Here is a 43,985-nt window from a genome sequence, read left to right on the forward strand (position 1 = left end):
ATCACCGTAGCTCGCTACGCTTCTGAAATTCGCATTGTAAATCAGTTATTTAAGAAATTTTGAGCTTTGTAATTTTAATCGAACTCAGGTTAATAAGAAATTCACTTGATCATTAGCTTTTTAGAGCAGGACCTTTCTATCACTAAAACAGGCGTACACCTAACCTTACTGAAAAGCGGTTGTAGCTTATCTTTCGCTTAACATGGCTCACCATCCAGTCGCTTCGTGTGAACTCAAACTCATGATATCTGTACCCAATGGCTACAAATACATTGTAATTATGCCGGCTGGGAAACAAATAGCCCACCTCTGTATTGAAGAAAGCACCTCCTTTGGTATCTGTAATTTCCATATCCATAAACTCCATATCTTCCAGAGCTATTGCATAACCAGGTGCCAGGCTCCAGTAATAGGCTGCTTTTTTCCGTTGAGGTAGCATTAGTTTCAGCTTGGGCCCGAGTGGTAATACCATTACATCAAACCATTCCAGTCCTGTTACAAGTCCCATTGATAGGTTTTGGTTGAGTTGATAATGGTGCTCCATCCAGAATGATGTAATATGAGGTTGCTCGTCGCCTGATGAGCCTATAAGCATACCAATGGATGTATAGTTAAAGTAACCTTTGGTTTTGTTAGCAAGCGTGTTATCGTCCTGGGCGAATACAATGGTAACCAGGAACAAGCTAAAAAGGGTGATATGTTTTTTCATAGGTGTGGTTTTAAGAGATAGATTGATTTTTATTCGAATAGTTGCGTCATCTTTCAAATTAATCCTACGCAACCATTCATTAAAATCTGCATCTAATGTTATGACAGAATGAGGATTACCATTGTTCTCAATATTTAAAAACCCGATACTATGAAAAAAATCAGACCCCTGTTCATCGCTTTAACCATTGGTTTAAGCTGCTTTTCCTGTAGCGATAAGATTGAAGAAACTTACCTTGTAAACACTCCTGAGTATTTAAGTTATGAAGACTTAAGGGCCTCCTATACCATGAAAAGTGCTCAGTCTATTTATCAACCAGGTAAGATTTATTTTAAGGACCAGTTCATTTTCATTAATGAGTATCAAAAAGGTATTCATATTATTGATAATTCTCAGCCTGAACAGCCGCAGAAATTGTCTTTTCTGGAGATACCCGGAAACATTGATATGGCCATCAAAGGCACCATGCTATATGCCGATAGTTATATTGATTTGGTAACACTCGACATCAGTGATATCAACAATGTTGTTGAGGTGGATAGAGATGAAGATGTATTTCCATACATCATTCCTGCATTTAACGAAGGCATCGTTTCCGAGGTCGACGAATCGAAAGGGGTTATTGTGGGGTATAGTGTAAGTGCCGAAACGGTGAAAGTGAAAAGAGATGAGCTAATGTATGGTACATTTCCGATGTGGGAATCGACTTTTTTTACTGCTGATGCTTTATCATCAGCCAAGGTTAACGGAGGTGGAAGTGGCACTGGTGGATCCATGGCACGATTTACGATATATGATGATTATCTGTATGCAATAGATAAGGCATCGTTACACCTGTTTGATATATCTGTTAATTCCAATCCTTCATTTACGAAGCAAATACCTATTAGCTGGCAAATAGAAACCTTGTTCCCTTATAATAAAAACCTGTTTATTGGTGCCCAGAGAGGTATGTTTATTTACAGTTTGCAGAATCCGGCTAATCCGGAGTTTATCTCAGAATTCAGGCATGCAACGGCTTGCGACCCGGTGGTTGTGGAAGGTGACTATGCCTACGTTACCCTGCGTGGTGGCAATTTGTGCGGAGCCATCGAAAGTCAGTTAAACGTAATTGATATCAGCACGCTAGAATATCCAGAAATGGTTGAAGCGTATGCCATGAAAGAACCCTACGGATTGGGCATAGATAATGGTTTGTTATTTATATGCGATGGCAGTGCTGGTTTAAAGGTGTACGATGCCAATGATCCTTATGCGATTGACGATCATTTGGTAGCTCACTATCCGGATATCAATGCTTTTGATGTGATTCCTTTGGGCAATATTTTGCTGATGATTGGAGAGGATGGTTTATACCAGTACGACTATTCATCTGTTGATCAGATTAAACTGCTAAGCCATATTGCGATAAATTAGTTCTGTCACAACTAAACATACTAACTATATTAAAAGGAGCTGTTTCATCATTGAGACAGCTTTTTTTTACATATGTTACCCCAAGGTCTGACTCAAACTGGCTATTATTGCATTTTTTGTAAATTGCGCATTAAGACTAAACTAACAGCATATCTGAATGAAGAAATTAGCATTGCATTGGAAAATAATTATCGGTTTGTTTTTAGGGATTATCTGGGCTATTCTCTCAGGCTTTTTCGGGTGGAGTGAGTTTACCACTAACTGGCTGGCTCCCTGGGGACGTATTTTTATTAATCTGCTGAAACTGATAGCCATTCCTTTAGTGCTGTTTTCTATTATTGGCGGTATTGTTGGATTGGGCGATCCAAAGCACCTTGGACGTATGGGGATAAGAACCCTGGTACTGTATTTGAGCACTACTGTTATTGCTGTTTCGCTGGGTTTGCTTATAGTTAATGTAGCTAAACCCGGCACCTGGATGGATGAAACGGTGCGGAAAGAAAATCGTATTGCCTATGAGCTTTGGGCCCAACAAGAAGGGGAGGAAGTGCATGATGATATCAATATGCTGGCCGATCCGGTTAATAGTGAATTAATTGCAGAAGTGGCTAAGCGCAGAGGTTTTGACGAAGATGAGAATGTGCAATCTCGGCTCAAACAGGTCGAAAGCCAAAAAGATAGCGGACCATTAACTTTTATTGAAGACATGGTGCCTGATAATGTGTTTAAAGCTATGACTGACAATGGGAGCATGCTCAAGGTCATCTTTTTTGCTCTGTCCTTTGGTATTGCCTTGCTATTTGTACCCAATGACAAGGCACAGCCGGTGATTGCGGTTGTCAATGGCTTAAGCGAAGTGTTTCTGAAAATGGTGGACCTGATAATGAAAGGCGCACCGTTTTTTGTGTTTGCTCTAATGGCCGGCATCGTGTCGGAAATGGCCGGTGATAACCCTGTGAAAATATTTGAACTGTTTAAAGGTCTTACCTGGTATTCATTATCGGTTTTAGGAGGTCTGCTGTTGATGGCTTTTGTGATTTATCCAACTGTGATGAAAGTGTTTGTAAAACGTCTGAGTTTTAAAGGTTTCTTAAAGGGCATCAGTCCGGCGCAAATGCTCGCGTTTTCTACCAGCTCCAGTGCAGCCACGTTGCCGGTTACATTAGAGTGTGTGGAAGAAAACCTCGAAGTAGATCCAAAAGTATCGAGCTTTGTGCTGCCCATTGGCGCTACTGTTAATATGGATGGTACCAGTTTGTATCAGGCGGTAGCAGTTATCTTTCTGGCACAAATGCACATGATTGAACTCGACCTGGCCCAGCAGTTGACTATCATATTAACGGCCACTTTGGCAAGTATTGGTTCGGCAGCCATCCCAAGTGCCGGATTGGTGATGCTGATGATAGTGCTGAGTTCAGTAGGATTGAACCCGGCATGGATTGGTATCATTTTACCCGTTGACCGTATTTTGGATATGGTGCGTACAGTAGTTAATGTGACGGGCGACGCGACAGTAGCCACAGTGATAGGAGAGGTGAGTGCTGGTGAAAATGGGGAGGTTGGCGTGTTTAATGATTGAATAATAGACAAGTCTATAAAATTATGAGAATTTCTATATGCTTCCTTCTGATTCTTTACACGCTAAGTTCATTTGCTAAGAATGATTCAATATACTGCTACTTTAATGAACAAAGCATTGTTTTAAAGAAAAATGATGTTTTAAATCTATATGGGAAACCTCTAATAAATGATAAAAAGGCGGGATGTTTTAAAGTTGATAATTCAAAAAAGTGGATTAAATATGGAAAGCTGTATTATGAAGATTTTTATATAGTTTATTATAAAACTTTAGCATTTCATAATTATATGAAGTTTTACCAAACGACTAATTCATTTATTTTCGAAGGTAATACCCTAAATGCTATTACCACTCTTGATGATGTATTAAGGTTTTACAAGAATAAAGAGGTTTTGGTCGATCACACTGTTTGTCAATTATTTTCTATTGACAATGAGTTTTACTTTGAGAATGGAGATAAGATAAATCATGTTATTATTGATTCAGAGATGTATGGAATGATTGAGTTGGTCTTCTATAGTAAAAAGTTGTATGCAATAATTATACATCCACAGGGAGTTTTGGAAGAACTAGAAAAATGGTTATAGCAAACATACAAGAGGTGAAGCGACAGTAGCCACAGTGATAGGTGAAACATCTTCCGAACAGTAGCAGGGAATTAATTAGCGGTAGATTGCTGATGTATGATCGGTTTTTTGCCTTTATTATGAACAGGTGCCCAATATTGGCTCGAATCAACTTTGTGTATCGGCGAAACGCTTTGGGTGTAATTGAGTGAATCAGTGGCAGACAATTCCACTTTTTCTCCATTTGATAGTATAAGGATAGCTTGGCGCTTGCCAGGTTTAATTTTATCCTTTAACTGAGTTTGGTCGTGCTGACCCTTTAATGTCAGTGTATAAACCAAGAATATCAGCAAAGGTAGACAGTAGCGTAGTTTTGCATTTTTTAAAGCTTGTTTCATTACGATTGTTGTTGGGTGAATTTTATACGAAACCTAACTGGTTTAATCAAAAGACACCCAATACAGCATAAGAGGTGACAAAGTATTTGTTATTGATTGTTAAATAGCTATTGATTTATTTTGTCAGTTTATAGTCGACCGGAATTTCGAGATGAAAGGAAGTGCCCTTATCTTTTTCTGATTCAAAATACAGCTTTCCTTTAAGTAAATGCGAAAGATTTTTGCTGATGGTTAATCCAAGTCCGCTTCCGTTAAAGTTGACAAGCTTATTGTCACTATCCTGCTCAAACTGGTTGAATAATCTATCATGTTTTGATTGGCATATGCCCAGTCCGGTGTCTTCAACAGTAAATTTGATTGAGTCACCAATTATTGTATAATTCAGATAAACATGGCCTTGTAGTGTAAACTTCAGTGCATTAAAAGTTATGTTGCTCAGTATTTGGTATAGCAGTACAATGTCTGAGTGAATCATTACAGATTCTTCTGGTTTGTTTAGTATTTTGAAATCTACACCGTTAGATGCCTTGAATGACAATGATGCCCGAATACGTTCCAATAAGCTATCAGGGCTAAATTTTGATAGCGACACCTTGGTGCTGTCTTCTTCAATCTTCGCTATATTAATGATGTTATTCAACAGGTTGAGTAAGGTGTGGCCGTTGTCATTGATGATATTGATGTATTCCTTTCTTTCCGCCATTTCCAGGTCGTCCTGCTCCAATAGCTCAGCAAAACCCAGAATGGCATTCATTGGGGTTCTTATTTCGTGACTCAGATGAGTTACGTATGAGGTTTTAATCCTTTCAGAATGAAGTGCCTCATTACGTTGATTGATGACCAGATTTTTAATGTAAATAATAAGAGGTATCTCAAAAATGATAAAAATGAGACATACCATCAGTATATCCAATACTCGCTGAATCTCACTCGGGTAATAGGTGATTATTCCGGGAAAATAGGCTTCGATGAGTAACAAACCCGGTACATTAATGCCAATAATCAGGTAGGCATACTTTAGTAAATTGTTGTTTAACAAAAAGGTAAGTAAGGGCACAAAGGCCAGTATGTAAAACAATGTTGGTCCTGAGCTGCCGGCTGTCTCCAGCCACAAAAAGTTGATCATTAAAACGACAAATGCAAGGTATAAACGTTTACCAATTCGAAATTTTCTCTTTATGCGTGCCACCCAGTATATGAATGTAACAATTAAGGATGAAGCAAAATTGGAATATATTACACTCATCGGGAGACCCAGGAAAGGATTGAATATGGCAGAGATAACTATTAAACACAGTGTTATATGGAGCATGTGTATAAGCACCAACTCCTGAATTGTGTACTCATCTGGCTTAATTAAAACCAGTTCTTTAATTCTGTTAATATACTGCTTTCCCAACATCCCGACTCTTTCCTTTTCTGTATGGCATTACGAAAAAGTCAGGAGAAAGTTATAAAAAATAACGTATTGTATTAGTGCTTTTGTGAGATTGGAGTTATGGTTCAGATTAGTAGGCGTTTAATTGTTGAATTTCTTAATGTAAATCCAGAGTCCGGATAACAAAAGCGCGATAGTAGTTAATCCAATAATTGGTACAATGAGAATATAAAATGAACCAATTAAATCCTGGAAGATTCTGCCTGTATGTATTTCTAATGCCGTATTCCAGAGTGATACAGGTGAAGCATTTTTGATAGATTCCTGCATCGGAGAGAAATAACCATCACGGGTTAATGTTTGAGCCCCGCTGTTGTAGTCGAAATATACTTCTTGAGTGCCATCCTGGTAATAGCCTGTGGCCATATGTGTACCTATTGGGCGCGACATGCCTGTATTGGCCTTATGTGGCTGTCTGGTTATATAGTTGAAACAACTGTTATCAAACGGATTCCACAAATAAAGTCCGCTAAAGGAACCAATTAAGTAGTGCTCTTCACTTTTTTGCTCAAACACATTAATGCCCATCACCGATACAGGAGGTTGATTTGGTACTTTAACCATCTCGGCAAAATCAGCTGTTAAAGCATACATGCCGTTAGAAGTAGACACAAAGAAGACCTCATACTTTTGGTTATATCTGATGGCCCTAAGTTGGTCGTACCAGGCATTAGGCGAATCAAGTACGGTAAAAGGAATGCTTTTAACCTGTGCATTGGCAATGGCAATTAATAGCGGTGGACGCAGAAATATACCGGTAAATGTTGTAAAAACTAACAGTATAATAGCATAGTAGCCAATCTTATTATGCCATTTTACCGAAAAACGAAACAGTTGCTTATGCTTGCTGGCTGATCTTTGCCTTTTCTTTCTCTGTTTAATCAGAGATGGCGAAAGAAACCAGATAATACCTGTTACTGAAAGGAAAATAATGATGATGGCGATAATATCCACGATGATTTTTCCACTAAAACCAAGCACTTCACCACTGTGGAGTAGCCAGATGGTTTTGAACAGGCTGCTTTTACCATCAAAATCATTTGGTGCAGGAAGTTGCATTAATTGATAGGAATTGCTTGTTAAATCAAACTTAGCAAGCTCACTTCTTGTCAGTACAAGCAGTTGTTGCTTGTGTTCAATTAAATCAGTAATGTGCTCGTTTTCTATATCCAGCGAGATGCAGTTCCACTGATTGTTGTGGAACTCATAGAGCCCAAACAGGGTGCCGGCAAATAAACGTTGGTTGTTCGTTAGCAGCATGCTGGTCACTTTCCGGTTATCAATTCCCTTATCAAAGCCCTGATTGAAATCTGTCCATTCATTGGTGGCTGATGATAAGGCCCAGCAACCAATGTTGCCATAAAAGATACTTTGGGTACTGTCGAGCTTTATACTTCCCTTAATGGCCGCATTGTTCCAATTATCGTATTGGTAACTCTCTGACAGGTATTGCCGCGGAATATCAATAGAGCTGATAGCTTGCCTGTGGTTTAATAAAATGCCTGAAAAAGAAAACAGGATGAGAAAAAAGCAAAGGATGATGCCCGCCCATTTGTGGTATTTGCGCCAGAATTTCATGGCTACGAAAATAGAAACATTTAAGTAATTGTTTGCCTGTTAGTGAAAAATCCCTACAATTCGGGATGAATTGCAGGGATTTATCAATTGCTAATACCGCTTTTTCATATTCTGTCGCTTCATATCACGTACCAGCCTCGACAGATCCTTCCCTTTGCGCTTTTTATCTTGTTGGGTGGCCGAATAATGCTCAGCTTCTTTTCTCAGTTTCAGGTAACTCTCGTAAAGATCATATTGCAATTGTCCACTCTCAAGAGCTTTTAGTACGGCACAATCCGGTTCATCGGTGTGTGTACAGTCCTGAAAGCGGCATTGTACCGTCAGTTGCTGTATTTCCGAGAATGTCAGTTCTACCGCATTTACTTCACTCATAGCCAAACCGAATTCCCGTACGCCAGCTGTGTCAATCATCAGGCTTCCATTGGGCAATGCAAATAACTCCCGGTTAGTGGTGGTGTGCCGGCCTTTGCCAACAGCGTCACTAATGGTGTTGGTTTTTTGCATCTGAGCCCCCATCAGGCTGTTGAGTAATGTGCTTTTACCTGCGCCCGATGAACCAATCATTATGTAGGTGTGCTCAGGAATCATCAATTTCACTATGGCTTCGACGCCTTCGTTTAACAGAGCGCTAATCAGCATCACCCTTGTGTTAGGGAGGTTGTGACTTATTTCAGTAGTTTTATCCGCCACCTCAGTAGATATATCAGCCTTATTCAAAAGTATGATGGTTTCAATTCCGGCATCGTTCAGTACGGTCACCATACGTTCAAGTCTCCTGGGATTATAATCCTGATCGAGTCCCTGAACGATGAATGCCAGGTCAATATTTGCAGCAAATAGTTGCTTATCGGTTTTTCGGCCGGCTTCTTTGCGTCCCAACTCGCTGTAACGTTCCATCACACTTGTTATGATGCAGCTGGTTTCGTAGGGCATTATCTGCACCCAGTCGCCTGTATGGGGCAGGGCTTCTTTCGTGCTCGAATAAAGGAGTTGCCCGGTTGTTTCACCGCTAATAATACCGGTTGAAGTAACTACTTCATAATTGGTTTTGTTAACGCTTTTGATTCGGCCAATGGTATCTTCAGTTAAATTGTTGGCGTGCTTTTGGCAGTAGTGTTGCCATCCGTATTGTTGTAATATGCTAGTCATTGTTTATCTGATAATCGTAAGTTTTAAATCAAATTTTAAAAATGTGTGGATACACCAAAGACAGGCCGACCGGAAAGGTCGAAGATGAGAATTTGTAAAGACTTGCCTGTCTTTACTTTACCAGATACGAAACAACTTGTGTCATAAGCTGCAAATATAGCCTATTTTTTACAGAAAGGCCTAAAAATCCCAACAAATGGTGATTGCACGGCACTTGGCTGAGCGCTATTTTTGTACCGGTTATTAATGAAGTCATATTATTACAAGCGATTTTAAATTATTGGTTATTAAAAATCCCAAAAAGTTCTTCAGCCAGGAACTAGTTGGGATTTTTCTGTATTAAGGAGTTTCTTAATTAAAAGCTGTTTTACTTAAACTGTGTTTTCTGAAACCATTTTTCGCTAAAAGTTAGTCCAACACGTATGGTATTAAACTGCTCGTTGATTAAGCCATTTGATGTAGTTCCGGAGTGTTTATATTCATAGGCCAGATTGACTCTCGATTTTCCACGCAACGGAATTGTTAAACCGGCCGTGATACCCTTTGAGTCAATATCCTGTTTTAGTACTGAGTAATACTCCTGATTATAAAATGTCCCAATACGGTAGTGCAGGCGTTTAAAAAACGAATCATAATACCTTGTTGATGCATATTGTAAACCTAGGTTTCCCCCATAGGTGTCGCGGGGTGAGCCATATGATATAGATAGGTCAGATTCGGCCCAGTTGTTATAGCGAAAATCACCGACGATTGTCAATCCTTTATGTGTTTGATAAGCAAGACCGAATTGATAACCCATAGGTATTGAGAAGTTGCGCGTGTTGCCCGAGTTTGAGCTTAGGTCAGATGTGACATCGTTGTAAATGCGATGCGTATAATGAGAGTTGAGTTCGGTTGAGAAATTGGCTGTCGCGGCCAGTGAAAACATATTTTGTCCGATAGATTGATGCCACTGGAAACCATAATCGAACATAAGGGTTGAAAAATGGTAGTTACGTTCATTGTAAATCGTTTCACCAATAATGGACGGATAATATGATACTTCGGTAATATCACTTGAACCCCATAGGTAGGATGTGCTGACTCCCACTGATAATCCCTTAAAAATTCGGAATCCATTGTGCCAGGCTATCTGATTTAAGCCGCCCTTTCCATTGTATTCAACCGGATATTTGTCAATGGTGCCCAGTATGTACTTTTCGGTATTAACACTATAACCAATGCTCGAATAGGGGGATAAGCTAAATCCCATACCCCAGTTTTTGCCAGCCCTGAATCCAATGCTGATGGCTTCATAGTTGCTGTCCACATTTCGCTGTTGGTCGTTGCTGGTCTCGTAATTAGCAAATGATAAGCGGCCCTGGATGTTAAAAATCAGGTTAGTGCTATCCAATGAACTATACGATGCCGGATTGAGGTTATTCAAGAACCCATCGGATGATAAGGCTACTCCGGCGTGCCCCATTCCGGCTGAAGTAACATCAGCTTTCGACTCAAGTATGCCAATACCAAACCGGGAGTAGGGTGAAGATGTATTGTTTTGTGCTGTTAAGCCGAGTGTCAGCGCCAAAAGTAATAGGGCTAATGTGAGTTTATTCTGTGTCATAGTAATAATAGTATAGCAGAAGTTCTGAAGGATTATTGCCTGATGTTTTTCCATTGGCTGCTAACCACGAATAAGAGCTGCCGACATTATCGGGCAGGGTAATTACCAGGCCGCGGTCAATGTCAACAACCGGTTCAAGCAAGCGTGAGTTAAGGTAGTAGGTGATATCAAAGGTATAATAGGTATCCTCCTGATAGATGTAATCAATGACTAAGCTGCTGCTAAGGGTGTTGCCATTCGAATCGCTCAGGTAACCCCAAATTTCGTTGGCCCGGTATATATCGCCTATATACAACGTAGGTGGCAGATCTTTGATGGTCATTACCTCCATGTTGGGTTTAATTCTCAATTCGGCTTTAACAATATGACCCTGCGCCTTAAGCTCAAGTAAATTATTAATGGTAGGAAAATCAATTCTGAATTGTAAACCTGACCCATTCTGCAGCACCGTCATATTATCTGCGTTTTGTTCTCTTAATAAAGTCTTTCGATTATCCAACTGGTTATACTTAACGGTTTTATCATTGGAGTAAAAGTGGTTAAACTGGGTTAGGGTGCCATCTATGCCTAACTCATCAACTATTTCCTCTTTTTCAATGCCTACCTTATGCGAATAGAATCTGAATATGGCCGACTCATCACCACTCGAATAGCCAATGGCCGATCTGGTTGTGTTAGTGTCGCAGGTAAATGCCAGTCCTTTAAACTGTTCCTTGAACAAGGTTGATTTATCGGTGTGGTTTTTGTATTCGTTTACAAAGTCGATAATTTCCTTGGCAAAGCTATCGTTTAAACGTATGGTAAGCTCGTTACCTTTCCCAGGAGAGGGGTGAAAGCTTTTGCTGGCAATAGGCATTTCATCGTAACTAAACGAGTTGGTACTGTAATAATAGCCGTCATCGCTGCTTATTGTTTCATTGACACGATGAACGTGATACTCTGCATCAGCAATGGTGTCACCAATATAATAGCCATTGGGTTTGAGCACCACCAGCAAGCTGTCAAAAACCTGTTTTTCGGTGTCCCAGCTTAAATCATTGGGATAACTCATGGTGAAGTAGGATTTGGCTTCCTGGCCTCCTAATAGTTTATGGTGTATGTGCCCGATTAGGGCACTGCCTGTTGATGAACTGACTACCGAATCGGAACGAAAGGTGGACATCTGAATCGTTACTGTATCAATTAGTGCCGTATACGAATCTGAGCCTATAAAATCGTCTCTTAAATCAAGTTCGCCTTGCTGGCAGGAAGCCAGACCAACTATAAGAATACTAATTAAAGCAGTATGCTTGTAAATAGTGTTTTGATGTAGTATGTGCATATGATGATTTCCATTACAATTGAGCCACAAATTAAGATACTGCCTCAGTCAACTTTAAATTTTATCAATATTGAAGAAGAGGAATTCAACTAATGGCACTTTCACATCATCAAATGGAAATACAGAACAGATTATCTCTTTTAAAACCGCTGATTTAAGATATCTGACCGAAAGGTGAAAAATACGGTGCGTTAATCGAATTGTTTGTAATGAACCAACTGATGGCAGTTAGATTTGAGCGAATTTTAAATACGTACCAATGAATAATATAAGCCAAGTAAGTTTTTTAATGATTGTTGCCATTTGTTTATCTATAACCGCCTGTTCATCGAGTGATGACGAGGACGATTTAATGGGTAACTGGACTGAACGGGGAGCGTTTGAAGGTGTTCCGCGCACTGGAGCCGTTAGTTTTGTTATTGGCGACTATGCCTATGTTGGAACAGGTTATGACGGCGTGGAAGATGAACGTTTACAGGATTTCTGGCGCTATGATGCCCAAAGGGATTTTTGGACGCAGGTGGCTCCCTTTGAAGGTGTGGCCCGCAATGGCGCTGTAGCCTTTGCTGCCGAAGGCAAAGGATATGTGACTACGGGTTATGATGGTCGTGACCGACTAAAAGATACCTGGGAGTATGATGCAGCATCGAATAGCTGGATGCAAAAAGCTGATTTTCCAGCTGAAGCACGTTATGGTGCAGTTGCATTTTCGCTCGACAATAAAGGTTATGTGGGAACCGGATATGCTGGCAACCTGATGAAGGATTTTTGGATGTATTCGCCTCAATCTGATACGTGGGAGCAGACAGTTAGTATTGGTGGTAAAAAACGACGCGATGCAGTGGCCTTTGTTATTGACAATAAAGCATACGTCTGTACAGGGTCCGATAATGGGCAATACCTCGAAGACATGTGGGAATACGAGGCAGTATCGGGCGAATGGACCGAAAAGCGCAGTATTGGGAACGATACCAATGAAGACGAAAGCTACGACGATGATTACAACATTGTGGCGATTAATGCAACAGCCTTTTCCATTAACGGACTGGGGTATATTACCACCGGCGGTCCGGGTGCACCTGGCAACCTGACCTGGGAATACAATCCTGATTCGGATATCTGGCTGCAAAGAAGCAATTTCGATGGTTCACCACGTTACAATGCAGTTGCTTTTGTAGTTGACAATCAACCATACGTTGTGGGAGGTAACAGTGGTGGCTATTATTTTGATGACGTGTGGACATTTAACCCATATGAAGAGCAGGAATAATGATTAAATTAAGAATGTGTAATAGTTTAACAGTGCGCCATCGTTTAAGGTGGTGCATTGCTTTTTTGCTTTTGCTCACTGTTGGGGTTTATTTTCACGAGTCAGCCTCGGCATATACCTATGCTGTTTATGAGTGCGAAGGAGGCTATGGTTATCGCATCAGCAAAAACGAAAAAGTACTGATACAACAGAATTTTGTTCCAACGCGGGAAGGATATCAGGCCTTTGAACACAAGCAGCAGGCGAAGAAAGCGGCCCGGTTGGTGATTGCTAAGCTGAAGAACAAACAAACACCCGCCTTATCTTCACAAGAGGTTGATAGTATCCTCGAAAAGTAGGTTTTAACTATTACTGGAAACAATATGAATTGAGATAATGATGATTTAAGCAAAGTCCATATTCAAAACAACCTTATCTTTGACTTTAATTGAAAATCTTTTCGCATCTTTATGCGCAATTTGTCAATTAAGGTGAATCAGAAAACAAAAATAGAAGCGCAATATTTTAAACTCATCGGTGTAACGCTGCTGATGACGGCTGCGTGTGTGTCTGATTCTGGTGCCAGAAAATCACTGTTTTTTGACAATATTGATGTTCGTGAGATAATTCTTGAGCAATTTCAACTGCTGTCTACAAGTCACTGGCAAGAAGTCATTGACTGGGAAAATGCCATTGACGAATCTCGCGAATTACCTGCAAACTATCAGGCACTGCCAGTGAAGGTAGCCTATAGTGTTGTAAAGAGCAGCCAGTCGTTGCCCGATTTGAATGATGAAGCTGAGACTACTTCTGCAGACCATCTTTCTTTGGGGCTGCGAAATATTGCAGATACGTATTCCAGGTATGAACATACGCTGGGTATCATCGATCGCAATAAGTATTCTTTGATTACCAGGGCAGGACCTCTTGCCTGATTCCTTCCGCATTTTTATTTGAGACGACATATATCGTTGTCTCATATCGTTATTTTTAAAACTCTATAAAACAATAATATGGCAATTAGTGGTTTGATTTCCAAACTGTTTGGAAACAAGTACGACAGAGATATGAAAGAGGTGGAGCCTTTCGTAAAGAAGATTAAAGAGGTGTATCCACAAATTGAGAAACTTTCACATGATGAACTTCGACAGAAGTCAACCGAGTTGCGTCAGCGCATTCAGGATGCAGTAAAAGCTGATGAAGAACAGATTAAGTCATTGCGCGCAAAAACAGAGGATGGCAATGTAACTGTTGGAGAAAAAGAGAAGATTTATAAGGAAATCGATAAGATTGAAAAAGACATTACTGAGAAGCTTGAAAAGGCTTTAACAGATGCTTTGCCAGAGGCATTTTCGATTGTTAAAGATACTGCACGTCGTTTGTCTCAGAATCAATCAATAGAGGTGACAGCTACGCAATTCGACCGTGATTTATCGGCCACAAAAGATTTTGTGGAGATAAGTGGCGATAAGGCCACCTACTATAATTCGTGGTCAGCCGGTGGTAATGAAATTACCTGGGATATGGTACATTACGATGTACAGCTGATTGGTGGTGTTGTTCTTCACAGCGGTAAAATTGCTGAGATGGCAACAGGTGAAGGTAAAACATTGGTGGCAACACTGCCTGTGTTCCTGAATGCATTAGCTGGTCGTGGTGTGCACGTGGTAACCGTTAACGACTACCTGGCCAAGCGTGACTCGGAATGGATGGGGCCTTTGTATCAATTCCATGGCCTGTCGGTGGATTGTATTGATAAGCACCGACCCAACTCGCCTGAGCGCCGTGCAGCTTACAAAGCGGATATTACTTTTGGTACCAACAATGAGTTTGGTTTCGATTACCTGCGCGACAACATGGCTATTTCGCCTGATGATTTGGTGCAACGCAAGCACAACTATGCCATCGTCGATGAGGTCGATTCGGTGTTGATTGATGATGCTCGTACGCCACTGATTATTTCGGGTCCTGTGCCTAAAGGTGACGATCAGTTGTTTGGTGAACTGAAGCCAAAAATTGAGAAGATTGTTGAAGCACAAAGGAAGCTGGTAACTGGGGTATTGGCTGAGGCAAAGCAGAAAATGAAGTCTGACAATAAAAAAGAGCAGGAAGAAGGTTCGTTGATGTTATTGCGTGCTTTTAAAGGATTACCTAAGAATAAAGCCATTATCAAGTTCTTGAGTGAGCAGGGTGTGAAGGCCAGCATGCTAAAGACAGAGAATTTCTACATGCAGGAGAACAGCAAAAATATGCATGTGGTGACCGACCCGCTTTATTTTGTGATTGATGAAAAAAATAATTCCATTGAGCTGACTGATAAAGGGCTCGATTTGATTACCGGTTCGGCCGAGGATCCTAACTTCTTCGTTTTACCCGATGTAGGTTCTGAGATTGCTACTCTGGAGAAAGAGACAATGCCTGAAGAAGAGCGCACTAAGAAGAAGGATGAGATTCTGCAGAACTTCTCCATTAAGTCGGAGCGTGTTCATACCATTAACCAGCTGTTAAAAGCTTATACATTATTCGAAAAAGATGTGGAGTATGTGGTGATGGACAACAAGGTGAAGATTGTGGATGAGCAGACCGGTCGTATCATGGAAGGTCGTCGTTACTCCGATGGATTGCACCAGGCCATTGAAGCCAAAGAGCGCGTAACAGTTGAGGCGGCTACACAAACATATGCTACCATTACCTTGCAGAACTATTTCCGTATGTACAATAAGCTGTCGGGTATGACCGGTACAGCCGAAACAGAAGCAGGCGAGCTTTGGGATATCTACGAGTTGGATGTGGTGGTGATTCCGACCAACCGTCCTATTCAGCGTAACGATATGGAAGATATCGTTTATAAGACCAAACGTGAGAAATACAATGCGGTGAGTGAAGAAATTATTCGCTTAGTTGAGCAGGGACGTCCCGTATTGGTAGGTACTACATCAGTTGAGGTGTCTGAATTATTAAGCCGTACGCTAAAAATGCGTGGTATTAAGCACAATGTACTGAATGCGAAATTGCACCAGCGCGAAGCAGAAATTGTTGCTGAAGCAGGTGCGGCTGGTATTGTAACAATTGCTACCAACATGGCAGGTCGTGGTACTGATATTAAGTTGACGCCAGAAGTAAAAGCTGCCGGTGGTTTGGCCATTATTGGTACAGAGCGTCACGAATCACGTCGTGTCGACCGTCAGTTACGTGGTCGTGCAGGTCGTCAGGGTGACCCGGGTTCTTCGCAGTTCTTTGTTTCGCTGGAAGATGACTTGATGCGTCTGTTCGGTTCTGATCGTATTGTGAAATACATGGACCGCCTGGGGCTTGAAGATGGTGAGATGATTCAGCACAGTATGATTACCAAGTCCATTGAGCGTGCGCAGAAAAAAGTGGAAGAGAACAACTTTGGTATTCGTAAGCGACTGCTGGAGTATGATGATGTGATGAACTCACAACGCGAGGTGATTTATACCAAGCGCCGTCATGCCTTGCATGGTGAACGTATCCAGGTTGATATTTCCAATATGATGATGGATACATGTGGCGATGTGGTAGCTGAATACCAGGAAGCAGGAGACTTTGAAGGTTTCAAATTAGAGCTGATTCGCATTTTCTCTGCCCAGTCGCCATTTACCGAAGAGGAGTTTCTGAAAGGGCGTGCTGATGAATTGTCGGATAAGCTTTTTGCTAAGATGTGGGAGGCTTATAAGCGCAAAAATGAAATGATTGCTAAGCAGGCTCATCCGGTAATTAAAGATGTGTATGAGACCAAGTCAGAGATGTACAAGAATATTGTAGTACCTATCAGCGATGGTCAGAAAGTATATAACATCACCACTAACCTAAAGAAGGCCTATGAGACTGAGTCGGTTGAGCTGGTTCGCTCATTTGAAAAAGCTTCGATGCTGGTTACTATTGATGATGCGTGGAAAGAGCACCTACGTGAGTTGGATGATTTGCGTCAGGCAGTGCAGAATGCTACCTACGAGCAGAAGGATCCATTATTGATTTACAAGTTTGAGTCGTTCAACCTGTTTAAGTCAATGATTGGTGATAACAATAAGGCAGTGGTGTCATTGCTTTCGAAGGGACATATTCCTATTCAGAATGCTGATGGTGTGCAGGAAGCACAGGAGCGCAAGCGTCAGGATTATAGTAAGATGCAGACCCGTAAAGATGAGTTTAGCAGAGGTGGTGGTTCGGGTGATGGCGAGCAGAAAAGGCCTGAGAGAGTGGAGCCCGTGCGTGTTGAAAAGAAAGTGGGACGCAATGAGCCTTGTCCTTGTGGTAGTGGCAAAAAATATAAGCAGTGCCACGGTAAAGGATTGTAGATTTAAAGCTTTTTAGTGCGTAGTGCCTTGTGTACTGTGCACTATTCACTAATTACTAAAATATGATACTCAATTCAATCAACTGGAATGTAGATCCCGAAATATTTTCATTAGGTCCAATTCATGTGCGTTACTATGGCTTGCTGTTTGCCATGGGCTTTATGCTTGGTTACTATATTATCGAGCGTATGTTTAAGTCAGAGGGTATTCAGCAGGAATGGCTCGATAAGCTCTTTATGTACGTGGTGATTGCCACGATTGTTGGAGCTCGTTTAGGTCATGTAATTTTCTATGGCTGGGATTACTATTCGCAAAATCTTGGTGATATCATCAAAATATGGGAAGGCGGTCTGGCCAGTCATGGAGGTGCTATTGGTATATTGGTGGCCCTGTATTACTACTCTAAAAAGGTAACTAAACGCAGTATGATATGGACGCTTGATCGTCTGGTAGTGCCGGTGGCTTTGGCTGCTGTATTCATTCGTTTAGGTAACCTGATGAATTCTGAAATATATGGTCATGCGACTGATTTGCCATGGGGATTTGTGTTTGAACGCCGGGGTGAAGAAGTTGCTAAGCATCCTACACAATTGTATGAAGCCATTTGCTACCTTATAACTTTTATTACGGTATTCTTTACTTATTGGAAGACAAAAGCCAAAGAAAAGCAGGGGCTTATTTTCGGCATCTTCCTGATTGGCATATTTGCGTCACGTTTCTTTATTGAGTTTGTGAAAGAAAATCAGGAAGCTTTTGAAGAGGGAATGACCTTCAACATGGGGCAACTGTTAAGCGTGCCATTTGTTATAGCAGGAATTTATTACATCTATAAAGCATTGAAGAAATAATCTGTACCTGATTATTTTGAATGAGCCGGAACCGCGTCATGTGGTTCCGGCTTTTTCGTACTTCATAAGTTTCGTCTCTTGTTGCGATTCTTGATTAATGATACGATCCCTTGATTTCAGACTTTTGCACGTCGCCGTCTGCACTTCCAGCACGCGAAGATATTGATTGGTTACATTGCAAATGCTTCCCTTGGGAAGCTGTCCGCAAGACTGAATGGGCATTATATAATTCAATATTTGTCTTGAATTAATAAAATAGCAATTTACACATGTAAAAATAATATACGAATAGTATATAAAAATAAATAAAACGTATATATTAGTGCTGTAAGTATATTTAGAATGAAGGATATCGCTAAAAATAGGAAATATCAGGCTGCACTTTCAACCGGTAAAAAGCTGTTTTGGAAATACGGCCTTAAACGGGTGAGTATTGAAGAGATATGTAAGGAGGCATCGGTGAGTAAGATGACCTTTTATAAGTACTTTCCAAACAAAATTGAACTGGCTAAATCCATTCTAAAAGGCATTATGGAGCAGGCGATGGAGCAGTTTGAAGAACTAATCAACTCCGATTTGTCTTTCGAGCAAAAAGTGGAGCAGATGATGCACATGAAAATGGAAGGCACTAAAGAGCTGAGTGTAGAGTTTCTGAACGACATCTATGCCAATCCTGATAATGGCTTGTTGGCTTTTATGCAAAAGTATAGTGAGCAATCAACCAGTATCTTTGCCGAATTCCTGAAGCAAGCTCAACATAATGATGAGATACGGAAAGATGTAAGCATCGATTTTATTCTCTACCAGATGAATTTGATGACGCAAACTGTCAATGACCAAACGTTATTGGCAAAGTATAATTCGCCTGGAGAGCTAATAATGGAAAATATGCGCTACCTGTTTTATGGGATGATGCCAAATAAGTGAATGGGATGAGACTACAACTGTGTATATTGTTATTGTCGGTGCTGCTTGGTGCTAATGCTCAGGTGGCCGATACGCTGAATCGTATCGAATGGCAGGGGCAAATGGTGGGTTGGATGCATTATAACAAGGATAATCCTTATCCGGTGTATCTTGGCGGACGGTTTATTCCTCAGGCAAATTATACGGTTGATTTAAGCCTTGACAGCCGTTTGGATTTTGAGGCGTCAGCTAATATGGTTGGCGATGTTGGGCTGCAAATCCCCGATTCGAGTGACTGGAATGGTAATGTGAGTCCCTATCGCATCTGGGGACGCTATTCAACCGATCAGCTGGAAGTACGGCTGGGACTGCAAAAAATCAATTTTGGCTCTGCTACTTTACTGCGCCCATTAATGTGGTTCGACCAGGTGGACCCGCGTGATCCTCTGCAGCTGACCGACGGCGTGTGGGGCGGACTGATGCGCTATTATTTTATGAATAACACCAATGTGTGGGTGTGGGTGTTGTATGGCAGTGATAATGTAAAGGGGTGGGAATATATGAGGAGTAATCAATCTATCCCTGAGTTTGGAGGTCGTATTCAGGCTCCGGTGCCGCTTGGAGAGGTGGCCCTATCGTATCATCACCGTGTGGCCGATAGCAGGCATTTAAATGGTGAGGTAGCCGAATGGGATAAGATTCCTGAAAACCGATTGGGCTTCGATGCACGTTTCGACAAGGTGGTGGGTTTCTGGTTTGAAGGTGCCTGGGTAAATATGAATAAAGATATGGGCGAACTCACCAACCAGGTTAATCTGAATATTGGCCTGGATTATACTTTTGGTATAGGCAACGGCTTAAGCATTATTGCTGAACATTTAGTAACTTCCTATGATAAAAAAGCATTTGCATTTAATGACGCCATCAATATTACGGCCTGTTCGCTGAATTACCCCATTGGTATGTTTGATAATGTCAATACCATTGTGTTTTATAGCTGGGCCGATAGCAAGTGGTATAATTTTATCAACTGGAGTAAGCAATACGATGCTATCGTCCTCAATATGATGGCTTATTGGAATCCGGATGACTATAATATGCCGTTGCAAGGCAATGCCGAAAATCTGTTTGGTGGAAAAGGTATTCAGCTAATGCTGGTATATAATTTTTAATGGTAAAACGAATTATTGTCGATGATAAAATATTTCAAGATATGGATAATCAAATCATACAATTGGAGCATCTGACCAAGCGTTTCCCGGTAGGAAATGGATTTTTTACGGCTCTAACTGATATCACACTGAGCTTTGGTAAAGGTGAGTTTGCAGGCCTGGTAGGACCCAGTGGTTCTGGTAAAACCACCCTGCTCAATATTATTGGTTCGCTCGATGTGCCAAGCGAAGGGAAAGCTACCGTATTAGGCCGCTCCATTGCAGAGTTATCACAGAAGCAGGCTGCCAATATGCGGAATCATCACATTGGGTTTATATTTCAGACCTATAATCTGCTGCCGGTGTACACTGTGTATGAAAACGTGGAATTTGCTTTGTTGCTGCAAAATATTTCTGCCGAGGAAAGAAGGAAGGCGGTAATGCAGGCACTGGAGTGGGTTGGTTTGACCGATAAAGAAAAATCAAAACCATCGATGCTGTCGGGTGGCGAGTGTCAGCGGGTAGCTATTGCCCGCTCCATGGTAAAGAGGCCGAAAATAGTTTTGGCTGACGAACCTACTGCCAACCTCGATTCGAAGAATTCGCATCACATCTTACAAACTATGCAGAAGCTGAATGAAGAGCTGGGTGTGACCTTCATCTTTTCTACCCACGATGAGAAGGTGATGCAGTACCTGAAACGACAGATATCATTAGCTGATGGGAAAGTGGTAGCCGATGAGCAAGTGGAATTAGTTAGTAGTCAGTAGTGGTTAGTTGGCAGAAGGCAGAAGAAAAAGAATGAAGCACCATTAGAATCGCTAGTCTCTGGCAGCTATCTAAAGACATAAGATGCAGGACGCAAGAAAAAAACACAATCATTCAACTTTTCAACTTTTAAACTCTAGACAGGGAATAAAGGCGGTTGATAGAAGACGAAAAAGACTAAAGCGCCAAGGAAGCAACCATTAGCCATTAGCTTTCACTCTAAACCCACAACTCATAACTCTCAACTAGAACATGGTAGCATTTAAATTAGCATATCGAAACCTGATTGGTGCAGGCACACGCACCTGGTTAAATGTAAGTGTTTTGTCCTTTGCTTTTGTGCTCATTATTTTCCATAATGGTATGCTTGATGGTTGGAACCGACAGAGCCGTAAAGATACGCAACAGTGGGAAGTGGCCAACGGGCAATATTGGCATCCACACTACGATAAGCTGGATGTGTACAGCATAAAAGATGCCCATAAGCCCTTGGATGCGCAAATCATTGGCAAGGTGAAGGATGGGAGTCTGGTGCCGATGTTGATTCAGCAGGCTACAATTTATCCACAAGGGCGCATGCAGAGTGTGCTGCTCAAAGGCATACCTCATGACCAACAGCTATTAAAGCTGCCTACCCAAGAGCTAAAAGCTGTGACCGAAGGTTTGCCTGCTGTCATTGGTAAGCGAATGGCTACGGCTGCCAAACTGGGTATAGGTGATAAGGTATTGATACGTTGGCGCGATAAGAACGGCACCTTCGATGCTACGGAGCTCACCATTGCATCTGTTTTTAATGCAGATGTGCCTTCGATTGATAATGGACAGATATACATTGATTTTGAAGCCATGCAAACCATGATGGGTTTAAGGGGTGATGCCACTTTGCTGGTGACTGGAGAGGAAGAACCTGCCACTATGGATGGATGGGATTTTAAGGATATAAAGTTTCTATTGGCAGAGCTTGACCAGCTGATTGAATCGAAAAAGGGCGGTGGTATTGTGCTGCAAGCTGTTTTACTGCTCATTGCTCTGTTGGCCATCTTTGATACACAAGTGCTGTCTATCTTTAGAAGGCAGAAGGAAATAGGCACCTTTATAGCCTTGGGATTGACTCGCTGGCAGGTGGTTGGTGTCTTTACCATCGAAGGGGCAGCGCATAGCATATTGGCAATTGTGTTAGGAGCCGCCTATGGCATTCCATTTTTTATATGGCTCAATGCCATTGGACTTAGTTTTGGCGATGTCGATGTTGGCATCACTATGGCAGCTACCATTTATCCTTATTACAGTGTGCGGCTCATCCTGTCAACCATCGGGCTGGTAGTCATTGCATCTGCTATAGTGAGCTATCTGCCGGCCCGAAAGATTGCGAGAATGAATCCAACGGAAGCATTAAAAGGGAAAATACAGTAAGAAAGACACGAGATGAAAGACATAAGACGGGTGACGGAATAAATTGAAGCATAAAGGAAATGGCTATTAAAGTCAGTAGTTAATAGTTTGAAGGCAGAAGAAAAAAGAATTAAGCACCCTGGAAATAGCTGGAAGCTATCAGCCATTAGCTATCAGCTTTCACTCAAACCCTAAACTAAAAACTCTAAACCTACAACTCAATACATAAAAATGGTCGCATTTAAATTAGCATATCGAAATCTTTTGGGAGCAGGCTTACGCACCTGGCTCAATGTGAGTGTGCTGTCGCTGGCCTTTGTACTCATTGTTTTTTACAATGGTATGATTGATGGCTGGAACCGACAGAGCAGAAATGATACGCAGGACTGGGAGATAGGACAGGGGCAATACTGGCATCCTGACTACGATAAATACGATGTGTACACCATCAACGAGGCACATCAGCCGATTGACGAGCATGCTCAACAAGAAATCGACGGCGGGCATCTGGTACCACAACTTCTGCAGAAGGCCACCATTTATCCTCAGGGGCGTATGCAGAGCATTCTTTTGAGAGGTATTCCGCCTGAACAGACATTATTGAAGCTGCCCACCGATGCGCTGAATGGTGATGATGAGGCAAAGGTGATAATAGGTAAGCGCATGGCAAAGGCGACCAAACTAAAGGTGGGCGACCAGGTCCTGCTGCGATGGCGTGATCGACATGGTACTTTTGATGCCAGGCAGGTAACGGTGGCTCAGGTGTTTAATTGCGATGTAGCAGAAGCCGACCAGGGGCAGTTATACATCGATTTTCAGGTGATGCAGCAGATGATGGACTTTGACAGCGAAGCGACTTTATTGGTGAGTGGATCAGAAGATGTCGGACTGGCAGGGTGGAGCTTTAAGTCGGCCGATTTCTTACTGAAGGACTTGGACGATTTGATTAATTCGGAGCGCATAAGTGGGCGCATCATACAGTTGGTTCTGCTGATGATTGCTCTATTGGCCATTTTTGATACACAGATACTGTCCATCTTCAGGCGCAAGAAGGAGATTGGCACGTACATCGCTTTGGGTTTAACCCGCAAGCAGGTAGTGGGTATTTTTACCATTGAGGGCGGCGTGCACAGTATTCTGGCGGCCTTATTGGGTGCTGCCTATGGCATTCCACTGTTTTTATGGATTAATACCATTGGCATTAATTTTGGCAGTGCCGACATGGGCATCACCATCGCCGAGCGCGTGTATCCTTATTATAGCTGGCAGTTGGTGGTGGGCTCGGTACTTATTGTGTTGGTGACATCTACGATTGTTAGCTTTATTCCGGCCCGTAAAATTGCTTATATGAGCCCAACGGATGCACTGAAGGGAAAATAGAAATGAGATGTCTGGTCGTCATAATAGAGGTGGTATTGCGGTGTGTTTTACCGACATTAGATACGATGTTTGGGCACCCATTGGCATAAGCGGAGGTAAGAAAAATTTGGAACCAAGCTGTGAATTTTTAAATTTTTCCCGAAGTGATGCCTTTATGGGTAAACGAGTACTACAGTCGGCGGCTTTTTTCTCACCTTTTTGAGCTGTAGGCAAAAAGGTGAAGCCTCAACGGCTTGAGTTGAAGATAAAAAAAGGTAGTTTGATAATATAAAACAGAGTAATAAGATATCAATATAATAAAAGGTATAGTTGATGCGCAATCTACTGACCACAGACTATTAACTACTGACTAATAAACGAATCATGATACAATTTTTAATCAAAGGGATATTACGCGATAAAAGCCGAAGTCTGCTGCCAATAATAGTAGTCTCTTTGGGCGTGTTTCTGACTGTTTTTATGAGCGGATGGATGAAAGGCGTGTTTGGCGATATGATTGATATGAATGCTAACTACACCATGGGCCATGTGAAGGTGATGACTCGTGCCTACGCCGATAATGAGGCGCAGATTCCAAATGATTTGGCATTGCTGGATGTGAGTGAGCTCATCAGCCGTTTGGAAGCCGATTATTCCAATATGGAATGGGTGCGACGCATCCAGTTTGGTGGACTCCTGGATGTGCCCGATGCCAATGGCGAAACAAGGGCGCAGGGACCAGCAGCCGGACGCGCGATTGACCTGTTAACACCCGGCTCAAAAGAGGCAGAGCGCCTTAATATTCCTAAATCGATTGTTGAGGGGCGCTTACCTGAGCAGCAAGGTGAAGTACTGATAAGCAACGAATTCGCCGAGCGTTTCGCTGTCAATATTGGCGATGATATTTCGGTGATGGGTTCAACCATGTATGGCAGTATGGTAGTGCCTACCTTCAAGGTGTGTGGTACCATTAATTTTGGGATGGCCATGCTCGACCGGGGTGCCATCATCATGGATATTACCGATGCCGAACAGGCCTTTGATATGATAGATGCCGCTGGTGAGGTGTTGGGCTACTTTAAATCAAACATATACGACGATGAGCTGGCTTTAGCAGTGCGCGACAGCTTCAACCTGAAATACAGCGACGAGAGCGATGAATTCGCACCCGTTATGGTACGATTACGCGATGAGCCTTCGCTGAAACAGTATCTGAACATGGCCGATAATATGAGTGCCATGATGGTGATGATATTTGTAATTGCCATGTCCATTGTGCTTTGGAATACCGGACTGCTGGGTGGCTTACGGCGATACACCGAGTATGGTGTGCGACTGGCATTGGGCGAAGAAAAAGGGCATATCTTCCGCACCATCATCTACGAGGCCATCATCATTGGCTCCATTGGTTCGGTGGTGGGGTCGGCACTGGGCATTGCAACATCTTATTACCTGCAGGAGAACGGTATCGATTTTAGTTCGATGATGGAAAACGTGACCATGATGATGCCTACGGTTTACCGTGCTAAGGTATCGCCCGAACTGTTTTACATTGGCTTTATACCTGGTTTGCTAGCCATGACGATGGGGAATGCTTTGGCCGGATACGCCATCTATAAGCGCAAAACGGCACAGCTGTTTAAGGAGCTGGAGGTGTAAATCTGTGAACCTAACAGGTTTTAAGCTAGAAATTGCGCGTGATATTGGCACATTTGGTGTGATATGCTATTGCTAAAGCGTGATATGGAAATGATTGTGCGTGATATTGGGTTGCTCTGGCGTGAGATCGCATTCAGCTGGCGTGAGATTAAGTTGATAGTGATGTGAGATGACATAAATTAGGTGTGAGATGGTGATCGCGCGGTATGAGATCGACCTAATTATGCATGATATTGTGGCAGTTCACCGTGATATTGAGTCATTCGGGCGTGAGATCGAGTATTGTTGACGTGAGATCGACTTGTTTATATGTAATATTGGATTAAAGACCATGTTATTGACTTAATGAGGTGACGGCTGTTGACCAATAAAAAGTAACAAACTAATAATTAAATGATATGACACGAATAATAACGCTATTACTGATAGTCTCTTTAAGCATTGTGGGCAAAGCACAAACAGCCGATGAAATCATCAAAAAGATAGACGATAACATGTCCGCCGATACGCGCATCGTTGAGTCGAGCATGACTATTCATGGTCGTCGTAACAGTCGCACCATTACATCGGTAAGCTACACCATGGGCACCGAAAAATCATTTACCGAATACCTGTCTCCGGCGCGCGAGAAGGGCACTAAAATGCTTAAGCTCGATGACCGCCTGTGGACCTACTACCCGGCCAACGATCGCATTGTTCAGATTTCCGGTCACATGCTGCGCCAGTCATTAATGGGGTCTGACTTGTCCTATGAGGATATGATGGATGATCGTAAACTGTGCGATGTATATGCACCAGTCATCGAATCTACCGAAACCATTGACGGGCATAAAGTGTTTGTGCTAAAACTTACAGCCAAGGTGGATAATGCAGCTTACTATTCGCGCAAGCTATGGGTTGATGAAACCTATTTCTTACCTGTTAAAGAAGAGCTTTACGCCAAGAGTGGTCAGCTGCTCAAACGCACAGTATTGAGTGATTTTAAACAGATAAAAGGCCGCTGGTACCCCATGAAGTTTAACTTTAAAGACGTGCTCAAGCAAGGCGACGGCACCGACTGGGAAATCATCAGCATCAAGTTTAATGAAGAAATTCCTGATTACCTGTTTACCAAAGCGGCTCTGAAGCAGTAAAGCATCTGGCGAACTATCGGTTTGTATGTGCAACCTGGGCGGTCATCCAGATTGTTTCAAATATGAGTTGCGTTATTTTGCTCATCTTTTGAATCAATTTTTGATGGTATATGAGTTGTGTTGAGCAGCTCCTCCAGGTAGCCTTCAATTTATGCACACTGCACGGTGAGCGCAGTGTGGTGTTATTTCCTCTGGATTTCGTCAATAAAGAAGTTGGCAATCGTGATTGTCGGCTCGGCTGACCAATCGGCATCCAGGTTGCCAAGCCAAATGACACTCAGTTCCAAATCGGGGTATAGCATGATGGCAGAGCAGCCGCCCGTAATGCCCCCGAGGTGGCCATATAGTCTGTTACCACGCTCATCTTTGGTTACCACCCACCCAAATCCTGTATCACTTTCGTTTTCGCCACTGTACTTGTAGGGTGTAAAAAGTAATTGTTGGCTGTTATTATTCAAATAAGTACCATATTGAAGTTCATTGCACATTTTAGTCAGATCTTCGGCACAGGAAAGTATACCTCCTGAAGTTATTTTGTAACGGTTGTCGAAAAAGTGCGCATTAATAATTTCGCCTTGGGTGTTTAATTCATAGCCTGATGTACGATTAGGTATTATCTGATACGGATGGTCTGCTATAGAATTATTCATGTTTAATGGTGCAAAAAGAGAGTCTTTTAGTAGTTTTTCGAATTTTAGGTTAGTCTGTTTTTCAATATAGGCTGCTGCAATATTGTACCCATAGCTTGAATAGTGGAACTTATGACCAGGAGTAAACAAAAGCGAATCATCTTTCAGGATGTTTAAGCCTGTTTGAATACTGTGATGGAAGTTAATAGTCAAGGTGTCTTTGGGTAAATAATGCCTGATGCCAGCAGCGTGGCAAAACAATTGCCTTACAGTAAACGACTCAGGGATATGCTGAAAACATGCAAGTTTATCGTTGACGGCTTGGTCAATGTCCACAATTCCGTTTTGGTATAGACGTGCTGTTAGGACAGCCGACACAGGCTTAGAGACGCTTGCAATTCTAAATTTGGTCTCTGGACGAACTAGAATATTTTGCTCCAGATTTGAATAGCCAAAGCTTTGTGACCAGACTAAGCTGCCTTTGTGTGATACGGCTATCTGCATTCCGGGAACTTTATGTGTTTCCATAAAGCCTTCGATGTAGGAATGAGATTTCTCGATGGAGACACTAAAATTGCCAGTTTGATTATTAGAACACGATAGAAGTAGAGTTAGGGCGATAAAAATAATTGGCTTGTTCATTTATGTCTGTGTTTCTTATGTTTTAAACTGTTTCTTGGGTATACGCTTCGTAAAACCGATAGTCATTATTGGTAAATCACTACTAATTTATGATTTTGTTTGATATGTCTGCGTTTTCAGTTTCATAATATCTGGCTGATGAGTGCTATCTGTTAAGCTGTTTTTTTTATCTGTGAAAGATGTGTATAATTTGAATGTGGGTGTAATTAAATGGGGTCAATATCTTATAAAAGTAATATAAATCATGCAATGGGGTTTCAAAAATGGGTTTAGAAATAAAAAATACTAATAATTTGTAATAACACCCCATATTTATATATTTGTACCCGAAAACTGATAAATGTCATAATTATTCTGGCAAGGGGAATTGGTATTGCATGTTTGGTATTTAACATTGTATATCCTAATTGAGCAGATTAAAGTTGGATTTTGACCAATCGAACTGGGCATTGAATCAATAATCTTTATCACATTATTATGAAATTAAATCTTAGACTGAAAAAAAGAATGTTGGCAACCCTGGCAATTATAATGGGGTTAGGAGGACTGATGGAGTTAAGTGCGCAACCCGGTGTTGATTCTGGTGCCACGGCCTGGATGATCACCTCTACAGCTTTGGTATTACTCATGGTTCCTGGTCTGGCCATGTTTTACGGTGGACTGGTGCGCTCAAAAAATGTGTTGGGTACCATGATGCATAGTTTTGCTGCTATGGGCGTCATGAGTGTACTTTGGGTAACAGTTAGTTATAGCATGTGTTTTGGAAGCAGTGTGCTGGGTGGCTGGTTTGGCTGGAATTCAGATTACGTGTTTTTGCAAGGCATTGATGAAACAATTATGGAAGGTGGCGTACCCGAATATGTATTTTCCATGTTTCAGGGAAAATTTGCCATTATTACACCAGCTTTAATAGCAGGGGCATTTGCCGAAAGAGTGAAATTCAGAGGTTACCTGGTGTTTATTACCTTATGGGGACTGCTCGTATATAATCCATTGTGTCACTGGGTATGGGCCGAAGATGGCTTCTTATTTAATATGGGTGCCGATGGAGCAATTGACTTTGCCGGCGGTACGGTGGTGCATATTTCTGCTGGTGTAAGCGGATTGGTGGCAGCTATCTACCTGGGGGCTCGTCGTGGTTATCCTCACCGTCAGATGCGTCCTAATAACCTGGTAATGGTAATGATGGGTGTTGGACTGCTATGGGTTGGCTGGTTTGGTTTCAACGCTGGTAGTAGTGTTTCTAGCGGATTGAGCACTGCTCAGGCGCTAACTGCAACCCAAGTGGCTGCCGCAGCTGGTGCGTTAACCTGGATATTAATTGAAGGGTTCCACCAGGGGAAAATGACCGCACTGGGTTTTGCTTCAGGTATATTATCAGGTTTGGTAGCTGTTACGCCCGCGGCTGGTGTCGTACAGCCTTTAGGAGCCATGGTTTTAGGTGCACTGGCAACCGTTATTTGTTACTTAATGCTCATTGTTAAAGATAAACTTGGCTACGATGATTCATTGGATGCCTTTGGAATTCATGGAGTAGGCGGTATTGTTGGCGCAATTGCCTTAACCTTTTTTATCCGCGATAGCTGGATGGCTAATGCTGCTGAAGCAGCCGGAGGAAGCTGGAGTATCTGGCAACAGTTAGGGGTGCAGGTAGCAGCTGTGGCTATAGCAATGGCCTACTCAATTGTATTAACCCTGATTATATTGGTGGTAGTTGAAAAGCTGTTCGGCCTTAAGTCAACACCTGAAGAGGAGATGCAGGGATTAGACCATGCTTACCATGGAGAACGTGGTTATGGCATGTTAAATCCTAATTAATTAACTTATTACTTTTAAGTATTGAGTTAATAAGGTGGCAGGCTGTTCGGCCGCTTTGTAACCAACAAGAATAAACTATTAAAGACATGAAACGAACAAGTAAATTTAAATATAAATGGCCAAACAGATGCCTGATTAAAATTTGCTTGTGAGTTCCATCTGACAACTAAATGTAAAATTACACAGATGAAATTAATAACCGCTATTATACGTTCATACCAGCTGGACCAGGTCCGAGAGAGCCTTATAGCTGCCGGTATTACCAGAATTACAGTCAGTCGGGTGTCGGGCCATGGCGCTCAAAAGCGAGAGGAAGTTTACCGTGGTAAAAAAGTAATTCCATCACTTATTCCTAAAATGCGTGTGGAAATTGCTGTCAATGATGAATTTGTTGATACAACCGTTAATGCCATCATCGAAGGGGCAAAATCGGTAAGCGAGGTAGAGGGAGAAATTGGCGATGGTAAGATTTTTATAACACCATTAGAGGAGTGCATCCGAATAAGAACCGGTGAAAAAGGCAGTAATGCTATTTAATGAAACTATGGAAGTTCTTCCATAATAACTCCAAATCTATGAAGCGGAAATCCCTCTTGACATTGTGAAGAGGGATTTTTTATTGAATAGTCAACAGTTACTTCTCGGGTTGATGTTGCGGCCTTAGTAAGTCCATGACTGTTTTAACGGGATTAAAGGTACTGATAGGTACTTCTACAAAAAAGGTCAGCCAATGTGCCATTGCACCATTCCATAAACCAGGTAATTCAAGCGCTTTAAGTGCATTCCCGTTCTGTGTTTTTTCAGAAATAAAACCGGTCTCAGGATTAACAAACTTCGTCAGGTCAAATTTTTGTCCTTTGTAATCTTTGGTGTAGCATACCAGATCTACCGGGTTGAAGTGTGTGCTGGCTTTTAATATGGCTTGTTGTTCGGCATTGTTGGGATCTATTTGTGCTCCCTCCACAATCTGCAGGTTAATACTGTCATCCTTTTGTTTTACCCAGAATGGTCCTCCGCCAGGTTCGCCTTCATTTTTAACCATGCCACAAACACGTATCGGACGGTTGAGTTTATCTAATAGTAAGGAACGCTTATCGTCATAAGATAATTGCTCAATGGCCGAACGTTCCATCTGCAGCTCATTTACCAGAAAGTCGACACCTGTATTCGTGGCCTCGTCAGATACCTGTTCAAGACCTTTGAGTATGTCGGATATCTGTGCTTGTTTATCCAATACAATACCGGCCAGCACTTGCTTATATGCAACCGTATCCTTTTGCAGGTGCTGTGGTACCACATTGTCTATATTCTTAATAAATACGAGTTCTTCCTGCAGATCATTCAGGTTTTCAATGAGTGCCCCATGCCCGCCAGGCCTGAATAACAATTGTGCTTCATTATTTCTGAATGGTGTATTGTCAGGATTGACAGCAATTGTATCAGTGGATGGTTTTTGAAATGAGAAACTCACATCGAATTTAACACTAAACTGTGCTTCTATTTGTTCTTTACCTGCTTCAAGCTGTTGTTTAAAAAGCTCCTCGTGCTCAGGACTAATGGTGAAATGTATTTTGGCTTTACCGTTTACTTTTGCATATTGTGCCGCTTCCTTCAGATGTTCTTCCAAAGGAGTCAACGCCGATTCAGAACCCATGTGAAACTTAAGCAGGCCTTTGGGCAGGCTGCCATAGTTCAATCCCTTACCAAGTAAAAGATGCTCTACTACTTGTGTAGCTAACTTTGTGTCAATGTGCTTAGTATCTATTCTTTTTTGTAAAGCTTTTTCAAGATCATCGATAAAAGCAAATTGTCGAATGTGTGCAAAAAAAACATCATATGGTGCTTGCTGCATCATCACCTCTTTTTGTTCTTCATTCGCATTAAGAAACTCAAAAAGAGCCTTAAACATACGGGTAGCCGCACCTGATGCTGGCACAAATTTGATTGTATTCAAGCCATTTTTCAGGGCCTTATTGTATAAATTGATATAATGCTCATGGTCTTGCGGTGATGCTTGTATAATGCCATTGTCAATGGTAGCTGCTTTATGCAACTCAGCAAAAGCAAATCCATTTTTGAAATGCTCCAGTTGTTGCTCAATAAGCTTAATATCTATTCCTTTCTTATTAATTTGTTCAAGGTCGTTTTTTGTAAACATATGGTTGAATTTTAAAGATACGTAATAATAAGTTTTTTCGATGTTGATAACAAATCAGGGTCGTTAAATTAAGGTCAATTATCGTATCTCGTGTAAGCAGGAATCCCTAGTGCCTACCCGTTATTCCCCTGAATTTAAAACGTTAGTATAATAGACTAATAGAATAAAAGAACAAAAAGTTCAAATATACTGGTAATCAATTATTTAAATGTTTAGATATTTAAAAAATTAGGCTATCTTCGCCCTGTTAAAATTTCTTAAAAAGTATTCACTAATCATTCTTTTATGAAGAGAATCGGATTATTCTGTGGGTTACTTATGCTTAGTTTTCAGCTATTTGCTGAAGGTTATCAGGTAAACCTGCAAGGCAACCGGCAGACAGGTATGGGACATACCGGAGCCGGATTAATGATGGGCGCCTCAAGCATGCATTTTAACCCAGGCGCATTAAGTTTAATGGATAAAAAGTATGATTTTTCATTGGGCGGTAGTTTTATTTTTTCTAAAAATACGTTCCACAAACAAAGTCCATCAGCGTATGAAGCTAAATCGGATAACCCAATGGGAACACCTTTTTACTTCTATGGAGCAACTAAAATAAATGATAAGCTGGCAGCAGGTCTGGCAGTTACTACTCCTTATGGTAATTCATTAAAATGGGGCGACGATTGGGATGGTAAGTACCTTATTCAGGATATTTCTTTACGTGCAATTTTTATTCAGCCTACTATTGCTTATAAAATCACCGATAAACTTGGTTTTGGTGTTGGTTTTATGGCCGTAAATGGTAATGTTGATTTAAACAAGGCATTGCCAGCTCAGTCTGCCGATGGCGTGGCAAGTGTTAACATTTCCGGTAATACCTGGGCATTTGGTTTTAATGCTGGTCTTTCTTTCCAGGCAAATGAGCAATTATCATTCGGACTAAGCTACCGTTCAAAAGTGATGGTTGAATTAGATGAGGGAGATGCTGATTTTACAGTGCCACCATCGCTTGGCGGCATATACCCGGATACCAAATTTCAATCTGAATTACCAATGCCTGCCAATATGACTTTAGGTGTTGGTTATCAGGTGAATGAGAAGCTATTATTGGCTGTAGATCTGCAGTATGTAGAGTGGTCGGCCTACGAAAGTTTGAACTTCGACTTTGAAGCTGAAACAGTGCCAGATTCGCATAACCAACGTGATTTTGAAAACACCATGATATACCGTCTGGGAGCTGAGTATACCTTAAATGAAAAGTTTCAGTTCCGAGGAGGTGTGTATTACGACAGCACACCAATACCTGAAGATTTGCTAACGCCGGAAACACCTGGCACCAATAAAATTGGTATGTCATTAGGTTGTGGCTATCAAATTAACGATAAGCTATCGCTGGATGCTTCATTACTTTATATCCATGGTAACAAGCGTGAAGATGGCTATGCGCCAACCAATTTTTACGGAACATATTACACCAATGCAGTTATTCCTGGTATTGGTATAAATTATTCATTCTAAAAAAGACGGGGTAATGATGAAAAAGATTATATATCAATATATGCTGCTGGCAATTGTTGTACTTTTGGCTGCTTGTGAACCAAAAGTAGACGACTTTAAACCCTCAAAGGGAACAGCAGATTTTACGAAGTTTATAGCCATTGGAGATTCTTATACAGCAGGTTACACTGATGGTGCTCTGGGACTAAGAGGCCAGCAGGAAAGCTTCAGTTATATATTAGGACAACAACTGATGTATGTGGGCAGTGAATCATATCATCAGCCATTGGTGCAGGCTGAAGGAAGTGTAGGTACTACCGTTATTGATGCACAAGGTACTTTAAACGGTTACTTTGAGCTAAAAGTAACAGAAAGGGGATTATCTCCTGTACCTTCAGTTGGTAATATGGCCATTTTAGCTGAAGATGTCTATGATGAAGATAATCAGAATTTTGGTGTTCCTGGAGCGAAAGTTACTCATTTAGTTGCCGCTGGTTATGCTCAGGCTAATCCTTTTTTTGCACGATTTGCCAGTTCAGATGTGACACATGTTTTGGGAGATGCTGCTACAGCAAATCCAACATTCTTTAGCTGTTGGTTGGCCGGAAATGATGTGTTGTCGTTTGCTTTAGCCGGCGGTGTTGGTGGTATTGGCAATGGCGTAACTGACATTACCGATGCTGCAACCTTCGAATCTGCCTTAGCAGCAGTATTAAATACTTTAACAGCCAAGGGGGCAAAAGGTGTAGTTGGCAATATACCTGATGTGTCATCCATCCCTTTCTTTACAACTGTTCCTTATAATGCTTTTGTAATTGATGCTGCAACAGCAGCGGCTTTAAATGCTAAATATGCAGATTACAATACCGCAGCAGAGTCTGTAGGGCTGCCTCCAATGGTTTTTACTGAAGGACCTAATGCTTTTGTTATTTATGATGAATCAATTCCTGCGCAGCTAGGACATAGAAGACAGGCAACAGCTGATGACAGGCTGTTATTGACTGCTCAGTCTGAGGCTTTGAGCTGGGGACCAACAAGTGACCCAATTTTAGGTAATGAACTTGTGTTGACAAAAGATGAGCTAAGCATGATAAGTACGGCCACTAACCAGTTTAATGCGATTAGCAAAAACCTGGCTGATGGTTTTGGTTTAGCTTTCTTTGATGCTAATGCATTAATGAAGCAGCTAAGCACCACCGGAATAATTATTGATGGACATCACTATACTGGAACTTTTGTGACAGGAGGTATATTTTCTTTAGACGGTATTCATGCAACTGGTCGTGGTTCGGCTATTATTGCCAATGCCATGATTGATGCTATAAATGATACTTACGGCTCTACTGTGCCACGAGCCAATATTAATGATTACGATATGGTAAAATTTCCTTAATGGGAATTGATATATGAGTGGTGAAAGGAGGGGTAACCCTCCTTTTTTTATTTTAATCGGGCAGCAATATCTTTTTCCAGTTCGTCTCTAAGTTGTTGCAATAAAGGGTGATTCGCTTTCAGACTGTATTCGCCGATTTGATTAATGGGCAGCAGGCGGGGAGATGTTCCACTGATAAAAGCTGCTTCCATTTTACTTATATCCTCAACAGGCAGGCACCTGTATTCCAGGGGTAGGCCTAAATTTTCAATAATAGATATAATATGCTGACGCATTATACCGGGAAGTACAACCGAATCATCCGCGGTAATGAGCGTATTACCATTTATAAAAAACAGGTTGGAGCGACTGCCTTCTGTCAGGCAATTATCACTATTCACCAGCAGTGTTTCGTATACATGCCGTTGCTCAATGATGGTGTTGGCTTTTTCTCTAACATCGGGGTTGTAGATTTTGGCGTTGGGGTGGTGACGCTCAGAAAACTGGAGGGAGCACTTAATGCCTTTTTGCTGTTGCTCTTCAGTGGGGTAACTACTTGGTATGAAATAGGCCATAAAAACCTGCTCGCCGTCAGGCATAAACCTGAAGTCGAGCTTTACATTGCCATCTGAAATATTATTGGCTGCATAAAGCATTTTTAGCCGATTGCCTAGCTGACTAATGCGAATGATTGGTTTCTGGTTGGCAATTCTAAGACTGTTCTCCAAACGCTTAAGGTGCTCTTCAATGAACAGGGGCGTATTTTTCTGAATGCGAAATACCTCATAAATGCACACTTCTTCGTTGGTGATAGCACTGTTGAAAAAGTTCACCGACTTAAGTGTTCTGTCCATCAGGAAATATTGTCCTAGTATAACAGATTGCATTGAATATGAGGTATGGTTATAAACGAAGATGAAGATAGACATTTTTTTATACTTCTGACCTATATAGTGAATTATTACTCTGTTGTAAGAAATAGCTCACGTCAAGGCTCAACTAAACAAATATGTGATAATTTAGGGGTGTGAAAATATAATCTCAATTCAATGAAGAACTTTACATTTCTAGTACTTTTTATGGCATTTGTCACAGTCTCTTGCCAGTACGGGGGTACTGCATCATCTAACAAGCCAGCCAACGACACAATTCAAACGGCCAGTGGGTTAAAGTATTTGTATCTCAAGAAAGGCGATGGTCCAAAGATTGTATCCGGAGCAAGGGTAGGGACCTATTTAAGCCTGATGGTGAATGATTCAGTAGTTTGGAATACTAATGAACTTCCTGATTCACTTTTTACGTTTATAGCTGATTCTACACGTTTGATCAAAGGATTTACTGAGGTGTCGATGCTGCTTCGTGAAGGCGATGAGATAATTGCTATTTTGCCTGATTCGCTGGCTTATGGAGCTAAGGGTGCAGGGGATATTATTCCGCCCAACGCAACTTTGGTTTATGATCAGTTTAAGGTAATGAGTGTTGTATTGCCTGATAGCACACTAGTAGTTGAATAAAATTTTAAGGTGTGCTGGTTAATTATTCGGCACTAATCAATTGATTGGAGTAATACAAATAGTTGAGCAGTTCCAGCTGATATTTGATGTAGGCTTCGGCCAACTTTAGTCTGCTACCTATGTATTTCTCCTGTCTTTTGTTCAGCATAAAAACAGAGCTTTCGCCGTATTTAAACTTTTCGGCTTCACCATCCATCAATTGTTTGTAGTTAATGGCATTTGTTTCGTTAATATCTATTTGCTGTTGTAACACCGATTGTTGTAACCAGCTTGCTTCGGCCTTATTAAATAATTCATTTTGTTTGTAGTTTAAATCCAATTGCAACTCCTGAAGCTTTAGTTTTCCCATCTTTACCTCAGCGCGTTCTGAACGCAGCAATAATGGCATTGAAAAACCCACACCCATTTTGTAATTGGCAATGTCAAAACTATGAATAGCCATGTTATCTGAAGTTGTCAGTAGTGGGTTGTATTTCACCTTTAATTTAGGCTTCAGTTTTTCACGTTTCAGTCGCTGTTCAATCTCAGTTATAGATAGCTTGTTGATAGAGGCTTGTATCGCAGGGTGATTGTGTATAAGTGCGCTGTCGTAACGTACTACCTGGTGACGATAAAGCTCTCTGTAGTGTTCAGGGAGAGTGTTCGGTTGCAAATTAAGAGCTTCGTTATTATACCATAAATAGTTTTCTACCGACTGTCTGGATTTAATCAGGTATATCTCATTCTTATTGAACAGACTAATGGCTTCCTGATATAAAATGTGTGCTTCAAGCGTATCCATTGAAGTCTTTTCGCCCTGCAGGTACGATTCACGCGTGTTAGTATAATAATCGTAAGCGATGGTTATGTTTTCGCTCAAAACATCCATGAAAGAGTGGTACAATTGCCAGGTATGGTATGTATACATTGCATTGTACAGAAGGTCGTTGAGTAAGGTGTTTTGCTCATTAAGTGAAAGGTGTTGAAATTCTTTGGCCTGACGGATAGCAGTGTTGCGTTCATTAACCAATAAACCATTCAGTAAATTAATTTCGATGCCTAAATGCCATAAGCCATATTCATCGGTGGTATTTTCTGGATTGAGATAATCGCCTTTAGTATTCTCATAACCGCCAACAATAGTTACACCTGTGGATGTAGGGAACCTTAGGCGACTTTGAAATTTCTCATAGTAAAGTTTATCATTCAGGTTCTTCTTATCCCAATCAGCATCGAGTGTAGGGTCTGTGCTGCCTTTGGCTTTCATTAAAGCGGCTTCGGCATAAGATGGCTTAAGCTTAGCTTTTTGGGCAACCGGGTGATAGAGTAATATATTGGTAATATAATCATCGTAACTAAGTACCAGACTATCTGATTGTGCCGAGGCATGTATGCCAGTCAGACCCATAACTAGCAGAATGCATATGTGTATAATGTATTTCGTTGTATTCAACTTGCTGGTGTTTTGTATGATGTCGGGTAATTCTGGTTTATTTAATTGATTTAATAGGAGCTTTCAGTTTTACCTCCTCTTTATCAACTCCTGATTGGTAAAAATCGGGTGGGAAACCATTTAGCTGGCGCCATAATTCATACCATACAGGTACCTTGTTTAGTAACAGGAAGGCTTCGGTTCCGGCACCAACCCTCAATTGCTCGGGCCAGGGTCTGTCAGCTACTTCAGGGCTAATGAGTACCCGGTAATGGCCATTGTCGCTAATGTACTGATCGATGGCCACTATGGTACCATTAAATACGCCGGTTGATGATTGAGGCCATCCGCTGATAACAATGGCCGGCCATCCGTCAAAGCGCAGGCGCGCACTATTACCCACATGTAGTAGCGGAAGATCATTAGGCTTAAGATATACTTCAACAGCCAGGTCATAATTATCGGGCACAATGATAGCGATGTCACTGCCTTCTTTTATTGTTTCGCCAATTCCTTTTCTTAATATTTTGGTGACATAACCAGATTGAGGCGCCGTGAGATAATAATATTGCTGGCGCATGCTGTAATTACTTATTGTGCTCTTCAGTTTGGCAATTGTAGCTTCGTTCTCCATCTTGGCCGAAATAGCCGATTGCAGGTCCGATTGTGATTTAGCCAGCTTATCGGTATACTCCTGCTCAATGGCCAATAATTCAATGGTGAGGATACCCACAGTGTTTTGCTGGTTGATCCACTTATTTTGTTGCACACTTACCTTTGCCTCAGCTTCTTGTTTTTTGTACTGTTTTTCTTGTAATTCAGATAAGGTCTTCAATCCTTTATCATACAGTTCCTTTGTTCGACTATATTGGTTAACAGCTATTGCCAGGTTATTGCGAAATACTTCGAGATCGATGCTGTCCATTGAAGACTTGTTTCGTTCTTGCACCAGCTTTTGAAGCGTTTGCTGACGTTTAAGTGCCAGACCTTCATCAAGTGCTCTGTATTGCTTTTTCAGGGCTTCAATTTTACTGTCGTATGAAGTTCTGCTTTGGTTCTTCGCTTCAAGTTGTTCGGTTGTATTGGCTATCAGATTAGGATCGAAGTATTCGGCTTTTACTTCAGAAATATGCAATATGGTATCGCCTTGATTAACAAAGTCACCTTCGCGCACAAACCATTCTTCAATACGACCTGATATGACAGATTGTATGGCCTGAGGATGTTGTTCGGGCTGACGGGTTGTTACATAACCCTTAGTACTTATATTTTGTGTCCACGGAAGAAACAGGCCAATTAGCAATACCACAAAACAGCCCAGCATCACATATATAGGAGCTTGCTTAACCTGGCATTTCAGAATGATCTGATAGGATTTAAACTGGCTCAGTTCAATATCATTTTTAACACTATTATTTGAGATATCTAGCATGTCCTATTGTCCTATTTGGTTTAAGTCAATAATTCTTTCACATTTCTCTTTCCAATAATTGAAGTCTGATACCACAAGTACCGTACAGTTAAACTCTTTTGAGGTCAGGTAATCAATGATTCTTATTTTTTCATCTTCCTCAATAAACTGCAAAGGTTCTTCAAGTAACAATAACCTGGGTTTATGAATTAATATACGGGCTATCTGTATCTTCTGAATAACACCGCGGGGAAGCCGGCGCCCACCACTGTCGATGATGGAATCAATACCATATGATTGTCTTCTCAGAAACTCATCTAAATGTAGAAAACGTAGGGTTTTATCCAGAGCTTCATCGGGCAGGTTCTGCCCCATCAAAATATTATCTCTGATGCTTCCTTCAAACAGTTGATTGGTGGGCAGCCCAACACCAATAGATGAGAAATAATCATCACGTTTATAGTGCGATATAGGTACATTATCTATCAGTAGTTCGCCTTCAGTTGCGTTAAACAACCCGGAGATTAACTTTGTTAAAATCGTTTTGCCACTACCTGAAGTGCCGTAAAGGACCACCTTTTCGTTGGCTGCAATGTCAAAGGAAATATTATTCAGAACTTTTATATCTTCACCTGGAAATGATAAGGAAATGTTTCGGGCCTTAACAGACAGTCCTGTTGAGTTATTAATGGTGGATGTTCCTTTATTTTCATCCAGTTTTAGATCACTTACGTAGCCTATTTTCTCAAGGGCTGTCAGTACATCATAGATGGTTTCTATCACGCGTATCACCTTTTCAACCGAATTGATGATAAGAATGATAATGATTTCGGCTGCAACAAACTGGCCAAGATTGATTTTTTCCTGAAAGACCAGAATACCTCCCAGTATTAGTAAGCTGGCAGCTACAGTAAGTTTAAAACCAATGAATAACCAAAACTGCTGCAACAACACACGGAAATGACTTTGGCGACATTCTAAGTAGCTGCTAACAATATCGTCTGTTTTGTCGAGGTGTAGTTTGTTTTTATTGAATATTTTAAAGGTGGCATTGGTTCTCGCAATTTCTTCTAGCCAGTGGGCAATTTTATACTTGTATTTGCTTTCTTGCAAACTGGTATCCAATCCTTTTCGACCGGTTATTTTATATATGATCCAGATTATAACTGCCAGGATAAATCCCAGAATAATAAAATAGGAACTATATATAGTTAACAGGATCAGGCCAAAGAATATTTGGAAAATGGCCATTGAAAAATCAATCAAAATTTTAGGAAGACCTTTCTGAATCGTTAAAGTATCAAAGAAGCGATTGACAAGCTCGGGCGCATGTACTTTGTCTAGTTGAAGAAATGCTATGCGAGGAAATCGAAATGCAAATTCAAAAGCAGAGCGGGCAAAAATATCCTGCTGAATATTTTCAACCAGCCGTAACTGGAAAATTTGCAAGATGCCTGTAAGTGCCATGCCAACCAGTACAAATCCAACCAGTACAATCCAAGTTGATGTTAGTTCGCCAGTTTGTAAGGAGTTAATTATTGCTTGTATACCAACTGGTAAAGTCAGGTTAATAATTCCGATAAAAAAAGCGTATAAGTATATCTGTTTTAGCACTGAATTATATTTCTTCAGCAAATTCCATAATCGTTTTGTTGGTTGCAATATCATCAGCGGTCTTATTACGTCTGTTTAGTTAATGATGTTAAAACACCTTTGAGGTAGGTTTGTTTGCGAATTGGATGAAAACTTGATGTAGTTTAAATGCCTCGATAAATTTAAAACTATCCTCTGTTTTATTAGCAATTATGAAATGTATTTTGTTTTAGTTTAAGTCATTTTAACTAAACAAAATACGTCGAATTATGTTTTTTCTTTAAAAAGCCTATGAAACTGTTAGAGAATATATTAGTGCCTGTTAAGGTGAGTGAGGTATCCAAAGCGCAGATGGCTGTCGCTGTTGAGCTGGCAAAGAAGTTTAAATCGCAGCTTTTGCTCTTGCAGGTATTACCTTTAGAAGCCAAAAATAGTAATGTCAAGGGCATTATTGAAAAGTATGTGGAGGACGATTTTGCTGAACTACTTAACCGTATGAAAGATGCTGGTGTGCATGCCGAAAAACTGATTGCCTATGGCAATATGTTCGAGCAGATTATACGATTAGGTGAAGAACACAAGGTTAACCTGACATTAATTCCGGATGATTTTCACCTTTCGGACAATCAACAATCGGTGGATTACATGGTGGAAAAATTGTTGCGCAAATCAGAAAAGCCGGTTTGGGTAGTTAAAGAAAATAGTCGGGTGGTGCCATCATCCATCCTTTGCCCGGTTGATTTTTCGGATGCATCGGCTCGTGCACTAACCAATGCCATCAAAATAGCCCGCATTTTTAAGGCAAAACTAAATGTGCTGAATGTGTTTGAACCTTTGGAAGAAATGTATTCACTGCGTTACAAGGTGGATTATGACGAGGAAAACAGAGTGCTTGAACAAGAAAATACCGATAGTTTTCAATTATTTCTGAAGCAGTTCAATTTTATTGATGTAAACTATGAGTTGATTACTTTGCAAGGTCAACCTTACAAGAAGATATTAGAATTTGCAAAGCAGCATCAGGTGGATATCCTATTTATGGGAGCCACAGGTAAAACATTTTTTCAGCGACTTTTACTGGGTAGTGTTACCGAGCTAGTAGTCCGCGATTTACCTTGCTCCATTGTCGTTACCAAGTCGGAAAATATATTAAACCTAAAAATAGAGCAGGATATTACAGATTTGGAAAAATTACTATCTAATGCCATTAAACTGGAGGAGGCTGGCTTCTATGCTGATGCTATTGAACAGGTGAACGCTGCACTGAAAATAAATGATTTACACCTGCCTGCCATTTATGCATTGGTTCGGTTGTATTCAAAAACAGATAATCAGGAAATGGCTGATGTTTACAATAAAAAAGCCGATGAAATATTGAAGCGATTGTGGAACAAAAAAATTGAGCTCGAGATACGTAAGGGAATGGAGCAAAGCTAGAAATGTAATTTATACAGTGCTGATGCAACGCAAGACTTTTTCCATCAGCACTGTAAGCTATGTATGACCTATAGTATTCTTACTCCTCTGAAGTACGCGTAATTGTATAAATGTCTTTCCGTCTGTCTTTGAGGTTACGCACACTGCCCAGCTGATTCAATTCTCTCAGTTTATCTATATCAACATCTGCTATTAAAATCATCTCAGTATTGGGGGTGGCCTCTGCCTTGATACCATTTGTAGGAAAGGCAAAGTCGCAAGGCGTAAATACCATCGATTGTGCATACTGAATATCCATATTATGCACTTTGGGCAGGTTACCCACACTTCCGGCAATTGCCACGTAACATTCATTTTCAATGGCTCGTGCCTGTGCACAGCTTTTTACCCGCGAATAGCCGTTTTGTGTATCGGTTAAAAAGGGTACAAACAGGATATCTATACCATCTTCGGCCAATAGGCGGCTCAACTCCGGAAATTCAACATCGTAACAAACCAAAATACCAATTTTACCACAATCAGTATCATAGGTGCGGATGGTATTACCTCCTTGTAATCCCCATACTTTTACCTCGTCAGGTGTCACGTGCAGCTTCTCAAAGCGTTCTATTCCACCATCGCGTTTGCACAGGTAGCCTGCGTTATACAGGTTGTTATCCACCACCTCTGGCATGCTGCCGGTTATAATATTGATGTTATAGGTGATGGCCAGTTCGGCAAAGCGCTTGGTTATATCTTCGGTGTATTCGGCCAGTTTGCGTATGGCTTCGGGTTCGGACAGGTGATTATACCTCGACATTAGAGGCGCATTGAAAAATTCAGGGAATAGGGCGAAGTCGCACCTGTAGCCCGACACAGCATCAACAAAGTACTCGGCTTGCTGCATCAACTCTTCAAAGTCGCGGTAAAGACGCATCTGCCATTGAATAAGACCCAGGCGAACAATGGTTTTTTTGGTAGCTGCTGTGTCTGTTTCTTTTTCGTAGTACACATTGTCCCACTCCAGCAATACGGCATATTCTTTTGATTCCTTGTCGCCCTCCAGGTAGCCCTGAAGTACCCTGGCCGGGTGAAAGTCATTTGACATCTGGAAGTTAAGAACCGGATCGTGAATTTCTTTGTTACGTACTTTTTCGATGTATTCACGGGGCGATATCTCGGAAGAATATTGATGATAGTTGGGGATGCGTCCGCCAAATACAATACCTTTCAGGTTGAGTTTTTCGCAGAGTTCCTTGCGGTAATCGTATAAGCGGCGCCCTAATCGCAGGCCTCTGAATTTGGGTCTTATAAATACATCAATGCCATATAGCTTATTACCATCGGGGGTATGTGTGTTGAAAGTATATGAGCCGGTGATTTGGCTGTAGGTGTGTTTGTCGCCAAATTTCTTGTAATCAACAATGATTGACAGTGCGCATCCTGCTAATTCATTGTCTACTTTAATACCTACTTGTCCTTCCGGGAATTTTTCAATCAGTGTTTTAATGTGCTGTTCTTTCCAATAGGCTTCGGGCATGTTCGAATAGGCCTCCTGCATGGCACTCTTAATTTCATCATAATCATCAAGTGTGAGGAAAACCAACTCTATATTATCAATAGCCTGAACGTCTGTTTTTGTTTCCATGGTAATCTATAATTATCAAATTAACAGATGATTGTAATTAAGTAAAAGGTTGCATTAATGGCCGGCTAATTTATGGATATAATTGACACCTGCTATTATTTCGTAAAATTATTTTGGGGTAATCAAATAATAAAGTCAAACGTACTTACAGTTTAATTATCAGCTTTTATGATGAATATAGTCGGTTAGTTTCGTCTGGTTGACATCAAATGCACTGTGATGCTACAGGTCAAACAGAACTTCTTATCTTTGTTACTTATAACCTGAGTTCGACATAAAATTACTGGCTCAAATCGCTTATAAATGTTTAGTTTCAAGGAATATTTGTGAAAGCATAGCGAGCTATG

Annotated in this window: 35 protein-coding genes; 21 read left to right on the top strand and 14 right to left on the bottom strand. The window is 41.2% G+C overall.

Annotated features, from left to right (window positions below):
* Positions 1-142 precede the first annotated feature (142 nt).
* On the bottom strand, positions 143-709 hold the full coding sequence (locus KDU71_RS20520; protein WP_212192990.1) for a hypothetical protein: 567 nt from the start codon (positions 707-709) through the stop codon (positions 143-145).
* A 150-nt stretch (positions 710-859) separates the two neighbouring features.
* Here KDU71_RS20520 and KDU71_RS20525 point away from each other — a divergent pair, with 150 nt between their 5' ends.
* From KDU71_RS20525 to KDU71_RS20535, 3 genes are all read left to right on the top strand, one after another.
* A complete protein-coding gene (locus KDU71_RS20525) occupies positions 860-2,125 on the top strand; it encodes an LVIVD repeat-containing protein (protein ID WP_212192991.1) in 1,266 nt (421 codons plus the stop codon).
* Positions 2,126-2,282: 157 nt separating this feature from the next.
* Positions 2,283-3,704, top strand: coding sequence for a dicarboxylate/amino acid:cation symporter (locus tag KDU71_RS20530; protein ID WP_212192992.1), 1,422 nt, complete (start codon positions 2,283-2,285; stop codon positions 3,702-3,704).
* Between the two features lie 23 nt (positions 3,705-3,727).
* Positions 3,728-4,291 carry a hypothetical protein gene (locus KDU71_RS20535; RefSeq protein ID WP_212192993.1) on the top strand — a complete coding sequence of 188 codons (564 nt, stop codon included), beginning with the start codon at positions 3,728-3,730 and terminating at the stop codon, positions 4,289-4,291.
* A gap of 71 nt (positions 4,292-4,362) precedes the next feature.
* Here the strand turns inward: KDU71_RS20535 and KDU71_RS20540 are convergent, their stop codons facing one another.
* The 6 genes from KDU71_RS20540 to KDU71_RS20565 form a co-directional block, all read right to left on the bottom strand.
* Positions 4,363-4,668, bottom strand: a complete 306-nt coding sequence (locus tag KDU71_RS20540; protein WP_212192994.1) for a hypothetical protein — start codon at positions 4,666-4,668, stop codon at positions 4,363-4,365.
* Between the two features lie 115 nt (positions 4,669-4,783).
* Positions 4,784-5,794, bottom strand: coding sequence for a sensor histidine kinase (locus tag KDU71_RS20545; protein WP_212192995.1), 1,011 nt, complete (start codon positions 5,792-5,794; stop codon positions 4,784-4,786).
* A gap of 393 nt (positions 5,795-6,187) precedes the next feature.
* Positions 6,188-7,684: a PepSY-associated TM helix domain-containing protein gene (locus tag KDU71_RS20550; RefSeq protein ID WP_212192996.1), complete on the bottom strand. Its 1,497-nt coding sequence runs from the start codon at positions 7,682-7,684 to the stop codon at positions 6,188-6,190.
* Positions 7,685-7,774: 90 nt separating this feature from the next.
* A complete protein-coding gene (rsgA, locus tag KDU71_RS20555; protein WP_212192997.1) occupies positions 7,775-8,833 on the bottom strand; it encodes a ribosome small subunit-dependent GTPase A in 1,059 nt (352 codons plus the stop codon).
* A 367-nt stretch (positions 8,834-9,200) separates the two neighbouring features.
* Positions 9,201-10,439, bottom strand: a complete 1,239-nt coding sequence (locus KDU71_RS20560) for a PorV/PorQ family protein (protein ID WP_212192998.1) — start codon at positions 10,437-10,439, stop codon at positions 9,201-9,203.
* Complete coding sequence (locus tag KDU71_RS20565) at positions 10,426-11,760, bottom strand: DUF4270 family protein (RefSeq protein WP_212192999.1); 1,335 nt, start codon at positions 11,758-11,760, stop codon at positions 10,426-10,428. Before KDU71_RS20565 ends, KDU71_RS20560 begins: the two co-directional genes overlap by 14 nt.
* A 259-nt stretch (positions 11,761-12,019) precedes the next feature.
* Between KDU71_RS20565 and KDU71_RS20570 the strand changes: the two genes are divergently transcribed.
* From KDU71_RS20570 to KDU71_RS20625, 12 genes are all read left to right on the top strand, one after another.
* Positions 12,020-13,030, top strand: coding sequence for a Kelch repeat-containing protein (locus tag KDU71_RS20570; RefSeq protein WP_212193000.1), 1,011 nt, complete (start codon positions 12,020-12,022; stop codon positions 13,028-13,030).
* The gene (locus KDU71_RS20575) at positions 13,030-13,368 is read left to right on the top strand and encodes a DUF4907 domain-containing protein (RefSeq protein WP_212193001.1); all 339 of its coding nucleotides are present in this window, start codon (positions 13,030-13,032) and stop codon (positions 13,366-13,368) included. The genes KDU71_RS20570 and KDU71_RS20575 overlap by 1 nt, the downstream gene beginning before the upstream one ends.
* A gap of 111 nt (positions 13,369-13,479) precedes the next feature.
* A complete protein-coding gene (locus KDU71_RS20580; protein ID WP_212193002.1) occupies positions 13,480-13,944 on the top strand; it encodes a hypothetical protein in 465 nt (154 codons plus the stop codon).
* A 78-nt stretch (positions 13,945-14,022) separates the two neighbouring features.
* Positions 14,023-17,328, top strand: coding sequence for a preprotein translocase subunit SecA (secA, locus tag KDU71_RS20585; RefSeq protein ID WP_212193003.1), 3,306 nt, complete (start codon positions 14,023-14,025; stop codon positions 17,326-17,328).
* A gap of 62 nt (positions 17,329-17,390) precedes the next feature.
* The gene (lgt, locus tag KDU71_RS20590) at positions 17,391-18,176 is read left to right on the top strand and encodes a prolipoprotein diacylglyceryl transferase (RefSeq protein WP_212193004.1); all 786 of its coding nucleotides are present in this window, start codon (positions 17,391-17,393) and stop codon (positions 18,174-18,176) included.
* A gap of 342 nt (positions 18,177-18,518) precedes the next feature.
* Positions 18,519-19,103, top strand: a complete 585-nt coding sequence (locus KDU71_RS20595) for a TetR/AcrR family transcriptional regulator (RefSeq protein WP_212193005.1) — start codon at positions 18,519-18,521, stop codon at positions 19,101-19,103.
* A gap of 5 nt (positions 19,104-19,108) precedes the next feature.
* The gene (locus KDU71_RS20600) at positions 19,109-20,254 is read left to right on the top strand and encodes a hypothetical protein (protein WP_212193006.1); all 1,146 of its coding nucleotides are present in this window, start codon (positions 19,109-19,111) and stop codon (positions 20,252-20,254) included.
* Positions 20,255-20,295: 41 nt separating this feature from the next.
* Positions 20,296-21,003, top strand: a complete 708-nt coding sequence (locus KDU71_RS20605; RefSeq protein ID WP_212193007.1) for an ABC transporter ATP-binding protein — start codon at positions 20,296-20,298, stop codon at positions 21,001-21,003.
* A 250-nt stretch (positions 21,004-21,253) separates the two neighbouring features.
* On the top strand, positions 21,254-22,414 hold the full coding sequence (locus tag KDU71_RS20610) for an ABC transporter permease (RefSeq protein ID WP_212193008.1): 1,161 nt from the start codon (positions 21,254-21,256) through the stop codon (positions 22,412-22,414).
* A 210-nt stretch (positions 22,415-22,624) separates the two neighbouring features.
* Positions 22,625-23,773: an ABC transporter permease gene (locus tag KDU71_RS20615; protein WP_212193009.1), complete on the top strand. Its 1,149-nt coding sequence runs from the start codon at positions 22,625-22,627 to the stop codon at positions 23,771-23,773.
* A 363-nt stretch (positions 23,774-24,136) separates the two neighbouring features.
* Positions 24,137-25,411: an ABC transporter permease gene (locus KDU71_RS20620; protein ID WP_212193010.1), complete on the top strand. Its 1,275-nt coding sequence runs from the start codon at positions 24,137-24,139 to the stop codon at positions 25,409-25,411.
* Between the two features lie 398 nt (positions 25,412-25,809).
* Complete coding sequence (locus tag KDU71_RS20625; protein WP_212193011.1) at positions 25,810-26,544, top strand: outer membrane lipoprotein-sorting protein; 735 nt, start codon at positions 25,810-25,812, stop codon at positions 26,542-26,544.
* A gap of 182 nt (positions 26,545-26,726) precedes the next feature.
* On the opposite strand, the gene KDU71_RS20630 is transcribed toward KDU71_RS20625, so the two are convergent.
* Positions 26,727-27,815 carry a serine hydrolase domain-containing protein gene (locus KDU71_RS20630; RefSeq protein WP_262898275.1) on the bottom strand — a complete coding sequence of 363 codons (1,089 nt, stop codon included), beginning with the start codon at positions 27,813-27,815 and terminating at the stop codon, positions 26,727-26,729.
* Positions 27,816-28,292: 477 nt separating this feature from the next.
* Here KDU71_RS20630 and KDU71_RS20635 point away from each other — a divergent pair, with 477 nt between their 5' ends.
* Both KDU71_RS20635 and KDU71_RS20640 read left to right on the top strand, forming a co-directional pair.
* On the top strand, positions 28,293-29,633 hold the full coding sequence (locus KDU71_RS20635; protein ID WP_244828627.1) for an ammonium transporter: 1,341 nt from the start codon (positions 28,293-28,295) through the stop codon (positions 29,631-29,633).
* Positions 29,634-29,819: 186 nt separating this feature from the next.
* Entirely contained in the window at positions 29,820-30,170 is a 351-nt protein-coding gene (locus KDU71_RS20640; RefSeq protein WP_212193013.1) for a P-II family nitrogen regulator, read from the top strand.
* 97 nt (positions 30,171-30,267) lie between these two features.
* Here KDU71_RS20640 and KDU71_RS20645 read toward each other — a convergent pair whose 3' ends face one another.
* Positions 30,268-31,791 (bottom strand): DUF4301 family protein, encoded by a 1,524-nt coding sequence (locus KDU71_RS20645; protein WP_212193014.1) that lies wholly within the window; start codon positions 31,789-31,791, stop codon positions 30,268-30,270.
* 285 nt (positions 31,792-32,076) lie between these two features.
* Between KDU71_RS20645 and KDU71_RS20650 the strand changes: the two genes are divergently transcribed.
* On the top strand, positions 32,077-33,294 hold the full coding sequence (locus KDU71_RS20650) for an OmpP1/FadL family transporter (protein WP_212193015.1): 1,218 nt from the start codon (positions 32,077-32,079) through the stop codon (positions 33,292-33,294).
* Positions 33,295-33,307: 13 nt separating this feature from the next.
* Positions 33,308-34,666 (top strand): hypothetical protein, encoded by a 1,359-nt coding sequence (locus KDU71_RS20655; protein WP_212193016.1) that lies wholly within the window; start codon positions 33,308-33,310, stop codon positions 34,664-34,666.
* A gap of 47 nt (positions 34,667-34,713) precedes the next feature.
* Here the strand turns inward: KDU71_RS20655 and KDU71_RS20660 are convergent, their stop codons facing one another.
* Positions 34,714-35,532, bottom strand: coding sequence for an aminotransferase class IV (locus KDU71_RS20660; RefSeq protein ID WP_212193017.1), 819 nt, complete (start codon positions 35,530-35,532; stop codon positions 34,714-34,716).
* 162 nt (positions 35,533-35,694) lie between these two features.
* Here KDU71_RS20660 and KDU71_RS20665 point away from each other — a divergent pair, with 162 nt between their 5' ends.
* On the top strand, positions 35,695-36,159 hold the full coding sequence (locus KDU71_RS20665) for an FKBP-type peptidyl-prolyl cis-trans isomerase (protein WP_212193018.1): 465 nt from the start codon (positions 35,695-35,697) through the stop codon (positions 36,157-36,159).
* A 22-nt stretch (positions 36,160-36,181) separates the two neighbouring features.
* Here the strand turns inward: KDU71_RS20665 and KDU71_RS20670 are convergent, their stop codons facing one another.
* The 3 genes from KDU71_RS20670 to KDU71_RS20680 are packed head-to-tail and all read right to left on the bottom strand — an operon-like array spanning position 36,182 to position 40,649.
* Entirely contained in the window at positions 36,182-37,591 is a 1,410-nt protein-coding gene (locus KDU71_RS20670) for a TolC family protein (protein ID WP_212193019.1), read from the bottom strand.
* Positions 37,592-37,628: 37 nt separating this feature from the next.
* Complete coding sequence (locus KDU71_RS20675) at positions 37,629-39,002, bottom strand: HlyD family secretion protein (RefSeq protein ID WP_212193020.1); 1,374 nt, start codon at positions 39,000-39,002, stop codon at positions 37,629-37,631.
* A 3-nt stretch (positions 39,003-39,005) separates the two neighbouring features.
* On the bottom strand, positions 39,006-40,649 hold the full coding sequence (locus KDU71_RS20680) for a peptidase domain-containing ABC transporter (RefSeq protein ID WP_212193021.1): 1,644 nt from the start codon (positions 40,647-40,649) through the stop codon (positions 39,006-39,008).
* Positions 40,650-40,865: 216 nt separating this feature from the next.
* Here KDU71_RS20680 and KDU71_RS20685 point away from each other — a divergent pair, with 216 nt between their 5' ends.
* Positions 40,866-42,011 (top strand): universal stress protein, encoded by a 1,146-nt coding sequence (locus KDU71_RS20685; protein WP_212193022.1) that lies wholly within the window; start codon positions 40,866-40,868, stop codon positions 42,009-42,011.
* A 79-nt stretch (positions 42,012-42,090) separates the two neighbouring features.
* Here KDU71_RS20685 and KDU71_RS20690 read toward each other — a convergent pair whose 3' ends face one another.
* Complete coding sequence (locus tag KDU71_RS20690) at positions 42,091-43,638, bottom strand: carbon-nitrogen hydrolase family protein (protein ID WP_212193023.1); 1,548 nt, start codon at positions 43,636-43,638, stop codon at positions 42,091-42,093.
* Positions 43,639-43,985: the final 347 nt, after the last annotated feature.

Source organism: Carboxylicivirga sediminis, from assembly GCF_018156225.1.
Taxonomy (GTDB): domain Bacteria; phylum Bacteroidota; class Bacteroidia; order Bacteroidales; family Marinilabiliaceae; genus Carboxylicivirga; species Carboxylicivirga sediminis.

What these genes read in the sequence shown, in the direction of transcription:
- KDU71_RS20520 (WP_212192990.1), bottom strand. Translation starts at nt 709, where the DNA reads ATGAAAAAACATATCACCCTTTTTAGCTTGTTCCTGGTTACCATTGTA.
- KDU71_RS20525 (WP_212192991.1), top strand. Translation starts at nt 860, where the DNA reads ATGAAAAAAATCAGACCCCTGTTCATCGCTTTAACCATTGGTTTAAGC.
- KDU71_RS20530 (WP_212192992.1), top strand. Translation starts at nt 2,283, where the DNA reads ATGAAGAAATTAGCATTGCATTGGAAAATAATTATCGGTTTGTTTTTA.
- KDU71_RS20535 (WP_212192993.1), top strand. Translation starts at nt 3,728, where the DNA reads ATGAGAATTTCTATATGCTTCCTTCTGATTCTTTACACGCTAAGTTCA.
- KDU71_RS20540 (WP_212192994.1), bottom strand. Translation starts at nt 4,668, where the DNA reads ATGAAACAAGCTTTAAAAAATGCAAAACTACGCTACTGTCTACCTTTG.
- KDU71_RS20545 (WP_212192995.1), bottom strand. Translation starts at nt 5,794, where the DNA reads ATGATCAACTTTTTGTGGCTGGAGACAGCCGGCAGCTCAGGACCAACA.
- KDU71_RS20550 (WP_212192996.1), bottom strand. Translation starts at nt 7,684, where the DNA reads ATGAAATTCTGGCGCAAATACCACAAATGGGCGGGCATCATCCTTTGC.
- rsgA (WP_212192997.1), bottom strand. Translation starts at nt 8,833, where the DNA reads ATGACTAGCATATTACAACAATACGGATGGCAACACTACTGCCAAAAG.
- KDU71_RS20560 (WP_212192998.1), bottom strand. Translation starts at nt 10,439, where the DNA reads ATGACACAGAATAAACTCACATTAGCCCTATTACTTTTGGCGCTGACA.
- KDU71_RS20565 (WP_212192999.1), bottom strand. Translation starts at nt 11,760, where the DNA reads ATGCACATACTACATCAAAACACTATTTACAAGCATACTGCTTTAATT.
- KDU71_RS20570 (WP_212193000.1), top strand. Translation starts at nt 12,020, where the DNA reads ATGAATAATATAAGCCAAGTAAGTTTTTTAATGATTGTTGCCATTTGT.
- KDU71_RS20575 (WP_212193001.1), top strand. Translation starts at nt 13,030, where the DNA reads ATGATTAAATTAAGAATGTGTAATAGTTTAACAGTGCGCCATCGTTTA.
- KDU71_RS20580 (WP_212193002.1), top strand. Translation starts at nt 13,480, where the DNA reads ATGCGCAATTTGTCAATTAAGGTGAATCAGAAAACAAAAATAGAAGCG.
- secA (WP_212193003.1), top strand. Translation starts at nt 14,023, where the DNA reads ATGGCAATTAGTGGTTTGATTTCCAAACTGTTTGGAAACAAGTACGAC.
- lgt (WP_212193004.1), top strand. Translation starts at nt 17,391, where the DNA reads ATGATACTCAATTCAATCAACTGGAATGTAGATCCCGAAATATTTTCA.
- KDU71_RS20595 (WP_212193005.1), top strand. Translation starts at nt 18,519, where the DNA reads ATGAAGGATATCGCTAAAAATAGGAAATATCAGGCTGCACTTTCAACC.
- KDU71_RS20600 (WP_212193006.1), top strand. Translation starts at nt 19,109, where the DNA reads ATGAGACTACAACTGTGTATATTGTTATTGTCGGTGCTGCTTGGTGCT.
- KDU71_RS20605 (WP_212193007.1), top strand. Translation starts at nt 20,296, where the DNA reads ATGGATAATCAAATCATACAATTGGAGCATCTGACCAAGCGTTTCCCG.
- KDU71_RS20610 (WP_212193008.1), top strand. Translation starts at nt 21,254, where the DNA reads ATGGTAGCATTTAAATTAGCATATCGAAACCTGATTGGTGCAGGCACA.
- KDU71_RS20615 (WP_212193009.1), top strand. Translation starts at nt 22,625, where the DNA reads ATGGTCGCATTTAAATTAGCATATCGAAATCTTTTGGGAGCAGGCTTA.
- KDU71_RS20620 (WP_212193010.1), top strand. Translation starts at nt 24,137, where the DNA reads ATGATACAATTTTTAATCAAAGGGATATTACGCGATAAAAGCCGAAGT.
- KDU71_RS20625 (WP_212193011.1), top strand. Translation starts at nt 25,810, where the DNA reads ATGACACGAATAATAACGCTATTACTGATAGTCTCTTTAAGCATTGTG.
- KDU71_RS20630 (WP_262898275.1), bottom strand. Translation starts at nt 27,815, where the DNA reads ATGAACAAGCCAATTATTTTTATCGCCCTAACTCTACTTCTATCGTGT.
- KDU71_RS20635 (WP_244828627.1), top strand. Translation starts at nt 28,293, where the DNA reads ATGAAATTAAATCTTAGACTGAAAAAAAGAATGTTGGCAACCCTGGCA.
- KDU71_RS20640 (WP_212193013.1), top strand. Translation starts at nt 29,820, where the DNA reads ATGAAATTAATAACCGCTATTATACGTTCATACCAGCTGGACCAGGTC.
- KDU71_RS20645 (WP_212193014.1), bottom strand. Translation starts at nt 31,791, where the DNA reads ATGTTTACAAAAAACGACCTTGAACAAATTAATAAGAAAGGAATAGAT.
- KDU71_RS20650 (WP_212193015.1), top strand. Translation starts at nt 32,077, where the DNA reads ATGAAGAGAATCGGATTATTCTGTGGGTTACTTATGCTTAGTTTTCAG.
- KDU71_RS20655 (WP_212193016.1), top strand. Translation starts at nt 33,308, where the DNA reads ATGATGAAAAAGATTATATATCAATATATGCTGCTGGCAATTGTTGTA.
- KDU71_RS20660 (WP_212193017.1), bottom strand. Translation starts at nt 35,532, where the DNA reads ATGCAATCTGTTATACTAGGACAATATTTCCTGATGGACAGAACACTT.
- KDU71_RS20665 (WP_212193018.1), top strand. Translation starts at nt 35,695, where the DNA reads ATGAAGAACTTTACATTTCTAGTACTTTTTATGGCATTTGTCACAGTC.
- KDU71_RS20675 (WP_212193020.1), bottom strand. Translation starts at nt 39,002, where the DNA reads ATGCTAGATATCTCAAATAATAGTGTTAAAAATGATATTGAACTGAGC.
- KDU71_RS20680 (WP_212193021.1), bottom strand. Translation starts at nt 40,649, where the DNA reads ATGATATTGCAACCAACAAAACGATTATGGAATTTGCTGAAGAAATAT.
- KDU71_RS20685 (WP_212193022.1), top strand. Translation starts at nt 40,866, where the DNA reads ATGAAACTGTTAGAGAATATATTAGTGCCTGTTAAGGTGAGTGAGGTA.
- KDU71_RS20690 (WP_212193023.1), bottom strand. Translation starts at nt 43,638, where the DNA reads ATGGAAACAAAAACAGACGTTCAGGCTATTGATAATATAGAGTTGGTT.